Here is a 56,988-nt window from a genome sequence, read left to right on the forward strand (position 1 = left end):
CAAATGCCTCAGAGCCGTATATATGCACACACCTAAATTCTGTACCTTTTGCACTATGCACTGTAATTACATGTATTGGGAATTCACTAACAAAGGACGCATTATCGTCGACCCCGTGTACGCACACTAACTCGGCAATGTCTGTTGAATCAAAACGACTTCTCAGATCATCCCTATCTTCTTGTCTAGGACAGAATATCCCAATCACATCACCTTTAAAGGCATCGAGCTGTATTTTTATTTTTTCAAGCATTAAATCGAACTGTGCCCCCCTTGAAGCACACTCGTGCATCTCAGCCGTCGACTTTCCGAACACTGACTGATCATAGTTACAGGTGTCCTCCAATTTCGGAGTTCCTTTAGAGGGTGGCATAAGTCGGTCCGCAGCCTTAGCTATTTCATGCCCCATTCGAAAGTGCTTATCTAAAACATACGCGTCGAGATTTCCTATTTCTGAAATGCTCATACCATTTCTGTGGTAAATGCCTTGTCTGTCATCTCCGCAAATACATACGTTTTCAGATAATTCTAGTAGCGCGCTCAACTCCTCAACCTTAAGGTCTTGCGCCTCATCCACAAAAATAGCGCTATACATATACTCAGATGGACGCTTTTTGCTTGCTTCAAGTATCTGATTCAATGTTTCAGTTCGAGCCTCATCATCGAAATCGGACTCTTTCGACAGAACCCTCTCATTCAAGTGCTCGAGAACATAATCATATGCCCACGAGTGAAATGTTTTTATTTGATGAGACTCGATTAAGCCTCGCGCAACAGCGCCGCTTCTTATAAAGTCAGCTAAAGTTCGTGTGTATGTTATAAAAAGTATTTTACGTTCTCCGCTACCTATAGTGACTTCGGCCCTGAGAAGGAGCATGTTTGTCTTTCCAGAACCCGGTGGACCAGATAAAAAATATCGACCTCCAACTGGGAGCTCAATAAAGTCTCGTTGTGGCTGACCCATTTGTTTTTTTAGTTTCCACCAATTTGTGTTCACTACTTATATGTCCTTATTTTCTGACAGGATGTCAAAGTTTACCAGTCCATGTGTTTGGCTTTCGTCGCCATCCGCAGCGTCAATGAGATCTATAGCTAAAGAGGTAACAGCGGATATCTCGACGCAAACTAAGTTACCTGCCTCTTCAGATCCTGCGCTGTAACTTGTAGAGCAGATTAATTTTCGTGACAACGGTGAAGGGATCTTGCCATCTCGCTTATCAAATAAAAAAGAAGATAGCTCAATATTAACGTTTGCGCTATAAACCCCATCCTGCCATAAAAAGTAAAGCCTGACCAATATCGAGAGTAACTTACCTGTATCAAACATTAAATCTAATACTTGAACGTGCTCTTCAGCACTATTCGACAATTCAAATGGAAGGTCCGTTTGGCATATGGCGATCAAGTTTTCACGAATCTTTGCTGTGAGCTTGTCGCGGAAATTATCTCGCTGAAAAACTAGCTCTCTTGAATGCCTAGTCTCAACGCTAGTATGACGTACCTTAAGCCGATTTCGTAATGTGACCATCGGGTTTTTTTCTTTACCTTCAAAGTCATTCCAGCTAACCACTTCCAGTCTTGCCTGCATGTCTTTAGTTAGACACTTTGTTGCTAAGGATTTGAGCTTTGCCAATCGCCCAGGATTACCATCTACAAAAGTCGGTTGTTTTAACAATACTGCTTTTGCCACCAACCATCTATTTCCCGTTGCCATTTCTGACTGAAAAATTGGTTCTTTCATAATCAAATCATGTAGCACTGCGCCTACCTGATAGAAATTTAGTGCTCTCCAAAGCTCTTCAGAGGGAGCGTCTAACCTGAAAAGGTACTCAGGAGGGCTGTATTGGGCGGTGGCAAGGAATACCCGTAATTCTCCATGATCTGTTTCATCAGCTTCCGGGCCAGGATCAAACTCTCTGACAACACCTAAATCTAATAGCTTCAAACGCTTAAAGTCTTTAGCTACATGAATATTTTCCGGTTTTATATCCCGGTGAACTATATTTAGTGATTCTAAAAAACGCACGGCGTTTATTAATTGCGCGATGAGCGACGATACTGCGTCATCAGGAATGTCTGCGAGAACTTTTTTTAGCTGAGGCCAAGCAATGAACTCCATTTCAACAAATGCAGTCTCATGCTTCAGTTCGATATTATACGTCTGGACTAAGCTTTGACAATGGTGCCCTATCAATCTTTCCTGTAGAGTGAGTCGGTGTCTTTCTTTTGACCCTTCTTCATTGCTTATGAATCTAGGATCGAAGACTTTGAACGCTCGCTGGCCTTCCGGCGTTTCAACGCGATACACGGCTGCGGAACCACCGGCGGCAAGATAGTGAGGGCTGTGGTACCCACTTTTCTCCTCCAATAACATCGCTAAGGAAACTCTGAAGAACGCTTCCAAATTTGGCAGAATGCCTGATCTCAACCGCCGAGACGCCTGATGAAGCAGATGACCTTCGCCGACGCCGAGTACGCTGGCAAACGCAAGCAAACCCGTAAAGAGCGTTTCCTGATCGAGATGGATCAGGTCGTGCCCTGGAAGGGATTGATCAATCTGATCGAGCCTCATTACCCCAAAGGCGACGGTGGCCGTCCGGCCTATCCTTTAATGGCGGTGCTGCGCATACATCTGATGCAAAACTGGTTCGGCTACAGCGATCCGGCGATGGAGGAAGCGTTGTACGAAACGACGATCCTGCGCCAGTTTGCGGGATTGAGTCTGGATCGGATTCCTGATGAAACCACCATTCTCAACTTCCGGCGCTTGTTGGAAAAACACGAACTGGCAGGCGGGATTTTGCAGGTCATCAACGGCTATCTGGGTGATCGTGGTTTGATGCTGCGCCAAGGTACGGTGGTCGATGCGACGATCATTCATGCGCCGAGTTCTACCAAGAACAAGGACGGTAAACGCGATCCCAAAATGCATCAGACGAAGAAGGGAAACCAGTATTTCTTCGGCATGAAAGCGCATATAGGCGTCGATGCCGAGTCGGGTTTAGTCCATAGCCTGGTGGGCACTGCGGCGAATGTGGCGGACGTGACTCAAGTCGATCAGTTGCTGCACGGCGAGGAAACCTATGTCATAGGTGATGCGGGCTACACCGGCGTGGACAAGCGTGCGGAGCATCAGGATCGCCAGATGATATGGTCAATTGCGGCCCGTCCAAGTCGTTACAAAAAGCATGGCAAGACCAGTTTGATCACACGGGTATACCGCAAGATCGAGTTCGCGAAAGCCCAGGTCCGAGCGAAGGTTGAACATCCATTTCGCGTGATCAAGCGCCAGTTTTGTTACACGAAAGTGCGGTTTCGCGGGCTGGCTAAAAACATCGCGCAACAGGCCACACTGTTTGCCCTGTCGAACCTTTGGATGGCGCGAAAACGGCTGCTGGCCACGGGAGAGGTGCGCCCGTAATGCGGAAAAACGCCTTGGAAAGGTGCTGTTCGAGACAAACTCGACGAGTTAAAAACGGAAAACGTCTGATTATTTGATCGGCTGAGTTTTTTGAACCTCAGGCCATGAGAGCATCAAAAATTGATGCCTACTTCAGAGTATCCCTAAGCGTTTACTCAAATCATCAATCGTGTCTTGAGATAAATCTGGCATTCCATGCTCCACTGTCAGTCTGTCAGGCTATGTGGGTAATAGTTACGTCGAGTTCGCCTTTCAGATTTCAACCGCGCAATGCTACGAGCGATGGTTCTGAATATGTATCAGTTCTCCTAAGCTTGTCCATATGAATGCGAAAAAGCATCCTTTTTTGAGGGATAAACCGGTCTGAGAGGCAATGTTTAAGCTGCCTCAGGGCAGGATGTGTTGCTATAGTAAGCCCTGTATGGTCCCGATTCGTCAGAACAACCGTGTTGTTCGCGCGCAGAACAGCTCCATCCAAACCAAAGGCGGCGATGTGCTGATCAATACCCAAGTGCAGGGGAAGTGGTTCTGGGCCTGGGTCCTGAACGGCTATACCACCACCGTTTCTGGTGACGTGATCAAGCTGAAAACCGCTAAGTAAGCGCCGTTCGGTTTCAGAAAGCCCGGTTCGCCGGGCTTTTCTGTTTCCGGTTATCGGCGGATGCGCTGCCGGGCGGTGGTGTAAGAGCAGATACGCATCGTTGCCAGCAGCTAAAAGGTTTAGCATTCAGCCCATCTCCAGATGTGAAGTTTCTGCATGACAGCCTTCCACCTCAAGTCCGATGACCTCGGCGCTGGTCATGCTGTTTCTCAGCCTCGAGCAAGGCGCCCAATTCGCCTCGATGGCGGTGCCCGGCGCACTGGCCGGGCTGGCGGCGATTCAGGCGACTTACCTGTTTTATTTCCTGATCACTCGGCACGTTTCGGCGCTGACGGGATGCGTCCTGGCCTTGGCGGTGTATGGCGCGACGGCCTTTGTGATGAACCTGTTGGGCTTACTGGCGCTGTCGATCATTTGCACGCTGCTGATGGTTGCATTGATCATCGTTGCCACCTCGAAACAGGCACCGCCGGACCTAGCGTCATACGTGGCACTGCCGCGCTGGGTCATTCCGATGCGCATGCTGACGGCCACGCTTCTGCTGCTGGCGATTACCGCAAGCGCTACCTGGCTCGGGCCGGTGGTCAGTGGACTGCTGGCGCCCATCCCGGTGATCGCCTGGCCGCTTGCAGTGTTCGTCCATGTGCAAGGCGGGCGTTATGAACTGGCGGCGATAATCCGCGGCAATGCCATTGGCGCCGTCGGGGTGGTGAGTTTCTACCTGACCCTCAGGTACTCCATATTGCAATGGGGCGTGCTTCTGTCTATCGCGGCTGCCGTTTTGCTGGCTGTCGTGGTGACGGCTGGGTTAGCTCGGTTGTTGGCGAAGCGGTAGGGCTTGTAGTTGCTCCGCCTAAGTCGTGCATGCATCAGTGTGGTATTTCAGAAGCATCCCACTAGGGATTTTCCTGTTCGTGGCCGTCTTGGCTGCTGCATCCGGGCCTTTAGGAGGCGCTGACGCCTGATGAACTCAAAAATAGCTTCCAAGACGATAATCTGCAACGTGCAGCGTCTGCTCCATCGACGCCATTTTTAATGGATTAATATATAATTACTTGCATCCTACCCAACTAAAATATTTAACAAAGAAAGATTTCTTTTTCTTTTCAATGTGCGAGTCTATTGACTTGAGTATTCCGCTAAAAAAAACATGCTCTTCAACACCAAATCTTTCAGGAATGAAGCAAAGGTCATACCATGACAGTATCTCATCAACTGAAAAATCGCCGGACTCTTGGAGCCTTATATAAGTGACTATATCTTTTCTCAGCGAGAGGCTGGAGTAATAAGATTTTTCTGACATCCATTGCTCGATTACCTCTTCGACGGTAAGCTGTCCAGCTCTTTGATCTTCAGGCATATAATCGAGCAATCCATCACTCAACACCTTCATAAAGCTTATCAACTCCATATATCCGCGCATTGCAAAAAACCTCAAGGAATTGGAAAGGCTGTAAGGATGTATCTGGGCATGTGATTAAATTCAACGAATTCTATAATTACCCTCAATTTTGTCATGGTTACGGGAGTGTTTGGCGCTGAACGGTATATGCCCCAACCCACCTCCTGTTGAGCATCGAAATCTAAGACTAGTCGGTTGCTCTTGCGAATAAATTGAGTTTTGGAATACATTAGAATTCTGAGGCGGTTTGCTTTCAATGTTTGGCTAACCGCCCACTCTGCAATATCCATTTTTTCAAACGTAGACATTACAGTCGCCGATCTTACCTTTTTCAGGCGTTGCTGTAATCCGGGAATATCTTTTTGAAAGTGATCCTTTAGTGTATGACCACCCGGATCTTTTCTAGGCACATTTTTTGGCTTTTCACTAACAACAACTGTCATTCTCCCAGCGCGTACCGAGGACACTCGGAATGCGTTATACATAGAAGCAGTAGTCAGGGGAACCACGAACTCAGTAGCTAGACCAATAACCTGACCCGTTTCTCGAGAAGCCCCCAATGCCTCAGCCGCAGTCATCCCTGCTTTAAATGCATAAGAATCGGTTTGCTCTCCTGTAACAATCTGCGTTGACGCGGCTGAAAGTTGGTCAGATGCATGCACGCCCATTGCCACACAACCGACTTTTGAAATCATCGTTGGCTCAGGTAGCGCACATAAGACCCCCGAACCAGCGAGCTCAATAATGCCACCGACGAGTCGAAGGCTGCCAAATATACGGTTAGACATCATCTCCGCGGGCGTAAGGGACTCATGAGAGAGTACCGCCGACATTTGGGCAAAATTGAGGATGACGCGAAAGCTTCCATCATCAGACATAATGCGTTTCCTTACGCAAATGGCTTGTTAGCGGTCCTGTCCCAACCACCAGAAACGATACCCGCACTCCCACCATCAGCACGTCGTTGTTGTGAGTATTCAAATTTGATACGACCGTAATTTAAGGTCACCACTTCGACGGGAAAGCCAGATTGTTCTGCACCTTGCCCACTGACTAATGCAATCAGCACCTCTTCAAGCACTATGTCCAGATACTTGAATTTTTCAGTTCCCGCCCTATGGATTCGGATGGTCACATTTTTGATGTGTGAGCCCCTGCAGCAAAGCTCAAATAGTTTCGGGGTGGCTCTGTCTATATATTTGCTGATCTGAAAATCCCCGAGGGAAACGCCTCCAGCGGTCGCCCCACCACTGGAACTGGCAGTCTGACTGATCGACTGCATTGCGTCGTAGTGATAAGAAAGCAGCTCTATCCAACCTTTGTGTCCATCGTCAAGAGACTCGCCTTCAACACCATCAACTTTCATAAAAGCATCAAAAGACATAATCGTAGCTCCCTGCTTTTCAACATATCAAAAAGAAAATATTAGCCGAATTCTCTCTCAGATTGCCAGCCTAGGGTGTGCTTGGTCTGATTGCACGTTAAGAGCTGTGTACGTACCTAGGCTCTGTACGAAATCATCTGAAACTCATTTGAACCCAGTAAGCGTCGGGAGTCAGTAAAGTCCGCGTCCATCAACGGCAGGAGCCCACGATGGCCAAACGGTACGAACTCCCCGACGCAGCCTGGGATTTGGTTGCAGACATATTCAGTGAACCCCGCCGTAACGGACGCCCACGGTCAGATGATCGGCTGATGCTCAACGGCGTGCTCTGGGGGCTCTGCTCGGGTGCTGCCTGGCGCGACATGCCCGAACGCTTCGGCCCATGGTCAACGGTTTATCAACGCTTTCGTGACTGGCGCAATCGCGGGACGTTCGACCAGATGCTCAAGCGGCTTCACATCAAGCTGAATGAGCAATGGTTAATTGATCTGGAGACCTGGATGATTGACTCCACGGCGGTACGCGCAACCCGGGCCTCTTCTGGTGCTGGGAAAAGAGGGGGCCTGAAGAACCGCAACACCACGCCCTCGGTCGAAGCCGGGGCGGCCTGACGACGAAGATCCATATGCTGTGCGACGCCAATGGCGTACCGCTAAACTTTCTACTGTCAGGTGGGCAAGCCAGCGACATCAGCTATGCGCAACCGCTGCTGGATAACGCTTACATCCCGAGTTTGCGCGGTCGCCCCCGCAAGCGCTGTCGCTGGTTGCTGGCTGATAAGGGCTATGACGCCGAAGCGTTGGTCGCTACTGCGACAGTTACTGGATGCAGCCGGTAATCCCGCTACGCACGATGAAGCGCAAGCCTAAACCGGGATTACCGAGACTCTTTGATCGCCCCAAGTACCGGCAGCGCAGCATCATCGAGCGCATGTTCGGCTGGTTGAAGGAGAACCGTCGCATCGTTACGCGCTTCTACAAACTCGCAAAAAGTTATGCGGCAATGGTCCCACTGGCTTGTACCATGCGGTGTTTGAGACAGTATTTTTCGTACAGAGCCTAGGACTCCGAAGGCAGGGGGCCTGGGTTCGAATCCCGCTTGGTGCACCATATTTTTGGTTCGGATGTGTCCTGGATTTCGGACGCTCTGCGAAATGCCCGAACGCCCGCCTTATGCGGGCTTTGTTGTTTCTGGCTTTTGGTGCTGCACGAGATCGTTATGTGCGCTCCGCAAGTCATCGGCGAGAAGAGTGTTGGCCCAGCAAATGGCCCAAGCGAACATGGAACTGAAAGCGGGCCTCGAGGTACGCATGCTCGCCCCCCCCAACCGATGCCAGCAAAAGCCTCGGTATGTTCGACGCCCTGAACGGTTTAGAAGATGCGGCAGCACTGGCACACCGCTCACCGCTTTTCTCACAACCCCAGGAAAAAGATGTATTTATTTTCATACACAATTCGAAACACTTCATCTCCCTAAATCCGAACCCCTCAGGCAATACAACCGGACATATTGTCGCACCACAAAAAATGGCTTGCGGTTGTGATGAATCGTTTCATCTGGCATAAAAGGTAGGCTTCGGGCTCGAAAATCTAGGAAAACGTAGATTAGTGGGTCGACGATAGCTGCTCCAATGTCTGACCCCGCGCGTCAAATAATCAAGCCAGTCTTGCTCGCTGCCCGAAGCGGATGCCTGTGCTATCCAGTCTGCCTTTCAACCTCATCGAGGCCATTCCTACGGCGCGCCCAAACGTCGTGCAACAAAAAGGACCGGAAAATTGAGCGATCAATCCACTCCGAACACTCCACTCGTTAGATTCTGCGACAAAGTTGGTATTCCCTATCCCATGTTCTGGGGTTTTGTCGGCCTGTTGATCTTCATGATCGGCGATGGCGTAGAACTCGGATACCTCTCGCCCTTCCTCAGTGAACGCGGCATGCCCGGCGATGAAGTCGCCATGATCTTTACCCTCTACGGCGTCACGGTCGGTATTTCATCGTGGCTCGCCGGCGCGCTCTCCAATATCTGGGGCCCGAAACGGGTGATGTTCCTGGGATTGATCATCTGGAGCGTGTTCGAAGTGCTCTTCCTGGTCTACGGCCTGCAGGAATTGAGCTATTCCATGATTCTGCTGACCTATGGTTTGCGCGGTTTCGGTTATCCGCTCTTCGCCTACGGTTTCCTGGTCTGGATCGCGGCTTCAACGCCGTCCCGCAAGATGGGCATGGCCGTTGGCTGGTTCTGGGTGGCTTACGCCGCGGGCCTGCCAATGCTGGGCTCTCTGGTGGCGAGCATCGCTATTCCGCTGATTGGTGCATTGCTGACCTTCTGGCTGTCCTTCGCCCTGGTGGTCATCGGTGGTGTGATTGGTCTGGTCGGGATGCGCGAAGCTCATGGCATGCGCCGACTGGCACCGGAGGGCGAGCGTCCGCTGGTGTCGATGGCCAAGAACATCACCATCATGTGGACCCGTCCCAAAGTGTCGTTGGCCGGTATCGTCCGCGTCATCAACACCTCGTCGATGTTTGGCTTTCTGGTGGTCATGCCAGGGTTCTTCATGCAAACCGTTGGCTTCACCCTGGAAGAGTGGCTGCGCCTGCTGACCATCGTCTTTGTGTTCAACATCATCGGCAACCTGGGCTCCAGCGTCATCAGCACCAAGATCGGTTATCGCAACACGATCCTGTGGTTTGGCGCAGTGGGCAGCACGATCAGCACGCCGCTGTTCTTCTTCATGCCACAGGCGTTTCCGAACGACTTCCTGATCGCCTCGATCTTCGGCGCCTTCTACGGCCTGACCCTGGCGTGCTTCGTGCCGCTGTCGGCGCTCGCCCCTGCTTTGGCACCGAACAACAAAGCGGCCGCCTTGTCGGTGTTGAGCCTGGGTGCAGGCGCGTCGACGTGGGTTGGCCCGGCTGTTGTTGCGATCTTCAATGAAAGTTACGGCATTGAAGGTGTGGTCTGGGCGTTCTCCGGTTTGTACGCACTGAGTGCTGTGCTGACCGTATTCCTGAAAGATCCGGAGCCGGTGCATGACCCGATTCTGATCAAGATCAAGCGTCGGATCAAAGTGTTCGCGCCGCGTCTGGATTATCGTTGGGCTCACGCTGAGGATCCGAAGCAAGGTCAAAGCTGATTCAGAGCCCCAGGCTTTGCAGGAAAGAGCCGCCGCAGAGTGCATATGCACTCTGCGGCGGCTTGGTTTTATTTGCGTGATTCATGCCTGGGCACTCTGTTGAAATCTAGATGTGTTTTGGACAGTGGACTGAAGTGCCCAAAGCCCGCCTTGTGCGGTTTTTTTGTTTTTAGTGCGCTGGAAAAACGGGGCTGAACATGCAGTGGACGCGATCTATTTCAGTGACACGCGCACCCATTTGCAAGGGAGACACCGCCCCCGACTCCGCAGAATGCCGTCAGCGTGAAAGCATCTTGTCGAGCAACTCCAGGCGCTGTTACCTGAACGCACTGGAGTCGAAATCTAGGACTCATCGGCTATAAAACCGTTGTCGCATACAATGCCATTGTATGCGCTGAGGATCAGGTGTTCTGAATGAATAAAGATAGCGTGGACTATGAGCTGCTGAACGACATAGTCAAGTGTATTCAAGAAGTGTTTGAATTCAGCAAGGGTGCATTTGAAACTCTCAGCCTGGCCACTGATATTAACCGTGAGCTGGGCATCGAAGGGGATGATGCCCGAGTTCTTTGAGCGTTTTTCCATAAATATAGATAACTATGATCCCTACAGGTATTTCGTACCTGAGGGATATGATTTTTTTTCCTTCAGGCGAAGCAAGGACAGGCGCGGCAAGATTCCTATAACTTTGGGTATGCTGTATTTGGCTGCTAAAGCAAAAGTCTGGAACACACAGGAATTAGAAGGCGTAGAGTTTAGTCCTGCTCCGCTTTATAACTGCACGTCTGAGATTCCTTTGGAAGGATATAAGATACATGATAAGTAGAGCCCCCCATACGCTCCCGATGACTGCTCCTAGCCCTTTGTTATCCCTCACCCCAACAACCCAGCACCCCCAACCATCTTCACCCCCCACTCCACCCGCTCCGGAATACCCTGAATCAACACCCCCCGATCCTCCCCCAGCAGCGCTCTAAGCTGATGGGGAGCGAACACCAGATCAATGAATTGACGGGCCAGTGCGTCAGGGTCGGTGGGTTGGTCCGGGCCTGCCAATATCGCCGAACGTACTCTGATGAAACCGCCTTCCCATCCGATGCGGTTGACCTCAGCCGCCAGCAGCGGGGTGCGGTTAGAGGTGGCGATCACCAGGCGCATCATGGCCAGGGTATCGGCTTGCAGCGCATGTTCGAGGATGCCGTGGCCCACGTGCCGCAGACGGCCTTCGAGGGGGAGCGCGGGAGTTGTTTCGGCGGGCACCAGCAAGGTGGCTACGTGGCGTCGTACCACGGCTTCGAACAGCGCTTCTTTGTTGGCGTAGCGGGCATAGAGGGTGGCTTTGCTGGCACCGGCGGCGCGGGCGATGTCTTCGCATGAGGTGCCTTCGAAACCACAGGCCAGAAAGCGCTGCAGCGCGGCATCCAGCAATCGACGCTCCGCCTCGCCCGCCTGGTCTTGCCTGGGCCTGCCGCCTTTGGATTTGGTCTTGATCGCTGTCATGGCCGGCAAATTACAGCCCGCTTGTTTGTTCGTCAACTAAACGGTAACGTTCAGTTAAATGGAAGCAGGTGAACGCCGTTTCTACCTATTCATAACGACCAAGGAAGCGCTTTGTGAATGACGCGACTGCTTTACCCATTGTGGTTGCTGGCGCTACGGGAGATTTGGGCCAACGCGTCGTGCGCGCCTTGGCAGAGCGCAGTGCCCATGTGATAGCGCTGGTTAGACCGGGCACTGAACCGGCCAGGCTGAACGGCCTGCGCAACAGCACCACGACGATCACGCCTGTTTCACTGGATGACGCTCAGGGCCTGCGCCGCGCCATTGCTGGATCGGGTTGTGTGGTGTCTACGCTCAACGGCCTGGAAGAGGTGATCATCGGGCAGCAGGGCAGGCTGTTGGAGGCTGCGGTGGCGGCTGGCATACCCAGGTTCATTCCCTCGGATTATTCGCTCGACTACACCCTTACCCGGCCTGGCGATAACCGCAACCTGGACCTTCGCCGACGCTTCCTCACCCAGCTCGATGCGGCCGACATCAGCGTGACCTCGATCCTCAACGGTGGCTTTCTGGAGCTGCTCGAAGGCGATGCGCCGATCGTGCTGCCCGGACGCCGGGTGCTGCATTTCGGTGATGCACAACAGTCTCTGGACTTCACGGCCAAGGACGACGTAGCCGCCTTCACCGCCGATGCCGCGCTGGATCCCCACACGCCGCGCTTTCTGCGCATTGCCGGTAACAGCCTGTCGCCCGCGCAGATCGCCAGCCTCCTCACCGAGCTGACCGGGCAGCGCTACCGCACCCTGCGCCCCGGCAATATCGGCACGCTGTCCACCCTCATCGGCGTGGTGCGTGCGCTCACGCCTGCCAGCGACAAGCCGTTTCCGGCCTGGCAAGGCATGCAATACCTGCGCGACATGATGAGCGGGCGCGGCAAGCTGCTCAATCTGGATAACGACCGCTATGGTCAACGTGAATGGGCGTCCGTGCGTGACACGCTGGCCCGTACCCATGTGCAAGGGAGCAAACAGTGACCTACCTTATCGAACCTTTTCCCCTTCAAGTCCCCCATTCGCAACTCGACGATCTTGCCCAGCGTCTGGCGCAAACCCGCTGGCTTGACCCCGAGACTGTGTCCGACAACAGCCAGGGGCCACGGCTCGAGCGTCTGCGCGCGCTGGTCGAGCGCTGGCGTAATGGCTATGACTGGCGGGCCACCGAAGCCCAGCTCAATCAGTGGAACAGCAGCCGGGTCGAGATCGACGGCCTTGGTATTCACTTTCTGCACATCCGCTCACCTCACCCTGACGCCTTGCCCTTGCTGATGACCCACGGTTGGCCGGGCTCCATTCTTGAGTTCAGGAAGATGATCGGGCCACTCACCGACCCTGTCGCCCACGGTGGCGAGGCCAGCGATGCGTTCCATCTGGTGATCCCGGCGCTACCGGGCTTTGGTTTCAGTGATAAGCCGCGCTCTACAGGCTGGGGCGTGGGCAAAACGGCGGCGGCCTGGGCACAGTTGATGGACCGTTTGGGCTATGGCCAGCGCTGGGCCGCTCAGGGTGGGGATTGGGGCGCGGCCGTGACCACCGCCCTTGGGCACATGCGCCCGCCTGGCCTGATCGGCATTCACCTGAACATGGTGATGTACCAAGCCACCGAGGCGGAAATCGCCCAGGCCACCCCTGAAGAGCAGCGCATGTTGGCCGATGCGCAGCGCTACGACCGAGAGCTTTCCGGCTACATGAAAGTGCACAGCACCCGGCCGCAGTCAGTAGGCTTCGCCCTGTCGGATTCGCCCGTTGGCCTGGCGGCATGGGTGTATGCGCTGTTTCAGGATGCCTCCGACAGCGGCGGCGAGCCTGAGCGGGTAATCGAGCTCGATGCGCTGATCGACGACATCATGCTGTACTGGCTGCCCAATGCCGGGCCCAGCTCGATCCGTTTCTATTGGGAAGGGATGCGCGAAATGCACAAGCAAGGCCCGGCCCCCGCGATGCCTGTCCCTGCGGGCGTGAGCATGTTCCCGGGCGAGCTGCTGCGCTTGTCACGGCGCTGGGCGCAGGCGCGCTTCGACGATCTGCGGTTCTTCGCGGAAGCCGAGCACGGCGGCCACTTCGCAGCCATGGAAAACCCGGCAACGCTCACCGAGCATGTGCGTGAGACCTTCCGCCTGCTGCGTTAATACTTTTGCAGGCGTACCGAACATCTCGGAGGTGCAGCGCTCCGCTACAACTGGAAAACAGCCACTCTCGGAGTTGGCGGATGCTCGGTCATGAGCGCGCTGTGAGGCGATTTCAAAAAAATACCTAAAGCACGCGCCCTGCGAGTAAAGTACCGCCGCCCGAGATTTGGATCCGGGCGTTTTCCATGGAGTTTTATCGTGAAGTCAGTGAGTAAAGTTGTCGCCGCAGCAGTATGTGGCCTGGTTCTGGCGGGTTGCACCGGCACCCCTATGAAAACTCCGCACTATGACAGCAGCCAATACACGGTCGTCGGTCACAGTGAAGCAAGCGCCACCGGCCTGATGCTGTTCGGTCTGATCCCGATTCGTCAGAACGACCGTTTTGTTCGTGCGCAGAACAGCGCCATTCAGGCCAAGGGTGGCGATGCGCTGATCAATACCCAAGTGCAGGAAAAGTGGTTCTGGGCCTGGGTCCTGAACGGCTACACCACCACCGTTTCTGGTGATGTGATCAAGCTGAAAACCGCTAAATAAGCACTGCCCGTTTTCAGAAAAGCCCGGTTCGCCGGGCTTTTCTGTTTCTGGCTGTCGGGTGATGGAGTAAGCGCTGACATGCATCGTTACCAACCGCCAAAAGGTTTAGCATTCAGCCCACTTTCGGATGTGAAGTTTTCTGCATGACGGCCTTCTACCTCAAGTTACTCATCACCCCCGCGCTCATGCTGGCTATTTCATTGGCGGCCAGGCGTTGGGGTACCGGCGTGGCAGGGCTGCTTTCCGGCCTGCCGATGACCTCGGCGCTGGTCATGCTGTTTCTCAGCCTCGAGCAAGGCACCCAATTTGCCTCGATGGCGGTGCCCGGCGCGCTGGCCGGGCTGGCGGCGATTCAGGCGACTTACCTGTTTTATTTCCTGATCACTCGACGCGTTTCAGCGCTGACGGGATGCGTCCTGGCTCTGGCGGTGTATGGCGCGACGGCCTTTCTGATGAACCTGTCGGGCTTACTGGCGCTGTCGATCATTTTTACGCTGCTGATGGTTGCATTGATCATCGTTGCCACCTCGAAACAGACACCGCCGGACGTAGCGTCATACGTGGCACTGCCGCGCTGGGTCATTCCGATGCGCATGCTGACGGCCACGCTTCTGCTGCTGGCGATTACCGCAAGCGCCACCTGGCTCGGGCCGGTGGTCAGTGGACTGCTGGCGCCCATCCCGGTGATCGCCTGGCCGCTTGCAGTGTTCGTCCATGTTCAAGGCGGGCGTTATGAACTGGCAGCGATAATCCGCGGCAATGCCATTGGCGCCGTCGGTGTGGTGAGTTTCTACCTGACCCTCCGGTACTCCATATTGCAATGGGGCGCGCTTCTGTCTATCGCGGCTGCCGTTTTGCTGGCTGTCGTGGTGACGGCTGGGTTGGCGCGGTTGTTGGCGAGGTGGTAGGGCTATAGTTGCTCCACTGAATTCGTGCATGCATCAGTGTGGTGTTTCAGAAGCACCACACCAGGCTCCTTACGATAAGTGGCTGCCTGCGTTAAAAACAGACTCGCGTGCGAGCCTGATCGGAATGCTCCTTTACAGCGCGTAGAGTCGAACGTGACTCCGACCCTGTTACTGACGCCACGCTTACGGGGTGTTATAGGAAGCACATTACCGGTCAGCTAACGGGTCGCTCCTGAGTGAGCAAGGCCAGGCCCAGTACGATAAACGTGGTCCCGCTTATTCGATTAATGATTCGCTGGGACTTCGTGGACATGAGGCCTCCTGCAATTGCTCCGAGCCGATGTACTCCAAGCATCAAAGCGATGTCCCATGTGACCTGTAGAGCAACGAAGGTGGCCCCAAGAATCAGCAATTGGGCTTCCATGTGACCGAGCTCCGGATCAGCGAACTGAGGAACGAGCGAAACGTAAAACAGGATAGCCTTTGGATTCGCGGTTTCGACTATGAACCCTTGTAAAAGCGGTGTTGCTGACGTTTCTATTTTGCACGCGTGTTTGGGCTCGGGGCGGGTAAGGAATGTGCGAATCCCCAGCGCGACAAGGTATGTACACCCGATAAACTTCAGAGCAACGAATGCGGTCGGATAGGCTGCAAAGAGCTGGGCTACTCCGAACGCGAGCGCCATGGTGATGGTAAGCCCACCGAGCGCCATGCCAAGTGCGTTGCGCAAGATCACTTGTCGGGAGCTGCGCATTCCGACGGCGATTGCATAAGCAAAACTTGGCCCTGGAACGACAAGAACGATGAGGCTCGTGAGGATAAACGAAAGATACAGATGTACATTCATTGAGTAAGTTTTCGATGCGTCGACGGTTCGGCCCGCAGGATGCGGGCCGTATTTGCTTTTTTACTCAGGCATCGGCGTAGCGTTCGATGCCTTGGCGAAGCAGGTCGAGGGCGTTGTGGGTGACCGATTCCGGGTAGCCGGTGGGGATACGGATGTGCGCACCTTGGGCACCTGAATAATTGCTCGCCGTGGCCAGCACCAAGCCGTACTCGCCCAGCATTTGATCGGCGAAACCCTCGATGTCGTGTACTGGCAGGTTGACGAACACCTGGGTGCCCGCTGGCGGCAGCGATGCATACTTCGACAGGTGGCGGCCGAGGAACTCCCGGACAATGGCCCGGCTGTTGACCACTTGTTGGTGTAGTGGCGCGTTTCCCATCGAGATCAAGGACGCGGCCTTGGTTTGCGCAGGCGAGCAGACGGCGACACATTCAATCTCCAGCATCCCCGCCATTGCCTCGACATTGTCCGGCGAGGAGGTTACCCAGCCGATCCGCAAACCAGGCGAGCCATAGTTCTTCGACACTGAATTAACGGTGTAGAGTGACGAAAGATCGCTTGTGCAGGCGAATGGTGAGCGTATCTTCTGGTCGTCGAAGATGAAGGAGTCGTACACCATATCCAGCACCAGCGAGATGCCGCGCTCGGCCAGACTCGGCACCAGCTCCTCCATAAAGGCGTCTGAGTAAATCCCACCCAATGGATTATGTGGAAAGTTGAGGTACACCAGGTTGGTGTCTGCGCGGCATACAGCCAGGACCTCTTCGACGGTAGGGAAGGCAGCCCTCATCCGGTAGTAGATCAGGTCGTAGCCGGTGGCTTCCAGCAGGGCGGGGACGGCGCCGAATACCGGAGCCAGGCACACCGCTGAGCCAGCCTCGGCGCTACGGCGCTTGATCTGCCGAAACACGAGTGACAAGCCGTGCATTCCGCCATTGGTGACGAGGAAATTCTCGCCTGACAAATCGAGCCCGTACAGCGCGTTATCGCGGTCGCAGAGGGTATTGATCAAGGGTGGGGCGCCATTGCAGTCAGCGTATTGAAAGATGTCGTTGCTGGCGGCAAACGGAGTCGGTGACGCTGCACCTGGCCACACCGGAACATTCTCCACGAAGTAGCAAGCCGAATCTCGCAGCTCCGAACGAGCGTATTTCAGGCGCTGCTGAAGCATACTCAGGCAACTATCGGGTCGCACGATTTGGTGGCGTTTGTTGTATGCCAAGGTCATGCCCTCCGCAGCAGATAGCCGATTTCCAGACCGGTCGAGTCAACCTGGTCAGACGTCGTCTCGCGGGTGAACAGGGACAAGCCAGCCTCGGCGAAAATATCCAGCCAATCAGCGTCCTGCACCAACAATTGATTGGTGAAGCAATGCAACAGATAGTAAGGGTTGTAATAAGCGAGCGCTAAGCCGTGGCGCATTGCGCCGGCATTGTCGAATTGGTTGTCGACTTCGATAATGATCAGGTTGATTGCGGGGAAACGGTGGACAATCTTTTTCAGGAAGTTGATCACTGCCGGTCGACCGGCCTGGCCAAGGATCTCATGCAGCACAAAACCCAGCACGATGAAATCGGGCTCGAAGTTAAAGTCCGAATCCAGGAATTCGACTGCCCCGCTGTGGCTGATGTGAACCCGATGCGACAGACCTTCTTTTTCGATCAGGTCTACAGCCTCCTCGAAGCCTCCGCGGTCCGGTTCGGCGCCCCAAGCCTGTATCTGCGGAAGGGCCTTGCAGAATTCGGCGAGGTATCGCCCGTTTCCGCAACCCAGGTCCAGCAGTTTTGTGCATGTACCGGGAGCTTTGGCCATCAAAGACCTGGTCAAGGGGATCGCGTCGAAGTGGCTGATACCACAGCTACCTACGCCGACCTTGGTTGCGTCGCGGGTGGCCCAGCCAGCGCCCTCCTGAAGGCGTTCGCCCATTTGTAGAAAAGTGGTGGCATAGCCGCCGACCAGCATCACATACCAGCCTTCGAAAGGTGCCAGCGCGTGCCCTTCTTTTGATAATGAGAAACCGTCTATTGTTTCCAGAAGAATCCCTTCGTTCTTCAGGTACCTGAATAAACCAAGTAGTTTCTCTTTATCCATCCCGAGCTCATGACAGGCCACATCCAGCGAGGCAACCGGGTGTTTAATCAGCAAGGAAAATAATTTTGTATCGAACAGGTGATAAATTGATATAGCCAGAACGAACTGCCGGATCGGTTCGATGCCCTTAATTAGGGTTGTCTCAAAGCCAGTGTTTTCGCGTTGGATAGCGTCAAGCAGAGTCATTGTTTGCAATGTCCATGGGGTGATTGATTAATCCGTTAATGTTTGTATCTTTGCACAAAATAAAAAAGAGTGTGAATAATTTTCTCAAAAAAATTCTGCTCTCCATCCTTGACGTTGCTGGCTTTTGTACGATAAGTATTGCTGCATGCAGCGTAGGCTGCAGGCCAGCGTGGCCATGGCGGCAAAGCTTCCAGCCAGTTTTTCGTAGTGAGTGCCGATGCCCTCAGGCATCTGTTCAATGATGTTTCGTTGTCGATACTTTGGCCGATCAAATAGCCGAAGCACGCCAGGTTTGCGGTTGTGCGCAATGGCGCGTAACGGTATCACAGGCGTCATTCGGTGACGGTCGAAGTAGTGACGTAAAGGCTCAGTATCATGACCCTTGTCAATCCGTAATCAGCGATCATGTTCATGTCGTCGTCCCTGTTTTCCGGGCCAAGTGGCAGCGCCTATATACCCAGGACTGCTTATTTCTCTCTCAGTTGATTTTTTTATACTGTGAAAGATTGAGCATATATCTCGGGATACAGTTATGAATTTTCTAGAGTGGCTTATGGCCGACGCAGCAGCATAAAACCCTTTTCGTTGAACGCCCTATTGGTAAGCAACGGTCCACCTGAACATAATGTCTTGCCGCGAAGTCAAAAAATCACTTCAGCCATGCTTCTCAAGGTGCCTTATGAGTTTGATACCCGAACTGAACAGCGACGCTAGCGTGCTGATATGCGGAGCCAGCCGAGGTATCGGCCTGGCACTGTGCGCGGCGTTGCTTGCTCGCGATGATGTGGCTCAGGTATGGGCGGTGGCGCGAAAAGCCAGCACCTCCACAGAACTGGCAACGCTTGCAGAGCGATATGGCCAACGCATCAAACGCGTCGACTGCGACGCGCGCAATGAACAATCCCTCGAAGCACTCGTGAGCGAGACGCTTGATGGATGCGATCATCTGCACCTGGTCATCAGTACGCTAGGCATTCTTCATCAGGACGGCGCAAAAGCAGAAAAGGGTCTGGCACAACTGACACTTGCGAGCCTGCAAGCGAGTTTCGCGACCAACACCTTTGCACCGATCCTGCTGCTCAAACACCTACTCCCACTACTGCGCAAACAACCTTCTACCTTCGCTGCGCTCTCCGCGCGGGTTGGCTCTATTGGCGATAACCGCTTGGGTGGCTGGTACAGCTACAGAGCCAGCAAAGCAGCGCTAAACCAGTTGCTGCACACGGCCAGTATCGAATTGAAACGCCTTAACCCGGCCTCTACTGTCCTGGCAATCCACCCTGGCACGACCGATACGGAGCTGTCTCAGCCATTTCAGGCGAACGTACCCGAAGGCCAACTGTTCGAACCGGCTTTCTCGGCGGAGCGCATCATTGAGGTGGTAGGCGCGCATGGCCCGACCGACAGCGGGACCTTTTGGGCTTGGGACGACAAGCCTATTGTCTGGTGACTTGTTTCACTGGTGAGGATGAGATTGCTGTAAGCCTGGGTCGGTCTGTCTGGCGGGCTGCTTCCGGCCAGAAGCAGCCTGTCACTTTTCAAGTCCTCCTCGCCCTGCTTTCTGAACAACTGCCACAATCACAGCCATCAGCTCCTTTTTGGCGTCATCCGAAGAAATTTCTTCACGCGCTGCGGCGGCCGATAGTGATTCAGCACACCCTACAATTGCGTGCAGACTCGACAAACCCAGTTCCCCTGCTTTCAGGAATGGCGAAAACCACGTTCGGCACTTGATAAGGAACTTAGCCTCATATTCGCGTTTGATTTTCTCAAGCTCTGGTGTGCTGGATAGCACAGCAATAACACCCGCTATTTCATGGCCTTGAAGCAATACGCAGTCAACATAGGATGATGCTACGACGCTCGCTACGCCGTCGAGCGTGGCTTCACTGGCGGCTATCGCAATGTCCATGCGGGCTGTCTGGCGCTGATCAAAATCTTCGTACAAGGCCGCAAACAGTGCGGCTCTGGTAGGAAAATGGTCGTACACAACTGGCTTCGTAACCCCGGCTTGCTCGGCAAGTCGACCCAAGGTGAGCGCATCGGACCCCCTTTCCCCTACCAATCTCCACGCGACATCGAGCAACTGACGGAGGCGATCCTCTCTGATCATCCGCTGCCTTCTGGTGGGGTCTGCCTGATTTCGGTTAGACGTTGACATCTCTATATACCATTAGTAGATTGCGAGCATTACTTACCAAAAGTATATAGTCGGCAACCGCCCGCCTCAAGGCAACGGAAGGAATCGTAATGCACGTCCTCATCGTCACCGCTCATCCAGAGTCACAGTCGCTCACCCATTCTATCGCTGCGAGGGTGGCCAAAGGTATCGTACTAGGTGATTCTGCCTCAGTCGTAGAGGTCGCCAACCTCGCGCAAGAAGCATTCAATCCTTGCTTCACTGAGGCTGACCTGCAGGTACATCGCCACAAAGCCTCTCCCCCACTTGATGTTCAGCGAGAGCAAGCGCGTATAGAACGTGCCGATACCCTCATCCTGGTTTACCCAATTTACTGGTGGTCCATGCCTGCACTTCTCAAGGGTTGGATTGACCGAGTGTTCTCCAATGGTTGGGCCTTTGATTTCGATCCAGAGGGCTCTCTTACAAAGAAGCTCGGAAAGTTGTCAGTACATTTGATAGGCATAGGCGGCGCTGATCCGTTGACCTACGAACGCCACGGCTACGGCACTGCTATGAAAACGCAGATGGACCAAGGCATCTTTGGTTATTGTGGGGCTGAAGTGCATATTTCGAAGCTATTGCTGAATAGCGAAAACTCAGGTGCCGTTCATGCTCTGGAAATGGCCGAACAGTTGGGACGCATTATCAGCAGCGAAGCCTCACCTTCAACGGCAGATACTGAAAGTCTCTAATATCGAGAACATGCCGGTCCCAACCTCAAATAGCGCTACTTTGATGTCCGCTTCGGACCGAGAGCAATCCTTCGCCAGTGTTAGCTTTCGCCCCATTACAACCGCTCGCCGATGATTATCATTTGACCCCACACCCAGGTGGTCAGGCACATGGCTTCGAGTCTCGACGAGGCCTGACGGGGTCGGTACGCACTGGCGATACGCCAAGATCAAGACGTACGCCGAGTGTAAAAATTAAAGTCTGGGCTACCCGCAACCCGGCTACCCAATCAGATGCGTTTGAAGGCGATGGCACTGCATAGGACATAGACTCTCTCTAAAAGCTGTTGCACACGCCTTACGACGGAGGCTTCATTTATGGACAATAAACTGACATCCAGGATCGCGATCATTACAGGTGCGGCTCAAGGGATCGGCGCCGCGATTGCGCGACGGTTTTTACAGGAAGGCTGCTTTGTTTACGTCACTGATATAAACGACGTGCTCGGAAGAGAGACAGCAAGAGCATTGGGAGATCGTGCCTGTTATCTGCATCTTGATGTGCGCTGCGAAGAAGATTGGCAGCGAGTGACAGCGCATGTCGTAAAAGCGCACGGCCGCCTCGATGTACTGGTCAACAACGCGGGCATTACCGGGTTTGAGCAGGGCGCTGTCCAGCACGACCCAGAGCATGCGCGTCTGGAGGACTGGCAAGCCGTACATCACACCAATCTCGATGGTGTGTTTCTCGGGTGCAAGTACGCTATACGAGCCATGCGCCATACGGAAACGGGTTCCATTATCAATATTTCTTCACGCTCCGGGCTGGTCGGTATCCCTGGCGCTGCTGCGTACGCGTCGTCCAAGGCCGCCGTTCGCAATCACACCAAGACGGTGGCGCTTTACTGCGCCGAGCAAGGATTGAAAGTTCGATGCAACTCGATCCATCCGGCCGCCATCCTCACCCCTATATGGGAGCCCATGTTGGGTGCTGATGCAGGTCGTGAAGAGCGAATGGCTGCACTTGTTCGAGACACTCCACTCAGAAGATTTGGTATGCCTGAAGAAGTGGCGGCTGTGGCCCTGTTATTGGCCACCGATGAGGCTACGTACATTACCGGCAGCGAGTTCAACATTGATGGAGGTCTGTTGGCGGGTTCGGCAGCGACGCCAGTGGTATTGGATGACAGCGAAACCTGAAAACTGCCCGCACGAATAGCTGCAATGGGTCGAAAGCTGTCTTTGGTGACGGGCAGCTCTAGACCCAAGATAGCCCTCCGCTTGGAGCCGCTAAGGCTAAACAGCCGCCGCATAACGATGTGCATCAACCCCGCCGCTTATAACCCCTTCGTCGGATAAGGCCCACTGCTATCAACGAGACGGCATTACTGGCGTCATACCACACTCTCAGTGGATCAACAGCAGGTAAGGAGCACGGCATGACCCAGGCAGTCGACATCAAGGACGCCACCAATCCTACGGCGCTTGCGGACTTGCAAGTCGCGAGGGCCACTAGCCAGGCCAGCAGCAACCCGGTCGAACTCATCGTGCAGGGCACTCCAGGCAACGACTCCCTACGCGGTGGGTGTTCGCAGGTTGCACGACACGGATCGCAGTGGCTGGTGGCTGCTGGTACCGATTGCCAACCTCGTGTTTCTGATTCAGGAAGGTCATCCAGGACCTAACCGTTTTGGGCCAGATCCTAAATAAAGACGGTGTGAAGATGTGGTCGTCTGGCCACATCTTCACAGGCTTTTCGCTGCCGCGCAGCCCATAGACGGAGTCACTTTTATATGGACACCTCTGACGGAACGTTACAAGGCACATGTCATTGCGGCGCTGTACGATTTCAAGTTCGACTTACTGACGGATTCAAGACCGTCCGGCGCTGCAACTGCTCCTATTGCCGGATGCGCGGTGCGATCGCGGTTTCAGCAGCCCTGGAGGATATAGAGATCACTTCCGGCGAGGCGCTGCTCAAGCTCTATCAGTTCAACACCCTGCAAGCGAAGCATTATTTCTGCTCACAATGCGGGATATATACACATCATCAACGACGCTCCAACCCGGCTCAGTACGGAGTTAACGTGGCCTGCCTTGAAGGAATCAGTCCATTTGATTTTGAACTGGTTCCAGTCAACGAGGGGCGAATTCATCCTGCGGATAAAGCTGCTGGAAGCGGGTCGGACATCGCTGGATACCTACGCTACATCCCTACTACTACTTCCTGAGATGAGGTAAATCGCTCGAGCGATCTCAGTGACCGCGCTGATCGAACGCTACTGACGCGCGCCCGGAAAATCGCATTTTCTGAAAATAACCGGAAGCCCCGGGGAATCTGGCTTATCGTGTTACTACAGCGTATTGGAAGCCACTGCGCCGCTACGGAAAATAGGCTGAACTTGTAACGGGCACGATCTCTCTCAATAACTACGCACACCTGTTTATAAGGAAAATACCATGTCCAAACTCGCAGAATACCGTCAGCTGGAAAAGCATCTCGCCGAGCAACTCCAGGCACTGGAGACGATGAAAGGCGACCAGGGGCTCAAGAAGGAAATCGAGTTCGAAACCAAGCTGCGCAAGCTGCTTGAGCACTATGGCTTCAGCCTGAAGCACATCATCAATCTGCTGGACCCACAGACTTCGTCCCGTGGGCAGACCGTCGAGAAACCAGCGGGCAAACGCAAACCGCGCGAACTCAAGGTTTATAAGAATCCGAAAACCGGTGAAGTAATCGAGACCAAGGGTGGGAATCACAAGATTCTGAAGGAGTGGAAGGCGGAGCATGGTTCCGATGTTGTCGAGGGTTGGCTGAAGAAGTAAAGCCTTGCCTGTCGATTGATTCAGGGCGTCGACTCTTCACCGTTGGCGCTGTTGAACAGCCGACGCCGGGAACGATCCGCGGCGGCTGTTCGTCTGACCTGTATCGACTCACTGAAAAGGTACAGCGCAATGGACAAGACGATCACCGTGGACCAACTGGCTTCCACCGACCTTAGATCAGTCAACGAAATATGGCTCGGCGGTACTCATACCGAGCGATGTCTGTGGCGTGGCAAACAAGTCCCTACCCACGACATGCTCAGCGAGGGAACCCACGATCAGAACGCCCGGCGCCTGTGCCTGCAACTGGTCGACCCCGACGATAAGGCTGCATTAGCCAGCGTCGAGGCGCTCGTTCGTGACAGGCTGGAAAGGATGGGAAGCAAGGGCGAGTTTTATCCGGCTGAGAATGTGGACACTCACCAGTAATCATTCTGATTACACGCGATTCTGTAGGCCTTGGGCTGTCTTGCCGGACTGTAGCTTTGTGACGCAGAGCGTCACGAACTGCATGCCAACGCGGAGCATTGGCACGATGGTCATTTCAAAATCTCACTCAAGCCCCTACCGCGGAGCCTGTCAAAAAACGCGTCCGCAGTCTCGCCCACACTTCCCCAACCGGCATAAAACACACCGAAATCAACCTCAACAATCCAGGCATATTCCTGCGGACCGGCGTAACAGGCTCACTCGCATCATGAACGGCAAGCAAATACCGATAAACTCGACGGCTGCTCATGGGCAGCAGCCCGATCTGCTCGAGTACCGAAGGGCCGATCTCGCGGACCATGCCGGTGATCATGATCCAGAGCAATATGATTTCGGTGCACAGGAAAGTGGCGATCACGATATTGGCACCTAACGTTCGCCAGTCTTGCAAGGCATCGAAGATGGCATCGATGCTGCTGCCCAAGGTCACCATTGTTGTAACGATCGCGGCGATGGTGAAGAGTATTGTGATGAGTCTGCCAGGGTCAGGTAGCCTGAAAAATGCAGCGATGCGTGGCCCCATCGTATCGTTGCTCGCCAGTCGCTTGAGTTCCTGGCGCTCTTCCCACAGATGTCTAAGCTCCCTCGCTTTATCGACAAGCTCGCCGGGTCCGCAGTTATAGCATGTACATAGCCAGTCCTGTTTCAGCTTTAACCGTTCGGAGGGCGTCGTAATCGAAGCGGCGCCCATCTGCTCTGCTCTGATACGCGCGTACACCTCTCTCAGATGCACTGTGCATATCAGGGAAATCAGCAGGACCGGCAGCAAAGCGGGAACGTAGTCAGTCAGGGTAGGCGCAGGAAAAAATATCAAGGCCCCTGAAAATGCCAATATCCATGCGATCATCCAGATCAGACAGATACGAGCATCACGCCGACGCCAAGCTTCTTTGAAAGGCGCACGCTCAAATCGCTGAAAGTGTTCTTCTACATCCTTACGCAACTGGTGGATGCTCATCGTTTGCTTCCCTTGCATGGCAAACGCACGATTTTAGGTCGCCTGTTCGGTGACGTAATTAAACAAATTGTAAAAACGCAGTGTGGCTACGCGCACGCTTTCACACTTACCCAGGCAGTCAGGCCAGACCCCAACCTGACCCCGGGCACCACGCTCATTCCTTAATTGGTGAAACTCGCTTTAAGACGCTGACCAGCATACTGCCGGGCTTCCTGGGCCTCCTCCACCACGGCAGCGGTGCCGAAAAACTTGTGGGTCACGTCGGTAGGCCTTGTGCTCTCCGATAGTTTCGGCAATCAGGCGCAAAGTAATGCTTGATTCGGGAGTAGCGTGATAACGAGCCACCCGGCTGAAGTTTCTCCAAAACCATCAGTCTTTTCTGCTACCAGGCCACCCACCGCCCGAAAGATCGAACCGCCATCCCACCATGCACTCGAAAGTGTGTGACCTCAAAAACCAACCCTTTCACGCCATCTGGCAACGCCGTATTTGAAGCCCCGGTACAGCCTCGCTTCATTGATGAGGCCGCATTCCCGATACCGCCGAACAGGTGTCGACCACAACGCTCCGGACCTCGCCAGATGGTCAATCCGCATTCAAAAAGAGTAACCCTATGAGACCCCAGACCTCCTTCATTTTCGACCTGGACGGCACGCTGACCGACAGTGTTTATCAAAACGTCGCCGCCTGGAAAGAAGCGCTGGATGCAGAAGACATCCCGCTTGCGATGTGGCGTATTCACCGCAAGATCGGCATGAGCGGCGGGCTGATGTTGAAATCACTGTCGCGTGAAACCGGCGTGAACATCAGCGAAGCACAAGCCGAACGGCTCAGCGAGAAACATGCTCAGGCTTACGAGCGGCTGCAAGGGCAGATCATCGCATTGCCCGGCGCTGTCGAGTTGCTGGAGACGCTCGACAAGGAAAACCTCAAGTGGTGCATCGCCACCAGTGGCGGGATCGATACGGCGACGATCAACCTGAAGGCGCTGAAACTGGACATCGCCACGATCAACATCGTTACGCGCGATGACGTGAGCTACGGCAAGCCCGATCCGGATCTGTTCCTGGCAGCCGCAAAGAAGATAAACGCACCGATCGACGAGTGCCTGGTGATCGGTGATGCGATCTGGGACATGCTGGCGGCGCGTCGCTGCAAGGCAACCGGCGTTGGCCTGCTGTCGGGCGGCTATGACATCGGCGAGCTTGAGCGTGCTGGCGCGTTGAGGGTGTATGAGGACCCGCTGGATCTGCTGAATCATCTGGACGAGATCGCTTCTCGGCCTTGAATCTACGGATTCATCGTTTCCAATCCAAGTGAGCAGCTCAACGTACCTGCAGGAACACGTTTGAGCTGTTGCATCACCTCAGTGCGACGGTTGTACTTCCTCAGCCCGGCAGAGTGCCGCCGCCCTCATCCGAGACGCTGTCGGCGTCGTCCACTTCCGGCTCACCTTCATCGTAAGTCTCGTCGTGTTCCGTACGCTTCTTCAACTCGTCGCCTTTTTTCGGGCCGACGCCGGGTCTGTTCGCGTTCATGGCGAGGACCGGGTCTGCTTCGCGGTCGTACTGGCCGAGTTGCGGGCTGGCGGGGTCTTCTTTGGGCACGCTGTCTGTGAGTATGTGATCGGTTGTCATGTCAGCCACCTTTTTCGTCTGCCAAATAATGTGGACGTGGCATTGGGCCGAGGGTTCGATTCAATCGATGAGCGTGGCTGCGCTCAGCCGCCAAACGATGCGTATTGCAAGGGCAGACCGGTGGTGAATTTGATCTGTTCCATGGCGAAGCTGGAGCTCACGTCGCTGATGCCGGGGATGCTGATCAGTTGCTTGTACACCGCGTCGTACCCTGCAATGTCGGCTACGACGATGCGCAGCATGTAGTCGGTGTCACCTGCCATGCGGTAGCACTCGACCACTTCAGGCAGCTCGCCGACAGCAGCGTGAAACTGTTCGAGCCAGGCGGCGTTGTGCTGGTTGGTGCGGATGGCGGCGAAGACGCTGACTGACACGTTCAGCCGTTGCGGATTGAGCAACGCGACCCGGCGGTCGATGATGCCGGCTTCTTCCAGCTTCTGGATACGCCGCCAGCACGCGGTACTGCCCAGGCCGATACGCTCGGCGATGTCCGCCACCGAACGAGTGCAGTCGGTTTGCAGGATGTCAAGGATTGCCCGGTCGAATTTGTCCATTAGCGGTTTCCTGCGTTAGTCGCTCTACATTGATCGTGCGGAACGATGGAGGTCTGACTGCGGTAACTATCGTGCCAATGCTCCGCGTTGGCATGCCTTTCGTGACGCTCTGCGTCACCCAGCGGTGCAGCACCTCGCACCCCGGATTGGACGCGGAGCGTCCAGAACTGCATTCCCACGCGGAGCGTGAGGAACGATAGGTGTCCGGCTCTGATTCCGCGCCTTACTCAGCATGACTATCGTGCCAATGCTCCGCGTTGGCATGCCTTTCGTGACGCTCTGCGTCACACGACTGTGCAGCACCTTGTACCTTGCACGCGTAGCGTGCGGAACAACGGATGTCTGGCTGCGATTCTGCGCCTGATGCAGCATCCTAGAATTTTTAATCGTAAAAATCCAAGTTTAAGCGAATAATTTTTCGCATTGGCTGCCCATGTCCGTGTAAATATCAAAAAATTTTCGCGCGCGGATCAGTAATCTTTCAAGCAGTCGGTCTGGTAATGCCAGCCCTTGATTTTGACTCGATTACAAAGCGAATTGCCCATGACCACCTCTGCGCTCTATCTGGATTACGCCGCCACCACACCTGTCGACGAACAGGTCATCGAAGCCATGGTTGCCTGCATGGGGCGCGAAGGTCATTTCGGTAATCCGGCATCCAGCGGGCACGGTTATGGGCAGGTGGCGCGGCAGGCCGTTGAACAGGCACGCGCGCAGGTGGCCGATGCGGTGGGTGCGCCTGTCGACACCATTGTCTGGACCTCCGGCGCTACCGAGTCCAACAACCTGGCGATCAAAGGCATCGCTCATGATGCCAGCGCGCCACGCCGGCACATCATCACCAGCGTCCTGGAACACAAGGCCGTGCTCGACACCGTCAGCACGCTGGAGCGTCAGGGCTTTCCCGTCACCTGGCTGAAACCGGACGCTCAAGGCCTGATCCAGCCTCACGCGGTACAGGCTGCCTTGCGCGAAGACACGCTGCTGGTGTCGCTGATGCTGGTGAACAATGAACTGGGTACGCTGACCGATATCGCCAGCATTGGCGCCCTGGTGCGCGAGCACGGTGCGCTGTTTCATGTGGACGCTGCGCAGGGCGTCGGCAAGGTGAAGATCGATCTGGCGAGCCTGGCCGTCGACCTGATGTCGTTCTCGGCGCACAAGGCCTACGGCCCCAAGGGCATAGGCGCGCTGTACGTGGGCCCGCGTGCTCACTCGTTGTTGAAAGCGCAGATTCACGGCGGCGGACATGAAGGTGGCTTTCGTTCGGGCACATTGGCCACCCATCAGATCGTCGGCATGGGGACGGCCTTTGCGTTGGCGATCAGCCAGGCCGAAACTGAAAACCGTCGTATCGAAGAGCTGAGTCGTCACCTGCGCGAAGGCCTGTTGAGTCTGCCGGATGTGCAACTCAACGGCTGTCCGCAACAACGCATCCCGCACACCCTGAACCTGTGCATCACCCGCAGTGGCTTCACCAGCTCGCAGTTGTCCCACAGCCTGGCGTTGTCCTCGACGTCCGCGTGCAACTCGGCCAGCAATGCACCCTCGCATGTGCTGCTTGCTCTGGGCATGGACTCTGCCAAGGCCCTGGCCAGCGTGCGCGTCAGCCTCGGCCGCTACACCACGCAGGCAGATGTCGAGCGCGCCATCGAGGTGTTCAGCAAGGCGCTCAGCGCACCTGCTGCGTTCTGGTAATTGACGATACCTACAGGCCGCCCGAATCCAGGGCGGCTCTCTCCCGGCGCACCCGCGCCAATCTGCCGAGTTGATACCCGCCGGGGTCAGCGGCTGCGCCTTGCAGCCGCAAAAACTCGTCTCCAGATGAAAATGTACCCCTCCAGATACAAAAAGACACAAATTGGCACAGTTCTTTCAAGTGGAACGGTCGTGCCATAAACCAATGGTGCACGCTGCATTCATGGGGTGCCTACACGCACCAAAGTGCAGTTCACGGACGTCAGAGCGTCCACAAACAGTGCAGGGGAGCAGACCACAAGTCTCGCTGCCCGCCAGGAAAGGAATCTAGCTGTGCCCTATCAGTCTTGCGTCAGACCACCGTTACGCTGGCAATCCACACCTTGGGCAGCACCTGCCTCAAGCGATGCCTGCACGGTCGCTTCACCCTTGTCCCGATCTGCGCGTTGTTATTCGACGGCCCTGCACGTCTGGACTTAAGACATTTTGCGTGTGCCTTGAAAGTTCTGATGATGAATCAGGACCTGGCGCGCCCGTGCGCGTAAGAAGTACATAGCGGGCTGTTTTTAATTAAAAGACGGTCGACCTATAAAGAGTGGCCGACACTTTTTTAAGTGGTTTCATTTTGCCATTGTCTGCGAATGGCTTTTATTTCAATAACGATAACTGTCCACACAACCGCCGTACCTACACGGAGCATTGTATTGATGAAGCGCTGATCAACTAACGCACCAACGTGATCCTCGTGACACAGTATTGGTGCATCAAGGAAAGTGACTTGCAGGTCATGATTTTCGAACGCGTCTGCTCAAGCAGAGGGTCATTGTTTGCCTGTTTTTTTGTTCGAAGTTTTATGCACGTGTGCAGGTTTGACGTCAATGAAACGGGGAATCGATAAAAAGTTATACGAATGCGACACCCGCTCTGCATCAACGGTTCCAGCCGGGGCGTTCTGGCACAGCGGTTGCAATGTAAGCAGTCAGGAACATCGCTGTACGTCCCCGTACATGACGATAAGAAGCAAGGATCTGCAATGCCAGTGCCCTGATTAAAGAAGTCTTTTGACCGTTTGAGTTCGCCGTGTGCGCACCCACCGCGTTGCCCTGCCCATCCACAATGTGCAGGTCTTCATCAATCGAACAGTGACCCATTGTTCGAGCGGAATCTTATTGCCCTTTAACTACCCGAGGGAGCGTTAATGAATGATGCGGTCATAATGAAAGCGGTCCCCTCTCCCTCGCCCGATGACACTTCGACGGCGTGGCAGGGTATTCCTTTCAGCGCCAATACGTCACGCCCGGGCGGCCTTAACAAGCCGCAAGTAATGGTGTTGATTGCTGCGTCGGTACTTATTCATGGTGTGATCTGGTGGTACATGCAAACGGCCCAGCCAGACGTGCCGGAAGTTGCGCCACAAGTTCCGGAAATGACCATTGAACTGACCAGTCCGACACCACCCGCACCGGAACCGCCGCCGCCCGAGCCACCACCTCCGCCGCCGCCTCCACCGCCTCCCCCCGAACCGGAACAACCGGTCGAGGACCCGGACGCGGTCGAACCGCCGCCCAAACCGGTGGAAAAACCCAAGGTCGAGAAGCCCAAGCCGGTCAAGAAAGTCGAACCGGTGAAAAAGCCTACGCCGCCTGCGCCAACGCCTGCCGCCGCACCCAGCCCGCCCGCGCCGCCAACACCTGCGCCCGCGCCGCCGGCACCTGCTGCGCCACCGGCTCCGGTCAAGGAAAGCGCTGCGGTATCCGGGCTCGCCAGCCTGGGCAATCCACCGCCGGAATACCCGGGGCTGGCCTTGCGACGCAGTTGGGAAGGTCGCGTGATTCTGCGCATCAAGGTGCTGCCCAATGGCCGCGCCGGGGCTGTCGAGGTGACCAAATCCAGCGGCAAACCGGTACTGGACGAAGCGGCCGTGGAGGCTGTGCGCAACTGGAAGTTCATACCGGCCAAACGCGGTGACACGCCGATAGAAGGCTTCGCGACGCAGACCATCGACTTCAAGTTGCCGGAATGATCCGGCGCATGACAACCGACTATTCAATTATCAAAGCTGGTGAGGTTTAAACCATGAACGCATCGCTCTCTTCCATGATCGTCCCCGCCGTGCTCTGGGCACTGATTCTGTTTTCCGTATTGAGTTGGGCACTGTTGCTGATCAAGTCGGCGCAGTACGTCCGCCAGAAGTCCCAGAACAAGCAATTCACCAAAGCCTTCTGGAGCGCACCGGACCTGCTCACTGCGGCCGAGCACTCCGCGCAATACCCCGGCGCGCTGGCGCGTATTGCCAACAGCGGCTTCGAAGCCATGTCGGTCGATGAGTCGCCGCGTACCACGCAACAATTGGCGCACACCATCAACCGCTCGGACCGTCTGGAGCGCAACCTGCGCCAGCAGATACAGAAAGAGCGTCGCGCGCTGGAAAGTGGCCAGGCGATTCTCGCCAGTATCGGCAGCACCGCGCCCTTCATCGGCCTGTTCGGTACGGTCTGGGGGATCATGGAAGCGCTGCAAAGCATCGGCGTGACCGGCTCGGCCAGCCTCGAAGCGGTCGCCGGCCCCATCGGTCACGCGCTGGTCGCCACCGGTGTGGGTATCGCCGTCGCCGTGCCGGCAGTGCTGATCTACAACTTCTTCCTGCGCCGCCTCAAGCTCGCCGTGGCCGACATGGATGACTTCGCCCACGACTTCGACGCCCTCGCCCAGCGCAGCGCCTTTGCCGTCACACGCCAGCCCATCGCCAGCAAGAATGGTCATGCCGTTCGGGAGGCCAGCTAATGTCTTTCTCCACTCAGGACAGCGATGAAGTGCTCAGCGAAATGAACGTCACGCCGCTGGTCGACGTGATGCTCGTGCTGCTGGTGGTGTTCATCGTCACCACGCCGCTGATGACCAACGCGATCAAGGTCAACCTGCCCAAGACCGACGCGGTCGCCCCCGCCGAGAAGAAAAACCCGGTGGTGGTCAGCGTCGATCAGGACGGCAAGTTCTACCTCGCCAAATCGGAAATCGCCCCCGAACTGCTGGAAAAAAGCCTGCAGGACGAGAAAGCCAAGGACCCGGAAATCCGCGTCCAGTTGCAGGCCGACACCGCCGTGAATTATGGCCAGGTGGCCAAGGCCATGGCCTCCATCGAACGTTCCGGCATTACGAAGATATCCGTCATGACAGCGAAATGACGCTCGACTGACCGGGTGGCTTCGCCTCGCGAAGCCGTCTGACCCGACCCCCGTGAATGCGGTTGTCCGTGGGCTGAAAAGCCCCTGGAGGGGAGCGGCTTGCTGGAAAAAGAAGAAGTGGAACTCCCGCTCGGCACAACCGCGTCGGGAACAGAGGGCTCACAAGGCCATTTCAATAATGTCTGGATCAAGTCGGAACTAACCATGCTGATGAATCTTCCCGGTTGCACCCTCAAACCACTGGCCCTCGCGGTCCGGCGTCATCCACGTGCCCTGCTCTGCGCATTGGCCATGGGCATGAGCGGTGCCCAGGCGGCAGACGCCGTCGATGCGGACACCAGCGGCTCGGCCGTGTCCACCAGTGCAGCGGTTGTGCCTGCCACGACCCAGCTGCAACGCGTCGAAGTGACCGGTTCGGCGATCCGCCGGGTCGATGCCGAAACCGCCGTGCCGATTACCATCCTGCGCGCCGATGACCTGAAGAAACAGGGCGTGACCACCACCCAGGAAATGGTCCAGCGCATCACCGGCAGCCAGTCGATCCAGAACAGTGCGGGCTCGATCGGCGCCAGCACCGGCGGCGCCTCGTTCGCCGACATGCGCGGCATCGGTGCGAACAAGACGCTGGTGCTGCTCAATGGTCGTCGTCTGGCCAACAACGCGATTTCCGGTGTAGGCACACCCAACGGCAGTGCCATCGACCTGAACATGATTCCGTTCGCCGCCATCGACCGCGTGGAAGTGCTGCGTGATGGTGCCTCGGCGCTGTACGGCACCGACGCCATTGGCGGCGTGATCAACTTCATCACCAAAAAATCCCTGACTGACGGCACCCTGACCCTCGGCGGCGAGACGCCGACTGCCAGTGGCGGCGGTGCGACCAAGGACATGAGTGCCAGCTGGGGCTTCGGTGATCTGGAAGAAGACCGCTTCAACGTCATGGGCGTGGTCAACTACAACAAGCAGCAGAATCTGGACGCCAACGATCGCTCGTTCACCCGGGATTACCAGCCGGGACGCGGGCTCAATCAGACTTCCGGTACGGCCTACCCGGCCAACTATTATCAGGGCGACAATTCCGCTAACCCGCTCGGCAGAAACTGCAGCGGTCCTAACCTGATTGCCAGCAACGGCATCTGCCGGTTCAGCACCCGCGAATACATCGACCTGATCCCGCAGACCGAGAAAACCTCATTCTTCGGCAAGGCCACCGGCAAGCTGGCCGACGATCACAACGTCAGCCTCGAATACTTCTGGGCCCGCAACAACAACCACACCGGCATCGGTCCGGCACCGTTGACCGGTCTGTCGCTGGACTCCTCATCGCCCTTCTACCCCGGCAACGGCATTACCCCGGCACCGACCGATTTCACCCTCGACCCGACGCAACCGGTCAGCACCGCATGGCGCGAAACGGCAGCGGGCGCACGAGGCTCAAGTGACCAGAACACCAGCCAGCGCTTTCTGCTGAATTTCGACGGGCTTGTGGGCGGCTGGGACTATAACGTCGGCGCTTCGTACAACCAGAACAAGGTGCTGTCCTCAGTGACCAGCGGTTTTGTCAGCGACTCGGCGATGCTGAACGGCCTTGCCAATGGCGTCCTCAACCCGTTCGGCCCGCAAACGGCACAAGGGCAGGCGCTGATCGATGCCAGCGAATACCACGGTCAGTACTCCAGCGCTGTGGGGCGTGTGGCCGGGCTGGATGCGCGCATCAGCCGGGAAATCGGCGACTGGTTCGGCGCGGGCCCGTCCGGTCTGGCGCTCGGCGGCGAATACCGCAAAGAGAAGATGCATCAGGACTTCGACCCCTTCGTCAACGACATCAGCAGCCTGGGTCTGGACGCAGCCGGCAGCGTAGAAGGCGACCGCAGTGTCAAAGCCGAATACGCCGAACTGAACGTTCCTGTACTGGACAGCCTGGAGCTGACCGCTGCTGTTCGTCACGATAAATACAGCGACTTCGGCAGCACCACCAACCCGAAATATTCGTTCCGTTACCAGCCGTTCAAGCAACTGGTGGTGCGTGGTGCCTACAGTGAAGGCTTCCGTGCGCCGTCGCTGTATGAACTCTATGCGCCGCGCAGCCTGAGCTACACCCAGGGCTACTACAACGACCCGGTACTCTGTGCCGGTGGCACCGTGCAACCCGGCGGTAACGCGGGTCGCGATTGCGCGCAGCAGTTCCTCAACAACAGTGGCGGCAACACCGAGCTGGCCCCGGAAAAAGCCCGCAACATGACCCTGGGCTTCGTCTATCAGCCGGTCAACAACCTGTCGATGGGCCTGGATTTCTGGTGGATTCATATCTCCAACCAGATTCAGTCGTTCCCCGAGTCGACCGTGTTCGATGACCCGAATACCTACGCCGACCGCTACGTGCGCGCTGCCGATGGTTCAATCGCCAACATCGTCACCGGCAACGCCAACCTGGGCATCGTCAAGACCAGCGGTGTCGACGTAACCCTCGACTATCGCTTCCCGAACACGCCTTACGGCCAGTTCGGTCTGGGCATGACCGGCACCTACGTTACCCGGTATGACTTCCAGAACATCATCGACGGCCCATACACCGACAAGGTCGGCGACTTCCAGGGCGACGGGGTGATTTCGCGCTGGAAACACGTGCTGACCGGTACCTGGGCACTGGGCGATACCCGCGCCTCCATCACCAACCGCTTCACCAGCGGCTACAACGACTACGACCGCACCACCAATGCGCGGGTCGCGTCGTATGCACTGTGGGACATGTCGGTGGGTCGTACCTTCGACAAGGTGCTGGATATCGATGCCGGTGTGCGCAATATGTTCGACCGCAACCCGCCGTTCTCCAACCAGGCCTACAACTTCCAGTCCGGCTACGACCCTCGCTACGCCGACCCGCTGGGCCGCACCCTGTTCGCCCGCGCGACTTACCACTTCTGAGTGTGACGACGTGGCCCATACACGCTCCGTGGGCCACGTCAGATTGCGAGCTCGCCCCCTCCGGCCCAGGTTCATCCGCCTTCCCCGGCCGGGGGCTTTTTCGCAGTGTTCCTTCATTCAGTGCGTACGAGGAAAGCCCCACCATGTCGCGTCTTAACCGTTTTCTGCGGCGCCTGCTTCTGGGTGTTGCGCTGTGCAGTGGCTGGCAGACAGTGCTGGCGACGCCGACCCACGCCTTGACCGTCTATGGCGAGGCGGCGAAATACCCGGCCGGCTTCCAGCACTTCGATTACGTCAACCCGAACGCCCCCAAGGGTGGTTCGCTGACCCGGTCGGCGGAAGAAATCGGCCAGTTCAATTACCTCAATCCCTACGTCGATCAGGGCATCAATGTGCGCGAGGTCGACAGCTGGGTGTACTCGCCACTGGCCTATCGCTCGCTGGATGAGCCGTACACGGTGTATGGCCTGATCGCGGAAAAGATGGAGATGGACCCCGACGGTCTGTGGATTCGTTTTTTCCTCAACCCCAAGGCGCGTTTCGAGGACGGCAAGCCCGTCACCGCCGAAGACGTGCGCTACACCTTCGAGCTGATGACCACCAAGGGCAGCTTCAGCTATCGACCGATGTTCGCCGACGTCAAAGAGGTGACCATCGAAGGCCCGCTGCAGATTCGCTTCGACTTCAAGAACAACCTCAACCGCATGCTGGCGCTGGACATTGCCAGCCTGCACATCCTCCCCGAACACTGGTGGAGGACCCGCGACTTCGCCAACGGCGGCGGTTTCGAGCCGCCGCTGGGCAACGGGCCGTACCGGGTCGCCAGGGTCGACGCTGGACGCAGCGTCACCTTCGAACGGGTCAAGGACTGGTGGGGCAAGGACCTGCCGGTCAGCCGTGGCCTGTACAACTTCGACACGCTCACCGTGAATTACTACGGCGACACCGAAATCGCTCGCCAGCTGCTGCAGGCCGGGACGTTCGACTACAACCGCGAGTTCTCCTCTTCCGGCTTCGTGGTCGGCTACAGCGGCCCGGCAATTGACGACGGGCGTCTGCAAAAGCGCATCCTCGCAACGCAGCGTCCGGTCGCCGCGCAGGGCTTTGTGTTCAATCTGGACAAGCCCATGTTCAAGGACCGCCGCGTGCGCGAGGCGCTGTCTTTGCTGTGGGATTTCGACTGGATCAATCGCCGGGTCATGCGCAATTTCTACGTGCGCGAACAAAGCTACTTCCCGAAAAGCGACATGGCCGCCACCGAGCTGCCGACCCCGGCCGAGCTGAAGATCCTCGAGCCCTTGCGCGGCCAGGTGCCGGACGAGGTGTTCAGCAAGGTCTACCAGCCACCGAAAACCGACGGCAGCGGTTACATCCGTGACAAGCAGTTGCAGGCCCTCAAGCTGCTGGCCGAGGCCGGCTGGCACCCGAAGGACAACAAGCTGGTCAACGCTGCGGGCGAGCCGATGGTGTTCAGTTTTCTCGATGGTCAGGGCGGCTTCGACCGGCTGATTCTGCCCTTCAAGCGCACGCTGGCGCAGATCGGCATCACCCTGGATTTCCTGCGCATCGATTCGGCTCAGTACATCAACCGGCTCAACGCGCGGGACTACGACATGATCGTGGTCAGCCTGCCGAAAAACGGTAATCCGATCATCTCCCCCGGCCGTGAGCTGTACAACCTGTACGGCTCGCAAAGCGCCACCGAAGTGGGCAGCTCCAACGCCATGGTGCTGCGCAATCCCGCGGTGGACACGCTGATTGACGGGCTGGTCAGCGCCAATACGCGCAACGACATGGTGCTCTACGCGCGGGCGCTGGATCGGGTCCTGCAATGGGGTTACTACATGATCCCCAACTACTACTCCAAGGGCACGCCGCTGGTGTTCGCCAACCGTTTCGGCATGCCCGACGTGGCACCGATCTATGACGTGGGCCTGGAAACCTGGTGGCAGATCAGCCCGACGCCGCTGACCAACGCTCAGGCCACTGCGCTGACCGGCAAGCCTGCCGCCGCCAAGGAGTACTGAGATGCTGGCTTATGTGATTCGACGCCTGCTGCTGATCATTCCCACGCTGCTGGCCATTCTGATCGTCAACTTCCTGATCGTGCAGGCCGCCCCCGGCGGCCCGGTCGAGCAGGCCATTGCGCGCATTCAGGGCTTCAGCCCCAACGGTGTGGGCGGCGGCGGGGGCGAAGTGGCTGCCTCCGGCACTGCGAGCCGCAGCACCCGCGGGCTGGACCCGGCGCTGATCGAGCAGATCAAGCAACACTACGGTTTCGACAAGCCGATGCACGAGCGGCTATGGCTGATGCTCAAGAACTACGCGCAACTGGACTTCGGCACCAGCTTCTTCCGCGGCGCGCCAGTCACCGAACTGATCGCGCAAAAGCTTCCGGTGTCGCTGTCCCTCGGGCTCTGGGCGACGCTGATCACGTACCTGATTTCCATCCCGCTGGGCATTCGCAAGGCGGTGCGGCATGGCAGCGCGTTCGATGTCTGGAGCAGCACGCTGGTGATCATCGGTTACGCCACGCCCGCGTTTCTGTTCGCCATCCTGCTGATCGTGGTGTTCGCCGGGGGCAGTTACCTGAGCTGGTTTCCGGCGCAGGGGCTGTTCTCGGACAACTTCGACAGCCTGAGCACCTGGGGCAAGGTGAAGGACTACCTGTGGCACTTGGTGCTGCCGGTCAGTTCGCTGGTGATCGGCGGGTTCGCCACGCTGACCATCCTCACCAAGAACAGCTTTCTCAACGAGATCAGCCGCCAGTACGTGGTCACGGCGCGCGCCAAGGGCCTGACCGAGCATCGCGTGCTGTACGGCCATGTGTTTCGCAACGCCATGTTGCTGGTCATCGCCGGTATTCCACAGGCCTTGATCGAAGTGTTTTTCGCCGGCTCGTTGCTGATCGAAACCATCTTCGGCCTCGATGGTTTGGGGCGTATGAGTTACGAAGCGGCGGTGTCGCGCGACTACCCGATTGTGTTCGGCACGCTGTTTCTGTTCACGCTGTTCGGCCTGCTGATCAAGCTGATCGGTGACCTGTGTTACACGCTGGTCGACCCACGCATCGACTTTTCCGCGAGGAGCGCCTGATGTTCGAGTTCTCTCCCCAGACCCGGCGCCGCTTCGACCTGTTCAAGGCCAACCGTCGCGGTTGGTGGTCGCTGTGGATCTTCATCGGCCTGCTGCTGGTGTGCCTGTGCGGCGAACTGATCGCCAACGACAAGCCGCTGCTGATCCGCTACGACGGGCAGTTGTATTACCCGGTGTTGCACACCTACATGGAAACCGATTTCGGCGGCGAGCTACCCTTCGAGCCGGACTATGCCAGCGACTACGTGCGCAAGCTGATCGCGGCGAAAAACGGCTGGATGCTGTTCGCGCCGATCCCGTTCAGCTACGACACCATCAACTACGACCTGGACGCGCCATCGCCTAGCCCGCCGGACCACATCAATTGGCTGGGCACCGACGAGCAGGCCCGTGATGTGCTGGCGCGTGTGCTGTTCGGCGCGCGGATTTCCATTCTGTTCGCGCTGCTGCTGACCGCGATCAGCACCGTGATCGGCGTGTGTGCCGGGGCGATTCAGGGTTACTACGGCGGCATGACCGACCTGATCGGCCAGCGCATTCAGGAGATCTGGTCGGGGCTGCCGGTGCTGTACCTGCTGATCATTCTGTCCGGCTTTGTATCGCCCAGTTTCTGGTGGCTGCTGGGGATCATGGCGCTGTTCTCCTGGCTGTCGCTGGTGGACGTGGTACGTGCCGAGTTCCTGCGCGGGCGCAACCTGGAATACGTCAAGGCCGCCCGCGCACTGGGCCTGACCGATGCTGCGCTGATGTGGCGGCACATCCTGCCCAACGCGATGACCAGCACCCTGACCTATCTGCCGTTCATCATCACCGGCGCCATCGCCACCCTCACTGCGCTGGATTTTCTCGGCTTCGGCATGCCGGCGGGCAGTGCGTCGCTGGGCGAGCTGATCGGCGAGGCCAAGCGCAATCTGCAAGCGCCCTGGCTGGGGCTGACGGCGTTCGTGGTGCTGGCCCTGATTCTTTCTCTGCTGGTGTTCATCGGCGAAGCCTGCCGCGACGCGTTCGATCCTCGGAGCTGACATGCAAGACAACCTGATTGAAATTCGCGACCTGCGGGTCGCCTTCAACGGCCACGAAGTGGTGCATGGCGTCAGCCTCGACATCCGCCGTGGCGAGTGCCTGGCGCTGGTGGGCGAATCCGGCTCGGGCAAGTCGGTCACGGCGCATTCGATTCTGCGTCTGTTGCCGGCGAAAACCGTCAGCACCCAGGGCTCGATTCGTTACGACGGGCTGGATTTGGTGACTGCCAGCGACAAGCAGTTGCGCAGCCTGCGCGGCAACCGGGTGGCGATGATTTTTCAGGAGCCCATGAGTTCGCTGAACCCGCTGCACACGGTCGAAAAACAGATCGGCGAAATCCTCGTGACCCACAAGGGCCTCAAGGGCAAGGCCGCGCTGAGCCGCACCCTGGAGCTGCTGGAACTGGTCGGCATTCGTAATCCGCTGTCACGTCTCAAGGCGTATCCGCATCAACTGTCGGGCGGGCAACGGCAGCGCATCATGATTGCCATGGCGTTGGCCAACGAGCCGGATCTGCTGATCGCCGACGAGCCGACCACCGCGCTGGATGTGACCGTGCAGGTGAAGATTCTGGAGTTGCTCAAGTCCCTGCAGCAGCGGCTGAACATGTCGCTGCTGCTGATCAGCCACGACCTCAATCTGGTGCGGCGCATCGCCCAGCGGGTCTGCGTGATGCGTGAGGGCGAGATCGTCGAGCAGGCCGATTGCCAGACCCTGTTCGACAGCCCGCAACACCCGTACAGCCGTCTGCTGATCAATGCCGAGCCGGATGGTGAACCGGTGCCGTCCACGCACAGCAACACGCTGCTGTCGGTGCAGGACCTGAAGGTCTGGTTCCCGCTGGGCAAGGCCTGGTTCAAGCGTGAGCCGCAGTACGTGAAAGCGGTGGACGGGGTGAGTTTCGAGCTGCTCAAGGGCAAGACCCTGGGCATTGTCGGCGAGTCGGGTTCGGGGAAATCGACCCTGGGCCAGGCGATTTTGCGCCTGGTCGATTCAGAAGGCAGCATCCGCTTCGGCACCAAGGAGCTGAGCCTGCACAGCCAGCACCTGATGCGCCCGTTGCGCCGCCAGTTGCAGGTGGTGTTTCAGGACCCGTTCGGCAGCCTCAGCCCGCGCATGACCGTGGAGCAGATCATTGCCGAGGGCCTGGTGACGCACAACATCGGTACGCCGAAAGAGCGTGAACAGACGGTGATCCGCGTGTTGCAGGAAGTCGGCCTGGACCCGGCCACCCGGCATCGTTACCCGCACGAGTTTTCCGGCGGTCAGCGCCAGCGTGTTTCCATCGCACGGGCACTGGTCCTTGAACCGGACCTGATCCTGCTCGACGAGCCGACCTCGGCGCTCGACCGGACCGTGCAAAAGCAGATCGTCGCCCTGCTGCGCGACCTGCAAATCCGGCATGGCCTGACGTACCTGTTCATCAGCCATGACCTGGCGGTGGTTCACGCCCTGGCCCATGACCTGATCGTGATCAAGGACGGCAAGGTGGTCGAGCAGGGCCCGTCCCGCGAGATCTTCGCCGCACCGCAGCAGGCCTACACTCAGGAACTGCTGCGTTCGTCGGGGCTGGTGTTTGCCTGAACGCGAAAACTACGCGTGAAAGCTCTTGCCCAGCGCTTCCAGGCGAATGGCCAGTGGCGACAGGCTCTGGCTGCTGGTCGCCAGCACACCGATATTGGCGGCGGTGTGTTCGGCGATGGTCTGCACCGAGCGCAACTGATCGGCCATTTCCCGGCTGACGGCGGACTGCTGTTCGGTCGTCGTGGCAATCAGGCCGTTGAGCTGGGTGATATGGCCGATGCCTTCGCCGACGGCGCGCAGGGATTGCGAAGCCCGCTGGCTGTCCTCGACACAACGCCCGACACCCTGCAGGCTGTCGCTCATGGCCGTAGCGGCCTGACGGCTGCCTTTTTGCAGGTCTTCGATGATGGTCTGGATTTCCTTGGTCGAGGCTGCTGTGCGCTGCGCCAGGTTGCGTACCTCATCGGCCACCACCGCAAAGCCTCGGCCCTGCTCACCGGCGCGGGCGGCTTCGATTGCGGCGTTGAGGGCCAGCAGGTTGGTCTGCTCGGCAATGCTGCCGATCACGTCCAGCACCTTGCCGATCTGTTCTGACTGGTTGGCCAGAGCCTGCACGGTTTCATCGGTGGTCGTGATGCGCGCGGCAAGCTGGGTGATTTCGCTCTGCGCACGGTCGACACTGTCGCGCCCATGAGCGACCTGATCACTGGCGTCACCGGCCCGCTGCACGGCTTGCGCGACGTGGCTGGAGATATCGTTCATGGCATCGCCCATGCGCTGCATCGCGCCGGTCATGCGCGCGATTTCACTAAGCTGATGCTGTGCACCGGTTTCCAGCGTACCGCTGGCCTTGGCGAGGTCATGACCCAGCTCGCCAAGCCCGCGAGTGTCACGCACTACGCCATCGACCAGACCGGTGATCTGCGCCAGGAACTGCTCGAAACGCTGCGCCAGAGAGACATGTTTGCCCGACTGCTGGCTGGACTGGCTATCGGTAGAGAACTGGTTGGTGGTGGCCAGCATGCGATCGAGCATGTCCTGATTCTCGACCGCCTCGGCCTGATTCTGCACCGCCAGGTACACCAGAATCGCGCTTTCAACCACCACATACACCGCATGCACAAGCACCATGCTCCAGCCGAAGCCGTGGTGCATGACGTACACCGGGAAGCCGGAATGCTGCAGGGCATGAAAACCGATGTGGTGGAGGGCGATGGTGACGGCAGCGACCAGAATCGGCAGCCAGTCGCGGTAGAAGGTCAGCACAGCGAGGAGGACAAAGATGCCGAAATGTATCTCGACCTGCCCGTGGGTCTGATTGATGTGCAGCGCGGTCATGACCATCAGGCCTACACCGAAACAGCAACGCATCAATCGGGTGCCGCCGATGGCCCGATACAGCCCGGTCAGCACCACCGCGGTGCCACCACCGACGACGACGGCCTGGGTGAAGGTGTCGAACCAGAACGCCAACCCGAGCGCGTAGATGAACAACAGCCAGATCAGACCCAGCATGATCCGGTCGGCCTTGCGGTAATGGTCCAGGAAACGAGGGGCTACGGGCATCGAACACATCCTTTTGAAATCCATGGCGACAGGAGCTCCTGCCGGTTTTCAAATCTGCACGAGCAAAAGCCCGGCCAAAGTGCCGTCCGGATAGTAGCGCTATGCCAGAATTTCAGACATACCTATTCTTTGCCGGCACTCAGGGCTGCGTATGCGGTGCGGCGCAGATCTGTGACGCGGAGCGTCACGCAAGGCATTCCCACGCTGGAGCGTGAGGAACGATAGCCGGCAGGTAGATCGCGGAACGGGTGGCGCGTGAGGTGTCCGGGCGAACGCTATCGTGCCCATGCTCCGCGTGGGCATGCCGTTCTGGACGCTCTGCGTCCTCTCCGGGCTAGAGCTTCAGTGGCGCAACAGTTTGCGCAGCGGCACGCCGTCTTTCATGACCGGGGATTTGATGACGATGTAGCTGAAGTACTTGGAGATGCCGATGTTCTTGTCCAACAGCTCTTCGATCACTTCCTGATAATGCTGAATGCTGCGGGTCATGAAGCGCACCAGGTAATCGTAGCCGCCGCTGATCAGGTGGCATTCCAGCACTTCGTCGACGTGGCGGATATTGGCTTCGAATTTGGCGAAGTCTTCGCGCTTGTGGTCGCTGAGGGAGATTTCCGTGAACACGGTGACCGATTCGGTGATCTTGGCCAGATTAAGGTGCGCCTTGTAGCTGGAAATGTAACCTGCCGACTCCAGGCGTTTGACGCGTTGCAGGCAAGGGCTCGCGGAAAGTCCGACGGCATCGGCCAGGCTGACGTTGGTCATGCGCCCGTCTTTCTGGAGTTCTACCAAAATATTGATATCAATCCGATCCAGTTTGACCAAGCCTTCCATTACCTACCTCATGTATTGCCATTCACGGTGCCTACCTTCTAGCAAAATCAGCGCCGTAAAGACAGCTGATGCTGAGCGACCAGATCAGCCATGCTGTTGATACAGATATCCGCCGTGCAGGGCTGGCTGTGCTGTTCCCGACCACGCCGGATCAGGCACAACCCACCGCTCGCCAGCGCCGAGGCCGGGGGGCGGGAGACAAACAGGGTTTCGCGCGGCTCCAGATCCATATCGGCAAGCCAGCCCGTGTCGTCCAGCGGGTGGGTGGTCAGTGACAGCAGGCTGTCGGGCTCCAGCCCCAGTCGCTCGCACAGAAGGCCGCGATCCTGCATGTCGCGGTCGGCATACACCAGCAATCGATAGAACTTGCGCAGGTAGAGCATCGCACCGGGCGCATCTTCGAACAGCGTCCAGTTCGGCACGGAGCGGGCGAAGGTCATGCCCTCTTCCCAACTGGCCTTGATGCCCAGGCGTTCGGCCAGCTGGCGGTGCGCGAAGCACAGCAGGCCGCTGAAGCCCAGTTCGTCAAAGCGTGGGTACAAGGTGCGGACCACGTCATTGAATTCGATCAGCACCTGGTCTTTCGCCGGCGTGCTCAGGCTGTTGTCCAGCAATGGCTGCAACGCCGACCAGACCCCCGAATCACGGTCCACCAGCACTTCATCACAATCGATCAGCAGTGCGCGGTAATCAATAAGCCCCATGGCAGGCAACGTCTCCATTCAACAATGATTCCCGGCGCGGGTGATCGCAGCGTCTCGCGACAGCTGCGACCACGCTTGCGCTCAGCTGGACTTCAATACTCGTGCCAACGCCGCGTCGAGAATGCCCAGCGCTTCATCGATCTGCTGCTCGGTAGTCACCAACGGAGCCAGGAAGCGCAGGACGTTGCGGTACACGCCGCACTTGATCACCAGCAAGCCGCCAAGACGCGCCTGATCGATCACCTTCTGGTTGAGATCAGCGTCCGGACTGCGTGCCGCGTCATTCTTGACCATCTCCATCGCGAGCATGAAACCGGTGCCGCGCACGTCGCCGATGCAGCTGTAACGTTCCTTGAGCTTGAGCAGACCGGCGCGCAGTTGGTTGCCCAACTGTTCGCCACGTGCCAGCAGGTTTTCCTGCTCATAGGTGTCGATCACTGCCAGTGCCGCGGCGCAGGACAGCGCATTACCGCCGTAGGTGCCGCCCAGGCCGCCCGGAAGCGGTGCGTCCATGATCTCGGCACGCCCGACCACGCCCGACAGCGGCATGCCGCCCGCGAGGCTCTTGGCCACGGTCACCAGATCAGGCTGGATGCCCGAATGCTCGAAGCCGAACCATTTGCCGGTACGCCCGAAACCGGACTGGATTTCATCGGCAATCAGCACGATGCCGTGTTGTTCGGTGAGGGCACGCAAGGCCTTCATGAACTCGACCGGCGCAGTCAGGAAGCCGCCGTCGCCCTGCATCGGCTCGATCAGGATCGCCGCCACGCGCTCCGGGGCAACCTGGGTCGCCAGCAGTTCATGCAGCGCCGCCAGCGCGACTTCGCTGGTCACGCCGCGATACTCGTTCGGGTACGGGGTGTGGAACACCTCAGGCGCCATGGGGCCGAAATTCTGTTTGTACGGCTGGCTCATGCCGGTCAGCGTGGTGCCAAGCAGCGTACGGCCATGAAAGCCGCCACGGAACGAGATGATTGCCGGGCGATTGGTGTGGGCGCGGGCGATTTTCACCGCGTTTTCGACCGCTTCGGCGCCGGAAGTGAAAAGCACCGCCTTGTGATCGATGCCGCTCTGCCCCGCAATGAGATGGCTCAGGCGTTTGGCCAGATCCAGATAGGGCTGATAGGACGCCACCTGAAAGCAGGCGTGGGTGACTTTGGTCAGTTGCGCCTGAATCGCCGCGACCACGTTCGGGTGGTTATGGCCGATGTTCAACACGCCGATACCGCCGACGAAATCCAGATAGCGTTTGCCATCGACGTCCCACAGTTCAGAACCCTGCGCGCGGTCGATGACCAGCGGGTGAGCCGTGACAATCCCGCGCGGCACGAATTGATCGCGCTGGCGGAGCAGATGAGGGGTTTCGTCGACTTTGCTGTTCATGGTTATACCTGTCGTGGGCCAGGCAGCCGGCGGGGTGGCTGCGATGCTGTTCAGGTTAAGCGTTCAGCGAAATGATCTACGCCGAACTTGCCCCCTCAGATGTCCATATCGACTGTTTTTCGCCTTGCAAACGGCAGATTCCTTCATGCCCGCACATCACCATGCAATCTGCCGGACAGCCGCGCTTTTCGGACATTGGAGCGGCCAGGAAGCAGGCGTTTCGACAGATCATGCTTTGCATTTGCGGCATGATGGGGTTCCCTTTTCATGCTCAGGAAACGCCCATGCCCGCCCTGCTCTACAAAGCCGATCCCGCACGTGCCGAACGCTGGCGCGTCCTGTTTGCCGAGCACGCGCCGGACATCGAGTGGCGGGTATGGCCGGACATCGGCGACCCGGCCGACATCCACTATCTGGGCGCCTGGCTGGCGCCCGATGATCTGCAGGAACTGCTGCCCAACCTCAAAGTGCTGTTCGCCCTGTCGGCGGGTGTGGACCAGTTGGACCTGAGCCGTATTCCAAAATCGCTGCCGGTGGTGCGTCTGCTGGACCCCGGCATCAGTCACGCGATGTGTGAGTACGCAACCTTTGCCGTGCTGAGCCTGCACCGGGAAATGCTGCGTTATCGGCAGCAGCAAGTTGAAGGCGTCTGGAAAGCCCACCCGCTGATACCGGCGAACCAACGGCGAGTCGGCGTGATGGGGCTGGGCTTGCAGGCGCAGCATATTCTGTCGAGCCTCAAACCGTTCGGTTTCGAGCTGTCGGGCTGGGCGCGCAGCGAGCATCGAATCGACGCTGTGCAGTGCTATGCCGGAGAAGAGCAACTGGACGCATTTCTGGGGCAGTGCGACATTTTGCTGTGTGTGCTGCCGCTGACCGGGCAGACCGAAGGCATCCTCAATCGTCGGCTTTTCGAACAATTGCCCAAGGGCGCCGCGCTGATCAATATGGGCCGTGGCGGGCATCTGGTGGAAGCGGAGCTGATTGAAGCGCTGGACAGCGGTCAACTCAGCGCTGCAGTGCTGGATGTGCTGCAGCAGGAACCGGCAGCAGCCGACCATCCGTTCTGGACACACCCGAAGATCCTGCTGACCCCGCATGTGGCGGCCATGACCCAGCCGGAAAGCGCCTTTCCTGGCCTGCTCGATAACATCCGCCGTTTTGAGCGTGGTGAAGCGATGCAAGGACAGGTGGATCGCGGCCAGGGTTATTAACTGACGATCGCCCCCACGCTCGCACCCCGCGTCATACACAAGTCTGCTTTTGATTCTGGCCGGAGGCCGTAGGAGCGAACCGGGCGACGCTTCGCTTGTTCGCGAAAGCTGCCTCAACTGCCACGCCTGGCAATCGACCTCAACGGCATGGTTGCGCGCTTCGTGCTTTGATCCTCGAAAACGGGCGTTTTATGTCCGGAAGCCAGGTTGTGTGAACGTCAGTCTTCGCGAACAAGTTCGCTCCTACGCCCTTCGGGCAGAAGCCAAGGCGAATACGGTCTGCTTTTGATTCTGGCCGCAGGCCGTAGGAGCGAACCGGGCGACGCTTCGCTTGTTCGCGAAAGCTGCCTCAACTGCCACGCCTGGCAATCGACCTCAACGGCATGGTTGCGCGCTTCGCGCTTTGATCCTCGAAAACGGGCGTTTTATGTCCGGAAGCCAGGTTGTGTGAACGTCAGTCTTCGCGAACAAGTTCGCTCCTACGCCCTTCGGGCAGAAGCCAAGGCGAATACGGTCTGCTTTTGATTCTGGCCGCAGGCCGTAGGAGCGAACCGGGCGACGCTTCGCTTGTTCGCGAAAGCTGCCTCAACTGCCACGCCTGGCAATCGACCTCAACGGCATGGTTGCGCGCTTCGCGCTTTGATCCTCGAAAACGGGCGTTTTATGTCCGGAAGCCAGGTTGTGTGAACGCCAGTCTTCGCGAACAAGTTCGCTCCTACGCCCTTCGGGCAGAAGCCAAGGCGAATACGGTCTGCTTTTGATTCTGGCCGGAGGCCGTAGGAGCGAACCGGGCGACGCTTCGCTTGTTCGCGAAGGGGACTCGCTGTTTTCTCCGCCTCTACAACCCACCCACATGAAACGCCTTCACTTCCAGGTATTCATCCAGTCCGTAGCTGGAGCCTTCGCGGCCTAGGCCGGACTGCTTGACGCCGCCGAAGGGGGCGACTTCCATGGAGATGATGCCGGTGTTGAGGCCGACCATGCCGAACTCCAGCGCTTCGCCGAAACGCCATGAGCGGCGCAGGTCCTGGGTGAAGTAATACGCGCCAAGGCCATAGGGCGTGGCGTTGGCCAGTGCCAGCGCTTCGGCTTCATCTGTGAAGCGCATCAGTGGCGCGACCGGGCCGAAGGTTTCTTCGTTGGCCAGCAGCATGCCTGCGTGGGTATCGCCCAATACCGTGGGCTGGACGAACTGGCTGGTGCCGTCAGGAGAACCGCCGTGCAGCAGTTTCGCTCCCTGGCTCAGCGCATCGTCGATATGCCGGGCGACTTTGCTGACCGCCGCCGGGTTGATCAGCGGGCCGATGGTCACGCCCTCTTCCAGTCCGTTGCCGACCTTGAGCTTGCTCACTTCTTCCACCAGCCGTGCAGCGAAACGGTCGTAAATGCCGTTTTGCACCAGAATCCGGTTGGCGCACACGCAAGTCTGCCCGGCGTTGCGGAATTTGCTGAGCATGATGCCCGTCACCGCCTGTTCCAGGTCCGCGTCGTCAAACACGATGAAGGGCGCGTTGCCACCCAGTTCCAGGCTCAGACGTTTGATGTGTTCGGCGCTCTGGCGCATCAGCAGACGGCCGACCGGTGTCGAACCGGTGAAGGAAATCTTGCGCACCACCGGATTGCCGGTCAGCTCTTCACCGATGCCGGTGGGCATGCCGGTGATGACGTTGAACACCCCGGCAGGAATACCCACGCGCTCGGCCAGCAACGCCAGCGCCAGGGCTGACAAGGGCGTGAGGTCCGATGGTTTGACGATGATCGGGCACCCGGCAGCCAGGGCCGGCGCACACTTGCGGGTGATCATGGCGTTGGGGAAGTTCCACGGTGTGATCGCGGCACAGACGCCCACTGGTTGCTTGAGGGTCATCAAACGACGGTCTGCACTGGGCGCGGGAATGGTTTCACCGTATGAGCGGCGTGCCTCCTCGGCGAACCATTTGACGAAGCTGGCACCGTAGCGGATCTCGCCGCGCGACTCATTCAGCGGCTTGCCCTGCTCAAAGGTCATGATCAGCGCCAGGTCTTCGACGTTGTCGAGCATCGCCTGATGCCAGCGCTCCAGCAGCGCCGCGCGTTCGGCCGCGGGACGTGCACGCCACGCGGGCCAGGCGCGATCAGCCGCCTCGATGGCACGCCGGGTTTCGACGCCCTGCAGGGCCGGCACCTGCGCCAGCGCCTCGCCGGTGGCCGGGTTGCTGATGGTCAGGGTGGCACCATCGTCAGCGCTGATCCATTGCCCGTCGACGTAGGCGCGGTCTACCAGCAGGCTGGGGTCTTTCAACTGATTCTTGAGCATGGTCGAGTCCTGTTCCGGGATGATTGCCAGTCTAGGCAGACGCCACAGTCCAGGATGCTGAAAGCGCGATAACGGCAGCGTCCGATGCTGAAATTTGCCTGCGGACGGCAGCCTCTACTGCTTCAGCGAGCCCAGCAGGCTCTGCAAAAAGCGCTCGCCTGCGTCCATCTGGCTCTCGTCGATAAACTCGTCCGGCTTGTGTGCCTGCTCGATGGAACCCGGACCGCAAACCACGACCGGCACGTTGAGGCGCCCGGCGAACAGGCCGCCCTCGGTGCCATACGAGACCTTGATGTGCTGTGTGCCCGGCTCGGCAAACGCGTGCAGCAGGCGCACCGCCTCAACGCTTGGATGGGTCTCCAGCGCCGGGTATTCGTTCATGACCTCGATCTCGATGTCTGCCACACCCGACAGCTGTCGCGCTTCACGTACCAGCACCTCGGCACGCTCGCGCAACTGCTCCAGCAACGCATCGGGGTTGTCGCCCGGCAGGTTGCGGTATTCGAATTCCAGGGTGCACAGGTTGGGCACGATGTTCAGCGCCTTGCCGCCATCGATACGGCCGATGTGTACGGTGCTGTAAGGGATGTCGTAACCCTCGTCACGCGCGCCTTGCTGTTCGATCTGCTTCTGGCTCTTGCGCAGTTCGGCGATGAAGTCGCTGGCCAGGTGAATCGCGTTGACCGCTCTTGGGGCCAGCGAGGAATGCGCCTCCTGACCTCGACAGAAGGTGCGATAGGACGCCTTGCCCTTGTGACCGACGGCGAACTGCATCAGGGTCGGCTCGCCAACCACGCACAGGAACGGACGTACCGGTGCCAGATGCAGGACATCGAGCAGCCGCCGCACGCCGACGCAGCCGATCTCTTCGTCGTGGGACAGCGCCAGTTGCAGCGGTCGCATCAGGGGCATGTCCGCAGCATCGAGCATCGCGTCGATAGCCAGGGCGATAAAGCCCTTCATGTCGCAGGTGCCACGGCCGTAGATGCGCCCGTCACGCAGGGTTGCCTGAAACGGTGGCATGGTCCACGCCTGACCGGCCGCAGGAACCACGTCGGTGTGGCCGGACAGCAGCACGCCCGGCACTTCACGCGGGCCGGTGCTGGCGAACAGGTTGGCCTTCTTGCCGGTCTCGTCCTTGACGATCAGCGACTCGATGCCTTTGCTGGCCAGCAGTTCGCGGACGTATTCGATCAGCGCCATGTTCGGCTCCGACGACACGGTGTCGAAGGCGATCAGACGCTTGAGGATTTCCAGTGCGCGGGGGCTCATGAGGCTTTACTCGTCTGTTCGGTGAGGTTGTCCACAAGGCTGACGTCAAAACGGCGGATGTCGAACGGGCTGATCGAGGTGCTGGTGGTGCCGGTGCTGATCAGTTCGGCCATCACGTCGCCCACGCCCGGGCCGAGCTGGAAGCCGTGACCGCAGAAGCCGAACGCATAGAACAGGCCGTCGACCTTGCCGCTGCGGCCCATCACCGGCAGCGAGTCCGGCGTGTAGCCTTCGATGCCGCTCCACACGCGGATGATGTTCAGGTTGCCGACGCCGGGCAACAGGCGACGCATCTGCTGCACCTGGTTGATGATGCTGCGCGGTTCGACGTAGGCGCGGCGGTTGATCATGTCCGGCTTGCTGCGAAAACCACCGCCGATGACGATGTTGCCGCGGGCGATCTGCCGGAAGTAGATCACTTCGTGAGGGATTTTGGTGAACACGCCGATGACTGTCGGCAGTGCATACGGCACCGGCTCGGTGACGGCCATCTGCGGACCATGGGTGTCCAGCGGCACGGATTCGCCAAACTGCGTGGAGAGTTTCTGTCCCCAGGCGCCAGCGGTAATCAGCAACTGATCGGCGCTGAAAATGCGCCCGTCAGTGGTGGTGACTTCGAATTCGTTACCGACCTTTTCAACATGAGCCACTTCGGTACGCTCTTCGATCCGCGCCCCGGCCCGAATCGCTGCGCGGGCAAAGGCAGGTGCTGCCAGGCGCGGGTTGGCGTGGCCATCGTGTGGCGCGTAAGAGCCGCCCTTCACGTCCGGCCCGAGAAACGGAAAGCGCTCGTGCAGCGCTTTCCCGCTATAGATTTTCAGGTCCAGCTCACGGGCTTCCGGGGCCGCTGCATAGGCTTCCAGTTCGGCGATTTCGTCCTCGCGATAGCAGACGCGCATGTGGCCGCTGGGCAGGAACTCCAGGTCTTCACCGATCAGCTCCGGCAGCCGCTGCCAAAGGGCTCTGGAGCGGTTGGCGAGTTCCAGCTGACCGAGATGCCGACCCTGACGGCGCACGTTGCCGAAGTTCACGCCGCTGGCGTACTGGCCGATCACGTCGCGCTCCAGCAGCGTCACTGACTTGCCGCGCTGGCGCAGAAAGAACACTGATGCCGAGCCCATGAAGCCGCCGCCGACAATCAGTACGTCCACTTTTGGCTGCTTCATGATGCCACCTCGTCGATCAGCATCGACAACGGTTTGACCGGTGCCTGACCGCGCTGACGACCAACCTGTTCGACCGGCACACCGGCTTCGGCAGCGATCACCTCGGCCCCGGCCTGCGAGCAGTAACGGCCCTGGCAGCGGCCCATGCCGACGCGACTGAAGGCCTTGGCGCGGTTGACTTCGCAGGCGCCCTTTTCTCGTACGACGCCGCGCAGTTCACCGGCGCTGATCATCTCGCAGCGGCAGACAATGGCGTCATCGGGCAAGACCGCCGCCTGGGCCGCAGGCCACGGAAACGCCTCGGCCAGCCCGACCCGAAAGCGATCCATCGCCACCAGGCTCTTGCGCACCTCTGCCTGGCGCGAGTTATCCACAGGTCGGCCGAGGTCTTCCAGCAGCGCCATCGCCACCAGTCGCCCGGCCTGTTCCGCGGCATCGGCGCCACGAATCTTCGCGCCGTCACCTGCGGCGTAAAAACCTTTGACCGAGGTACGTCCTTCTTCATCGACTGCCAGCACCCATTGCCCGGACGCTTCGTCGAAGCGTAACTGGCAGCCGGCCAGATCAGCCAGCTGGGTTTCCGGACGCAGGTGGTAACCCAGCGCCAAGGCATCGCAATCGACGTTCAGCGCGTTGCCATTGGCCAGCTTCACACGCACGCCGGTCACGCCGTCCTGTTCGCTGCCGATGATTTCCTCGGGCTGCACGCCCAGGTGCACCGGCACCCCGGCGCTGTACAGTTGGCCCAGCAGTTTCATGCCGTTGAACAGCAGACCGGGGCGCGCCAGCAATTTGGGCATCCCGCTGACGCGTTTGCCGAACGGTGAGGTATCGAGCACTGCAGCGACATCGGCGCCGGCTTTGACGTACTGGCTGGCGACCAGGTACAGCAGCGGACCGCTGCCCATGAACACCACGCGACTGCCAATCGAGACCGATTGCGACTTGAGCGCAATCTGCGAGCCGCCCAGGCTGTAGGTGCCTGCCAGCTGCCAGCCCTTGATCGGCATCAGGCGGTCGGTGGCCCCGGCACACAGGATCAGTGCGTCGTATTCGACGACGGTGTGCACGCCTTGACTGGCACAGCACAGCTCGCCGTGGGTCAGGTTCCAGGCCAGGGTGTCGGGGCGGTAATCGATCTGCGTGCGCAGGCGATCGAAGCTTTCATGCAGGTCACGCGCTTTGGCCGCTTCAGTGCCATACAGCGCCGAATAATCGCGTTTGAAGCCTTCTGGCTGACGGCGATAGATCTGCCCGCCGTCACGCCGGTTTTCGTCGATCAGGATCGGTTTGATGCCCGCAGCCAGCAAGGTTTCGGCGCAGCGGGTGCCTGCCGGGCCGGCGCCGATGATGACCACTCTGGGGCTGCCAGGGTTGCGAACGTCTAACCGTGAAGAAGTGGCCATTTCGCCTCCGGTTGGGTGGTGACGATGTCGAGTCCGTCGCGGACTTCGTTGGAGCAGGCACGCAGCCGCTCGCCACTGCGGGTCCAGACCCAGCAATCCTGACAGGCGCCCATCAGGCAGAAACCTGCACGGCGTCCCGGGTCGAACTCGGACTGGCGTAATGTCGCCTTGCGGGTCAGCAACGCCACCATCAGCGTATCGCCCTGTAATGCCTCGATAGGCGCGCCATCGACCATCAGGCTCACGACCGGGCGATCACGCTCGCCCAGCCTCACAAAACGGCCATTCATGCGTAAGCTCCGACGATTTCAGGATTCAGATTTTCTTGCACGGCCTGCAGCTCGTCGCTGTCGCGGTGGCAAAGGATTTCGCTGCCACCTGCGATCACGCGGCGGCCCGGCGCGGTCTTGTTGCACAGGCCTTCGATTCGGGCCGGGCAGCGATTGAGGAAGGTGCACAGCTCCGGATTGTTGGCCGGTGCGCTGATGGGCGGCAGGTTGCCGCTGGTTACACCGCAGGTTTCCAGCCAGCCCTGACGCAGTTCCGGCACCGAATGCACCAGTAGATCGGTGTAGGGGTGGAACGGCATTCGGCTGAAGGCTTCGCGGCTGCCCTCTTCGACCTTGTGGCCGCTGTACATCACCACGATGTCGTCGCACAGCGCGCGAACGGTGGAGATGTCGTGGCTGATGAACAGGTAGGAAACCCCCAGCTTGCGGCGCAGTTCGCCGAGCAGTTCAAGGATGCAGGCACCCACCACGGTATCCAGTGCCGAGGTCACTTCATCACAGAGAATCAGGTCCGGCTTGGCCGCCAGCGCGCGAGCCAGGTTGACGCGTTGTTTCTGCCCGCCCGAGAGTTCGTTGGGACGCCGCTCGGCCAGCTCGCGGGGCAGGCGCACCAGGTCCATCAGTTCATCGATGCGCTCGCGCAGGGCCCTGCCCTTCAGGCCGAAATACATCTTCAGCGGGCGCGCCAGAATTGCGCTGATACTGTGCATCGGGTTGAGTGCGGTGTCGGCGTTCTGGAACACCATCTGGATGCGCCGGAACTGTTCTTCGGTACGACCCGCCAGGGTGCCGGACAAGTCGGCACCGTCGAAGGTCAGGCTGCCATGCGCCGGGTCCAGCAGACCGGCGACCACACGGGCCAGCGTTGATTTGCCCGAACCCGACTCGCCGATCACGCCAATGGCCTGACCGCGGCGGATGGTCAGGTCGATGTCTTCCAGCACGCGAATCATCGGCATGCCCTGCAGGTTCTTTTTGCCGTAACCAGCCGTCAGGCCCTTGATGGTCAGCAGCGTGCTGTCCTTGACCACCTCGCTGGCCGGGCTCAGCACTTTATCCGGACGCGCCGCCGCCAGCAGGCTGCGGCTGTAGGCGTCCACTGGCCCCTTGAGCAGCGCGGCGGTGCTGCTTTGTTCGATGATCCGCCCGCCGTTGAGTACCACGATCTGATCGGCCATCTGCGCCACCACCGCAAGGTCGTGGGAGACATAGACCGCGGTTGCACCCCGGTCGCGCACCACCCGCTTGAACGCGCGCAGCACGTCGATCTGCGTGGTGACGTCCAGTGCGGTGGTCGGCTCGTCGAGGATCACCAGCAACGGATCACTGATCAGCGCCATGGCCGCCATGACACGCTGCAACTGGCCGCCCGAGACCTGATGCGGGTAACGCCGGCCGATGCTTTCCGGATTGGGCAGGGCCAGGTCGCGGAACAGCTCGACGGCCTTGGCTTCCAGTTCCGCACGGCTGCCGAGACCATGAATCAGCGCGCCCTCGATCACCTGATCGATCAGCTTTTTCGCCGGGTTGAAGGCCGCTGCGGCGCTTTGCGCAATGTAGGACACGCGGTTGCCACGCAGGCCCTGCAATTGGCTTTCGGGCAGGCTGAGCATGTCGTGCTCGCCCACTTGAACCACCCCTCCGGCCAGCTTGCAACCGCGTCGGGCGTAACCGAGCAGGGCCAGCGCGATGGTGGTCTTGCCGGAGCCCGACTCGCCGATCAGTGCCAGCACTTCACCTTTTTCCAGCGCAAAGCTGACGCCTTTGACGATCTCCAGCTCGCCGTGGTCGCCATCGGCAACCACGCGCAGGTCTTGCACACGAATCAACTGGCTCATCTCAATGCCCTCCCGAACGACGACCGCGTCGCGAGGCCAGCCGGTCGATGAGCAGGTTGACGCCGATGGTCAGGGTGCCGATGGCCAGGGCCGGGATCACGATGGCCGGCGCGCCCTGGCTGAGCCCGCCGATGTTCTCGCGGACCAGCGAGCCAAGGTCGGCGTCAGGCGGTTGTACACCGAGCCCCAGAAAGCTCATGCCGCTGAGCAGCAGGACGATGAAGCCGAAACGCAGGCCCAGGTCGGTCATGACCGGGTTGAGCATGTTTGGCAGGATTTCCCGGCAGGCAATGTAGATACGGCCCTCGCCGCGTGTGCGTGCAACCTGCACGTACTCCAGCGCCTCGATGTTCACCGCCAGACTGCGCGCGATGCGAAACGCGCCTGGGGTGTAGCTGAGCACCGCCGTGCAGATCAGCAGCACCTCGGACGAGCCGAACGCCGAGACCATGATCAGCGCCAGCATTTTGCTGGGGATCGAGATGAACGCGTCCATCAGGCGGCTGATGATTTCGTCCAGCCATTTTGGCGCGACCACCGACAGCAGCGCGCACAGGGTGCCGATGCCGCTGGCCAGCACGGCAGAAATCAATGCCAGGCCGACGGTGAAGCGCGCGCCGACCAGCACGCGGCTGAGCATGTCGCGGCCCAGGTAGTCCGTACCGAACGGATAGGCTGCGCTCATGTTTTCGAACATGTTGTCGGAGACCACTTCGCCCACCGGATGCGGTGCCAGCCAGGGGCCGAACAGGGCGACCATCAGCCAGATGAAGCACACCGTAGCGCCCAGCAGGCCAAGCCATGAGGTCGGGAGGGACGCTTTTTTGCGAAGCACCGGTTGCGGCGCTGCGGGCGTCGATTTCGCAATGAATTGAGTCATTGGGTTCTCAGCCTCGGATTGGAAAGAATTGCACACAGGTCGGCCATCAGCACCAACCCAAGGTAAGCGGAGCAGAACAGCATCGTGCAGCCCTGCACCAGGGCCATGTCACGGTTGGTCACGGCATCGACCATCAGGCTGGCGATGCCGGGATAGTTGAAGATGGTCTCGACGATGACGACGCCGCCGAGCAGGTACGACAGGCTCAGTGCCACGGCGTTGACGATCGGCCCGATGGCGTTCGGCAAGGCATGGCGCAATACGATACGCACCGGGCTGACGCCCTTGAGGCGCGCCATTTCCACATACGGGCTGTCCAGCTGGTCGATGACCGCAGCGCGGGTCATGCGCGCCATCTGCGCCACGATCACGCAGCACAGGGTCATCACTGGCAACGCGTAAGTACGCATGAACTGCCACGGCGAGCTGACATCGGCGCCATAGGACAGCGCCGACAACCAACCCAGATTGACGGCGAAAATCAGCACCGCCAGCGTCGCCACCAGAAACTCGGGCACGGCGACCAGTGACAGGGTGATGAAATTCAGCGCGCTATCCAGGCGACTGCCGCGGTACATCGCTGCGCCAATCCCCAGTGCCAGCGCGACCGGCACCGATACCAGCGCGGTGGTGGCCGACAGCATCAGGGTTTTCGGGAAACGTCCGGCAATCAGCTCCGAGACCGGCATCGCGTTTGAGACCGATTCGCCGAGGTTGCCGCCGAGCAGGTTGGTCAACCAATGCAGATAACGCACCACACCTGGCTGATCGAGGCCCAGTTGGGTACGCAGTGCCGCGACCTGTTCAGGCGTCGCGAATTGCCCAAGGGCCTGTTGTGCGGCGTCTCCAGGCAACACCGCCGTTATGGCGAAGACCACGATGGAAACGATCAACAACGTCACGATCGCTGCGCCGAAGCGCTGCACGATCAACCAGAGTGTGTTGCTATTCATCTGCGTCCTCCTGCTCGGTTCAGCGTTTCATTTACGCGTCCAGCCACACCTGCTCGCTGAACATGTAACCCATGAAGCCGCCCAGCGGGTTGCTGGAATAGCCCTGGATACGCTTGTCCACACCGTCGATGTTGCTGATGAACACAGGGATGCCGATGCCGCAGTTCTGGCTGACCAGAGCCTGCATGTCGCCATACATTTTGCCGCGCTTGGCATCGTCGGTTT

51 protein-coding genes and 5 pseudogenes (2 of these 56 running past the window's edge) are annotated in these 56,988 nt (G+C 58.3%); 29 read left to right on the forward strand and 27 right to left on the reverse strand.

The window, feature by feature from the left end:
* Both AC54XV_RS00510 and AC54XV_RS00515 read right to left on the reverse strand, forming a co-directional pair.
* Positions 1-997 carry the 5' portion of a UvrD-helicase domain-containing protein gene (locus AC54XV_RS00510; RefSeq protein ID WP_024641038.1) on the reverse strand. The gene continues 164 nt to the left of window position 1, outside the view, so only the first 997 of its 1,161 coding nucleotides appear in the window; the start codon lies at positions 995-997; its stop codon lies off the left edge, out of view.
* 3 nt (positions 998-1,000) lie between these two features.
* Positions 1,001-2,404 (reverse strand): serine/threonine protein kinase, encoded by a 1,404-nt coding sequence (locus AC54XV_RS00515; RefSeq protein ID WP_496717600.1) that lies wholly within the window; start codon positions 2,402-2,404, stop codon positions 1,001-1,003.
* 39 nt (positions 2,405-2,443) lie between these two features.
* Between AC54XV_RS00515 and AC54XV_RS00520 the strand changes: the two genes are divergently transcribed.
* From AC54XV_RS00520 to AC54XV_RS00530, 3 genes and pseudogenes are all read left to right on the forward strand, one after another.
* On the forward strand, positions 2,444-3,421 hold the full coding sequence (locus AC54XV_RS00520) for an IS5 family transposase (RefSeq protein WP_024651015.1): 978 nt from the start codon (positions 2,444-2,446) through the stop codon (positions 3,419-3,421).
* Between the two features lie 421 nt (positions 3,422-3,842).
* Positions 3,843-4,022: pseudogene (locus tag AC54XV_RS00525) on the forward strand (hypothetical protein); the annotation flags it as partial.
* A gap of 181 nt (positions 4,023-4,203) precedes the next feature.
* The gene (locus tag AC54XV_RS00530) at positions 4,204-4,857 is read left to right on the forward strand and encodes a hypothetical protein (protein ID WP_320635035.1); all 654 of its coding nucleotides are present in this window, start codon (positions 4,204-4,206) and stop codon (positions 4,855-4,857) included.
* A 216-nt stretch (positions 4,858-5,073) separates the two neighbouring features.
* On the opposite strand, the gene AC54XV_RS00535 is transcribed toward AC54XV_RS00530, so the two are convergent.
* From AC54XV_RS00535 to AC54XV_RS00545, 3 genes are read right to left on the reverse strand one after another with little or no spacing between them, the layout of a single operon-like run.
* Positions 5,074-5,445, reverse strand: coding sequence for a hypothetical protein (locus AC54XV_RS00535; protein WP_024642127.1), 372 nt, complete (start codon positions 5,443-5,445; stop codon positions 5,074-5,076).
* Between the two features lie 11 nt (positions 5,446-5,456).
* Positions 5,457-6,302, reverse strand: a complete 846-nt coding sequence (locus AC54XV_RS00540; RefSeq protein WP_024642128.1) for an RNase A-like domain-containing protein — start codon at positions 6,300-6,302, stop codon at positions 5,457-5,459.
* Positions 6,303-6,313: 11 nt separating this feature from the next.
* The gene (locus AC54XV_RS00545; protein ID WP_010408113.1) at positions 6,314-6,808 is read right to left on the reverse strand and encodes an Hcp family type VI secretion system effector; all 495 of its coding nucleotides are present in this window, start codon (positions 6,806-6,808) and stop codon (positions 6,314-6,316) included.
* Between the two features lie 209 nt (positions 6,809-7,017).
* Between AC54XV_RS00545 and AC54XV_RS00550 the strand changes: the two are divergent.
* The 4 genes and pseudogenes from AC54XV_RS00550 to AC54XV_RS00565 all read left to right on the forward strand — a co-directional run bounded on the left by AC54XV_RS00550 (position 7,018) and on the right by AC54XV_RS00565 (position 10,768).
* Positions 7,018-7,870, forward strand: a pseudogene (locus AC54XV_RS00550) (IS5 family transposase).
* A 287-nt stretch (positions 7,871-8,157) separates the two neighbouring features.
* Positions 8,158-8,373: a hypothetical protein gene (locus AC54XV_RS00555; RefSeq protein WP_496719013.1), complete on the forward strand. Its 216-nt coding sequence runs from the start codon at positions 8,158-8,160 to the stop codon at positions 8,371-8,373.
* 210 nt (positions 8,374-8,583) lie between these two features.
* On the forward strand, positions 8,584-9,942 hold the full coding sequence (locus AC54XV_RS00560; protein ID WP_011266195.1) for an MFS transporter: 1,359 nt from the start codon (positions 8,584-8,586) through the stop codon (positions 9,940-9,942).
* Between the two features lie 414 nt (positions 9,943-10,356).
* Positions 10,357-10,768: pseudogene (locus tag AC54XV_RS00565) on the forward strand (DUF1493 family protein).
* Between the two features lie 47 nt (positions 10,769-10,815).
* Here the strand turns inward: AC54XV_RS00565 and AC54XV_RS00570 are convergent.
* On the reverse strand, positions 10,816-11,442 hold the full coding sequence (locus tag AC54XV_RS00570) for a TetR/AcrR family transcriptional regulator (RefSeq protein WP_487213031.1): 627 nt from the start codon (positions 11,440-11,442) through the stop codon (positions 10,816-10,818).
* A gap of 113 nt (positions 11,443-11,555) precedes the next feature.
* Between AC54XV_RS00570 and AC54XV_RS00575 the strand changes: the two genes are divergently transcribed.
* The 4 genes from AC54XV_RS00575 to AC54XV_RS00590 all read left to right on the forward strand — a co-directional run bounded on the left by AC54XV_RS00575 (position 11,556) and on the right by AC54XV_RS00590 (position 15,069).
* Positions 11,556-12,476, forward strand: coding sequence for an NmrA family NAD(P)-binding protein (locus AC54XV_RS00575; protein WP_496717604.1), 921 nt, complete (start codon positions 11,556-11,558; stop codon positions 12,474-12,476).
* Positions 12,473-13,627 carry an epoxide hydrolase family protein gene (locus AC54XV_RS00580; RefSeq protein ID WP_496717606.1) on the forward strand — a complete coding sequence of 385 codons (1,155 nt, stop codon included), beginning with the start codon at positions 12,473-12,475 and terminating at the stop codon, positions 13,625-13,627. Before AC54XV_RS00575 ends, AC54XV_RS00580 begins: the two co-directional genes overlap by 4 nt.
* A 198-nt stretch (positions 13,628-13,825) precedes the next feature.
* Complete coding sequence (locus AC54XV_RS00585; protein ID WP_024661162.1) at positions 13,826-14,161, forward strand: hypothetical protein; 336 nt, start codon at positions 13,826-13,828, stop codon at positions 14,159-14,161.
* Positions 14,162-14,304: 143 nt separating this feature from the next.
* The gene (locus AC54XV_RS00590; RefSeq protein ID WP_116830621.1) at positions 14,305-15,069 is read left to right on the forward strand and encodes a hypothetical protein; all 765 of its coding nucleotides are present in this window, start codon (positions 14,305-14,307) and stop codon (positions 15,067-15,069) included.
* A gap of 214 nt (positions 15,070-15,283) precedes the next feature.
* On the opposite strand, the gene AC54XV_RS00595 is transcribed toward AC54XV_RS00590, so the two are convergent.
* The 4 genes and pseudogenes from AC54XV_RS00595 to AC54XV_RS00610 all read right to left on the reverse strand — a co-directional run.
* A complete protein-coding gene (locus AC54XV_RS00595; protein ID WP_496717609.1) occupies positions 15,284-15,916 on the reverse strand; it encodes a LysE family translocator in 633 nt (210 codons plus the stop codon).
* A 64-nt stretch (positions 15,917-15,980) separates the two neighbouring features.
* Complete coding sequence (locus AC54XV_RS00600; protein ID WP_060406310.1) at positions 15,981-17,144, reverse strand: beta-methylarginine biosynthesis bifunctional aminotransferase; 1,164 nt, start codon at positions 17,142-17,144, stop codon at positions 15,981-15,983.
* A complete protein-coding gene (locus AC54XV_RS00605) occupies positions 17,141-18,193 on the reverse strand; it encodes a 2-ketoarginine methyltransferase (RefSeq protein ID WP_496717610.1) in 1,053 nt (350 codons plus the stop codon). Before AC54XV_RS00605 ends, AC54XV_RS00600 begins: the two co-directional genes overlap by 4 nt.
* Before the next feature lie 84 nt (positions 18,194-18,277).
* Positions 18,278-18,628, reverse strand: a pseudogene (locus AC54XV_RS00610) (IS5/IS1182 family transposase); the annotation flags it as partial.
* A gap of 244 nt (positions 18,629-18,872) precedes the next feature.
* Here AC54XV_RS00610 and AC54XV_RS00615 point away from each other — a divergent pair.
* The gene (locus AC54XV_RS00615) at positions 18,873-19,643 is read left to right on the forward strand and encodes an SDR family NAD(P)-dependent oxidoreductase (protein ID WP_496719007.1); all 771 of its coding nucleotides are present in this window, start codon (positions 18,873-18,875) and stop codon (positions 19,641-19,643) included.
* A gap of 81 nt (positions 19,644-19,724) precedes the next feature.
* On the opposite strand, the gene AC54XV_RS00620 is transcribed toward AC54XV_RS00615, so the two are convergent.
* Positions 19,725-20,306 (reverse strand): TetR/AcrR family transcriptional regulator, encoded by a 582-nt coding sequence (locus AC54XV_RS00620; RefSeq protein ID WP_230081847.1) that lies wholly within the window; start codon positions 20,304-20,306, stop codon positions 19,725-19,727.
* Between the two features lie 137 nt (positions 20,307-20,443).
* Between AC54XV_RS00620 and AC54XV_RS00625 the strand changes: the two genes are divergently transcribed.
* The 6 genes and pseudogenes from AC54XV_RS00625 to AC54XV_RS00650 all read left to right on the forward strand — a co-directional run bounded on the left by AC54XV_RS00625 (position 20,444) and on the right by AC54XV_RS00650 (position 24,301).
* The gene (locus AC54XV_RS00625; protein ID WP_024661166.1) at positions 20,444-21,067 is read left to right on the forward strand and encodes an NAD(P)H-dependent oxidoreductase; all 624 of its coding nucleotides are present in this window, start codon (positions 20,444-20,446) and stop codon (positions 21,065-21,067) included.
* Positions 21,068-21,424: 357 nt separating this feature from the next.
* On the forward strand, positions 21,425-22,246 hold the full coding sequence (locus tag AC54XV_RS00630; RefSeq protein ID WP_011266208.1) for an SDR family oxidoreductase: 822 nt from the start codon (positions 21,425-21,427) through the stop codon (positions 22,244-22,246).
* Between the two features lie 378 nt (positions 22,247-22,624).
* Positions 22,625-22,756, forward strand: a pseudogene (locus AC54XV_RS00635) (DUF805 domain-containing protein); the annotation flags it as partial.
* Between the two features lie 83 nt (positions 22,757-22,839).
* A complete protein-coding gene (locus AC54XV_RS00640; RefSeq protein WP_080267748.1) occupies positions 22,840-23,277 on the forward strand; it encodes a GFA family protein in 438 nt (145 codons plus the stop codon).
* 229 nt (positions 23,278-23,506) lie between these two features.
* Complete coding sequence (locus AC54XV_RS00645) at positions 23,507-23,872, forward strand: histone-like nucleoid-structuring protein, MvaT/MvaU family (RefSeq protein WP_003401678.1); 366 nt, start codon at positions 23,507-23,509, stop codon at positions 23,870-23,872.
* Between the two features lie 129 nt (positions 23,873-24,001).
* Positions 24,002-24,301: a hypothetical protein gene (locus AC54XV_RS00650; protein ID WP_024640777.1), complete on the forward strand. Its 300-nt coding sequence runs from the start codon at positions 24,002-24,004 to the stop codon at positions 24,299-24,301.
* A gap of 127 nt (positions 24,302-24,428) precedes the next feature.
* Here the strand turns inward: AC54XV_RS00650 and AC54XV_RS00655 are convergent, their stop codons facing one another.
* Positions 24,429-25,319: a hypothetical protein gene (locus AC54XV_RS00655; RefSeq protein WP_024661168.1), complete on the reverse strand. Its 891-nt coding sequence runs from the start codon at positions 25,317-25,319 to the stop codon at positions 24,429-24,431.
* 613 nt (positions 25,320-25,932) lie between these two features.
* Here AC54XV_RS00655 and AC54XV_RS00660 point away from each other — a divergent pair.
* Entirely contained in the window at positions 25,933-26,607 is a 675-nt protein-coding gene (locus AC54XV_RS00660) for an HAD family hydrolase (RefSeq protein WP_058398379.1), read from the forward strand.
* A 100-nt stretch (positions 26,608-26,707) separates the two neighbouring features.
* Here the strand turns inward: AC54XV_RS00660 and AC54XV_RS00665 are convergent, their stop codons facing one another.
* Together AC54XV_RS00665 and AC54XV_RS00670 are read right to left on the reverse strand one after the other, a co-directional pair.
* Entirely contained in the window at positions 26,708-26,956 is a 249-nt protein-coding gene (locus tag AC54XV_RS00665; RefSeq protein WP_024640064.1) for a hypothetical protein, read from the reverse strand.
* Positions 26,957-27,039: 83 nt separating this feature from the next.
* Positions 27,040-27,510 carry an Lrp/AsnC family transcriptional regulator gene (locus AC54XV_RS00670; protein ID WP_002555835.1) on the reverse strand — a complete coding sequence of 157 codons (471 nt, stop codon included), beginning with the start codon at positions 27,508-27,510 and terminating at the stop codon, positions 27,040-27,042.
* A 543-nt stretch (positions 27,511-28,053) separates the two neighbouring features.
* Between AC54XV_RS00670 and AC54XV_RS00675 the strand changes: the two genes are divergently transcribed.
* From AC54XV_RS00675 to AC54XV_RS00715, 9 genes are all read left to right on the forward strand, one after another.
* Positions 28,054-29,208, forward strand: a complete 1,155-nt coding sequence (locus AC54XV_RS00675) for a cysteine desulfurase family protein (protein ID WP_496717611.1) — start codon at positions 28,054-28,056, stop codon at positions 29,206-29,208.
* Positions 29,209-30,406: 1,198 nt separating this feature from the next.
* Entirely contained in the window at positions 30,407-31,231 is an 825-nt protein-coding gene (locus AC54XV_RS00680) for an energy transducer TonB (protein WP_011266216.1), read from the forward strand.
* 74 nt (positions 31,232-31,305) lie between these two features.
* The gene (locus AC54XV_RS00685; RefSeq protein ID WP_032607544.1) at positions 31,306-31,992 is read left to right on the forward strand and encodes a MotA/TolQ/ExbB proton channel family protein; all 687 of its coding nucleotides are present in this window, start codon (positions 31,306-31,308) and stop codon (positions 31,990-31,992) included.
* Positions 31,992-32,393 (forward strand): ExbD/TolR family protein, encoded by a 402-nt coding sequence (locus AC54XV_RS00690; protein WP_002555939.1) that lies wholly within the window; start codon positions 31,992-31,994, stop codon positions 32,391-32,393. Before AC54XV_RS00685 ends, AC54XV_RS00690 begins: the two co-directional genes overlap by 1 nt.
* 99 nt (positions 32,394-32,492) lie before the next feature.
* Positions 32,493-35,318 (forward strand): TonB-dependent receptor, encoded by a 2,826-nt coding sequence (locus tag AC54XV_RS00695; protein WP_496717612.1) that lies wholly within the window; start codon positions 32,493-32,495, stop codon positions 35,316-35,318.
* A gap of 143 nt (positions 35,319-35,461) precedes the next feature.
* Complete coding sequence (locus AC54XV_RS00700; protein ID WP_440830552.1) at positions 35,462-37,345, forward strand: extracellular solute-binding protein; 1,884 nt, start codon at positions 35,462-35,464, stop codon at positions 37,343-37,345.
* A gap of 1 nt (position 37,346) precedes the next feature.
* Positions 37,347-38,414, forward strand: coding sequence for a microcin C ABC transporter permease YejB (locus AC54XV_RS00705; RefSeq protein ID WP_003413943.1), 1,068 nt, complete (start codon positions 37,347-37,349; stop codon positions 38,412-38,414).
* Complete coding sequence (locus AC54XV_RS00710) at positions 38,414-39,436, forward strand: ABC transporter permease (protein ID WP_003437297.1); 1,023 nt, start codon at positions 38,414-38,416, stop codon at positions 39,434-39,436. The genes AC54XV_RS00705 and AC54XV_RS00710 overlap by 1 nt, the downstream gene beginning before the upstream one ends.
* Position 39,437: 1 nt before the next feature.
* On the forward strand, positions 39,438-41,021 hold the full coding sequence (locus tag AC54XV_RS00715; protein WP_116892201.1) for an ABC transporter ATP-binding protein: 1,584 nt from the start codon (positions 39,438-39,440) through the stop codon (positions 41,019-41,021).
* A gap of 9 nt (positions 41,022-41,030) precedes the next feature.
* Here AC54XV_RS00715 and AC54XV_RS00720 read toward each other — a convergent pair whose 3' ends face one another.
* The 4 genes from AC54XV_RS00720 to gabT all read right to left on the reverse strand — a co-directional run bounded on the left by AC54XV_RS00720 (position 41,031) and on the right by gabT (position 45,448).
* The gene (locus AC54XV_RS00720; protein ID WP_181007048.1) at positions 41,031-42,527 is read right to left on the reverse strand and encodes a methyl-accepting chemotaxis protein; all 1,497 of its coding nucleotides are present in this window, start codon (positions 42,525-42,527) and stop codon (positions 41,031-41,033) included.
* A 342-nt stretch (positions 42,528-42,869) separates the two neighbouring features.
* Entirely contained in the window at positions 42,870-43,358 is a 489-nt protein-coding gene (locus tag AC54XV_RS00725) for an Lrp/AsnC family transcriptional regulator (RefSeq protein WP_002555947.1), read from the reverse strand.
* Positions 43,359-43,405: 47 nt separating this feature from the next.
* Entirely contained in the window at positions 43,406-44,062 is a 657-nt protein-coding gene (locus tag AC54XV_RS00730) for an HAD family hydrolase (RefSeq protein WP_058398407.1), read from the reverse strand.
* An 81-nt stretch (positions 44,063-44,143) separates the two neighbouring features.
* Positions 44,144-45,448, reverse strand: a complete 1,305-nt coding sequence (gene gabT / locus AC54XV_RS00735) for a 4-aminobutyrate--2-oxoglutarate transaminase (protein ID WP_060400336.1) — start codon at positions 45,446-45,448, stop codon at positions 44,144-44,146.
* Between the two features lie 284 nt (positions 45,449-45,732).
* Here gabT and AC54XV_RS00740 point away from each other — a divergent pair, with 284 nt between their 5' ends.
* The gene (locus tag AC54XV_RS00740; RefSeq protein ID WP_003401703.1) at positions 45,733-46,662 is read left to right on the forward strand and encodes a 2-hydroxyacid dehydrogenase; all 930 of its coding nucleotides are present in this window, start codon (positions 45,733-45,735) and stop codon (positions 46,660-46,662) included.
* 838 nt (positions 46,663-47,500) lie between these two features.
* Here AC54XV_RS00740 and AC54XV_RS00745 read toward each other — a convergent pair.
* The 9 genes from AC54XV_RS00745 to AC54XV_RS00785 all read right to left on the reverse strand — a co-directional run.
* Positions 47,501-48,958, reverse strand: a complete 1,458-nt coding sequence (locus AC54XV_RS00745) for an NAD-dependent succinate-semialdehyde dehydrogenase (protein ID WP_011266225.1) — start codon at positions 48,956-48,958, stop codon at positions 47,501-47,503.
* A 114-nt stretch (positions 48,959-49,072) separates the two neighbouring features.
* A complete protein-coding gene (argE, locus tag AC54XV_RS00750) occupies positions 49,073-50,230 on the reverse strand; it encodes an acetylornithine deacetylase (protein ID WP_046270524.1) in 1,158 nt (385 codons plus the stop codon).
* Positions 50,227-51,396, reverse strand: a complete 1,170-nt coding sequence (locus AC54XV_RS00755; protein WP_496717618.1) for an NAD(P)/FAD-dependent oxidoreductase — start codon at positions 51,394-51,396, stop codon at positions 50,227-50,229. The genes argE and AC54XV_RS00755 overlap by 4 nt, the downstream gene beginning before the upstream one ends.
* Positions 51,393-52,802: an FAD/NAD(P)-dependent oxidoreductase gene (locus AC54XV_RS00760; RefSeq protein ID WP_496717620.1), complete on the reverse strand. Its 1,410-nt coding sequence runs from the start codon at positions 52,800-52,802 to the stop codon at positions 51,393-51,395. The genes AC54XV_RS00755 and AC54XV_RS00760 overlap by 4 nt, the downstream gene beginning before the upstream one ends.
* A complete protein-coding gene (locus tag AC54XV_RS00765; RefSeq protein WP_003318115.1) occupies positions 52,781-53,092 on the reverse strand; it encodes a (2Fe-2S)-binding protein in 312 nt (103 codons plus the stop codon). The genes AC54XV_RS00760 and AC54XV_RS00765 overlap by 22 nt, the downstream gene beginning before the upstream one ends.
* The gene (locus tag AC54XV_RS00770; protein WP_496717623.1) at positions 53,089-54,930 is read right to left on the reverse strand and encodes an ABC transporter ATP-binding protein; all 1,842 of its coding nucleotides are present in this window, start codon (positions 54,928-54,930) and stop codon (positions 53,089-53,091) included. The genes AC54XV_RS00765 and AC54XV_RS00770 overlap by 4 nt, the downstream gene beginning before the upstream one ends.
* Position 54,931: 1 nt before the next feature.
* A complete protein-coding gene (locus AC54XV_RS00775; protein WP_011266231.1) occupies positions 54,932-55,810 on the reverse strand; it encodes an ABC transporter permease in 879 nt (292 codons plus the stop codon).
* A complete protein-coding gene (locus tag AC54XV_RS00780; protein WP_003401718.1) occupies positions 55,807-56,763 on the reverse strand; it encodes an ABC transporter permease in 957 nt (318 codons plus the stop codon). Before AC54XV_RS00780 ends, AC54XV_RS00775 begins: the two co-directional genes overlap by 4 nt.
* A 31-nt stretch (positions 56,764-56,794) precedes the next feature.
* Positions 56,795-56,988, reverse strand: partial view of an ABC transporter substrate-binding protein gene (locus AC54XV_RS00785; protein ID WP_496717626.1) — the final stretch only. 1,444 nt of this gene lie beyond the right edge of the window; the window shows 194 of its 1,638 coding nt (coding positions 1,445-1,638); its start codon lies off the right edge, out of view — the gene reads right to left on this strand; it ends in the stop codon at positions 56,795-56,797.

This window comes from Pseudomonas fragariae (ex Marin et al. 2024) (assembly GCF_059621105.1).

Excerpts from the sequence above, each read along its gene's own strand:
- AC54XV_RS00520 (WP_024651015.1), top strand. The coding sequence starts at position 2,444 with ATGAAGCAGATGACCTTCGCCGACGCCGAGTACGCTGGCAAACGCAAG.
- AC54XV_RS00530 (WP_320635035.1), top strand. The coding sequence starts at position 4,204 with ATGACCTCGGCGCTGGTCATGCTGTTTCTCAGCCTCGAGCAAGGCGCC.
- AC54XV_RS00535 (WP_024642127.1), bottom strand. The coding sequence starts at position 5,445 with ATGCGCGGATATATGGAGTTGATAAGCTTTATGAAGGTGTTGAGTGAT.
- AC54XV_RS00540 (WP_024642128.1), bottom strand. The coding sequence starts at position 6,302 with ATGTCTGATGATGGAAGCTTTCGCGTCATCCTCAATTTTGCCCAAATG.
- AC54XV_RS00545 (WP_010408113.1), bottom strand. The coding sequence starts at position 6,808 with ATGTCTTTTGATGCTTTTATGAAAGTTGATGGTGTTGAAGGCGAGTCT.
- AC54XV_RS00555 (WP_496719013.1), top strand. The coding sequence starts at position 8,158 with ATGTTCGACGCCCTGAACGGTTTAGAAGATGCGGCAGCACTGGCACAC.
- AC54XV_RS00570 (WP_487213031.1), bottom strand. The coding sequence starts at position 11,442 with ATGACAGCGATCAAGACCAAATCCAAAGGCGGCAGGCCCAGGCAAGAC.
- AC54XV_RS00590 (WP_116830621.1), top strand. The coding sequence starts at position 14,305 with ATGACGGCCTTCTACCTCAAGTTACTCATCACCCCCGCGCTCATGCTG.
- AC54XV_RS00595 (WP_496717609.1), bottom strand. The coding sequence starts at position 15,916 with ATGAATGTACATCTGTATCTTTCGTTTATCCTCACGAGCCTCATCGTT.
- AC54XV_RS00600 (WP_060406310.1), bottom strand. The coding sequence starts at position 17,144 with ATGACCTTGGCATACAACAAACGCCACCAAATCGTGCGACCCGATAGT.
- AC54XV_RS00605 (WP_496717610.1), bottom strand. The coding sequence starts at position 18,193 with ATGACTCTGCTTGACGCTATCCAACGCGAAAACACTGGCTTTGAGACA.
- AC54XV_RS00615 (WP_496719007.1), top strand. The coding sequence starts at position 18,873 with ATGAGTTTGATACCCGAACTGAACAGCGACGCTAGCGTGCTGATATGC.
- AC54XV_RS00620 (WP_230081847.1), bottom strand. The coding sequence starts at position 20,306 with ATGATCAGAGAGGATCGCCTCCGTCAGTTGCTCGATGTCGCGTGGAGA.
- AC54XV_RS00625 (WP_024661166.1), top strand. The coding sequence starts at position 20,444 with ATGCACGTCCTCATCGTCACCGCTCATCCAGAGTCACAGTCGCTCACC.
- AC54XV_RS00630 (WP_011266208.1), top strand. The coding sequence starts at position 21,425 with ATGGACAATAAACTGACATCCAGGATCGCGATCATTACAGGTGCGGCT.
- AC54XV_RS00640 (WP_080267748.1), top strand. The coding sequence starts at position 22,840 with ATGGACACCTCTGACGGAACGTTACAAGGCACATGTCATTGCGGCGCT.
- AC54XV_RS00645 (WP_003401678.1), top strand. The coding sequence starts at position 23,507 with ATGTCCAAACTCGCAGAATACCGTCAGCTGGAAAAGCATCTCGCCGAG.
- AC54XV_RS00650 (WP_024640777.1), top strand. The coding sequence starts at position 24,002 with ATGGACAAGACGATCACCGTGGACCAACTGGCTTCCACCGACCTTAGA.
- AC54XV_RS00655 (WP_024661168.1), bottom strand. The coding sequence starts at position 25,319 with ATGAGCATCCACCAGTTGCGTAAGGATGTAGAAGAACACTTTCAGCGA.
- AC54XV_RS00660 (WP_058398379.1), top strand. The coding sequence starts at position 25,933 with ATGAGACCCCAGACCTCCTTCATTTTCGACCTGGACGGCACGCTGACC.
- AC54XV_RS00665 (WP_024640064.1), bottom strand. The coding sequence starts at position 26,956 with ATGACAACCGATCACATACTCACAGACAGCGTGCCCAAAGAAGACCCC.
- AC54XV_RS00670 (WP_002555835.1), bottom strand. The coding sequence starts at position 27,510 with ATGGACAAATTCGACCGGGCAATCCTTGACATCCTGCAAACCGACTGC.
- AC54XV_RS00675 (WP_496717611.1), top strand. The coding sequence starts at position 28,054 with ATGACCACCTCTGCGCTCTATCTGGATTACGCCGCCACCACACCTGTC.
- AC54XV_RS00680 (WP_011266216.1), top strand. The coding sequence starts at position 30,407 with ATGAATGATGCGGTCATAATGAAAGCGGTCCCCTCTCCCTCGCCCGAT.
- AC54XV_RS00685 (WP_032607544.1), top strand. The coding sequence starts at position 31,306 with ATGATCGTCCCCGCCGTGCTCTGGGCACTGATTCTGTTTTCCGTATTG.
- AC54XV_RS00690 (WP_002555939.1), top strand. The coding sequence starts at position 31,992 with ATGTCTTTCTCCACTCAGGACAGCGATGAAGTGCTCAGCGAAATGAAC.
- AC54XV_RS00700 (WP_440830552.1), top strand. The coding sequence starts at position 35,462 with ATGTCGCGTCTTAACCGTTTTCTGCGGCGCCTGCTTCTGGGTGTTGCG.
- AC54XV_RS00705 (WP_003413943.1), top strand. The coding sequence starts at position 37,347 with ATGCTGGCTTATGTGATTCGACGCCTGCTGCTGATCATTCCCACGCTG.
- AC54XV_RS00710 (WP_003437297.1), top strand. The coding sequence starts at position 38,414 with ATGTTCGAGTTCTCTCCCCAGACCCGGCGCCGCTTCGACCTGTTCAAG.
- AC54XV_RS00715 (WP_116892201.1), top strand. The coding sequence starts at position 39,438 with ATGCAAGACAACCTGATTGAAATTCGCGACCTGCGGGTCGCCTTCAAC.
- AC54XV_RS00720 (WP_181007048.1), bottom strand. The coding sequence starts at position 42,527 with ATGCCCGTAGCCCCTCGTTTCCTGGACCATTACCGCAAGGCCGACCGG.
- AC54XV_RS00725 (WP_002555947.1), bottom strand. The coding sequence starts at position 43,358 with ATGGAAGGCTTGGTCAAACTGGATCGGATTGATATCAATATTTTGGTA.
- AC54XV_RS00730 (WP_058398407.1), bottom strand. The coding sequence starts at position 44,062 with ATGGGGCTTATTGATTACCGCGCACTGCTGATCGATTGTGATGAAGTG.
- gabT (WP_060400336.1), bottom strand. The coding sequence starts at position 45,448 with ATGAACAGCAAAGTCGACGAAACCCCTCATCTGCTCCGCCAGCGCGAT.
- AC54XV_RS00740 (WP_003401703.1), top strand. The coding sequence starts at position 45,733 with ATGCCCGCCCTGCTCTACAAAGCCGATCCCGCACGTGCCGAACGCTGG.
- AC54XV_RS00745 (WP_011266225.1), bottom strand. The coding sequence starts at position 48,958 with ATGCTCAAGAATCAGTTGAAAGACCCCAGCCTGCTGGTAGACCGCGCC.
- argE (WP_046270524.1), bottom strand. The coding sequence starts at position 50,230 with ATGAGCCCCCGCGCACTGGAAATCCTCAAGCGTCTGATCGCCTTCGAC.
- AC54XV_RS00755 (WP_496717618.1), bottom strand. The coding sequence starts at position 51,396 with ATGAAGCAGCCAAAAGTGGACGTACTGATTGTCGGCGGCGGCTTCATG.
- AC54XV_RS00760 (WP_496717620.1), bottom strand. The coding sequence starts at position 52,802 with ATGGCCACTTCTTCACGGTTAGACGTTCGCAACCCTGGCAGCCCCAGA.
- AC54XV_RS00765 (WP_003318115.1), bottom strand. The coding sequence starts at position 53,092 with ATGAATGGCCGTTTTGTGAGGCTGGGCGAGCGTGATCGCCCGGTCGTG.
- AC54XV_RS00770 (WP_496717623.1), bottom strand. The coding sequence starts at position 54,930 with ATGAGCCAGTTGATTCGTGTGCAAGACCTGCGCGTGGTTGCCGATGGC.
- AC54XV_RS00775 (WP_011266231.1), bottom strand. The coding sequence starts at position 55,810 with ATGACTCAATTCATTGCGAAATCGACGCCCGCAGCGCCGCAACCGGTG.
- AC54XV_RS00780 (WP_003401718.1), bottom strand. The coding sequence starts at position 56,763 with ATGAATAGCAACACACTCTGGTTGATCGTGCAGCGCTTCGGCGCAGCG.